Annotated in this window: 54 protein-coding genes (1 of these 54 running past the window's edge); 23 read left to right on the forward strand and 31 right to left on the reverse strand. The window is 63.0% G+C overall.

Going from position 1 to position 54995, the window contains the following annotated elements; translation table 11 throughout:
- Positions 1-59: 59 nt before the first annotated feature.
- On the reverse strand, positions 60-1034 hold the full coding sequence (locus NJU76_RS10260; RefSeq protein ID WP_254528161.1) for a nucleotidyltransferase family protein: 975 nt from the start codon (positions 1032-1034) through the stop codon (positions 60-62).
- A gap of 214 nt (positions 1035-1248) precedes the next feature.
- Between NJU76_RS10260 and NJU76_RS10265 the strand changes: the two genes are divergently transcribed.
- The 3 genes from NJU76_RS10265 (at position 1249) to NJU76_RS10280 (ending at position 2505) form a co-directional block, all read left to right on the forward strand.
- Positions 1249-1539 carry a transcriptional regulator gene (locus NJU76_RS10265; protein ID WP_254528163.1) on the forward strand — a complete coding sequence of 97 codons (291 nt, stop codon included), beginning with the start codon at positions 1249-1251 and terminating at the stop codon, positions 1537-1539.
- 190 nt (positions 1540-1729) lie between these two features.
- A complete protein-coding gene (locus NJU76_RS10270) occupies positions 1730-2089 on the forward strand; it encodes a DUF7344 domain-containing protein (RefSeq protein WP_254528165.1) in 360 nt (119 codons plus the stop codon).
- A gap of 200 nt (positions 2090-2289) precedes the next feature.
- Positions 2290-2505, forward strand: a complete 216-nt coding sequence (locus NJU76_RS10280; protein WP_340681240.1) for a hypothetical protein — start codon at positions 2290-2292, stop codon at positions 2503-2505.
- 187 nt (positions 2506-2692) lie between these two features.
- Here NJU76_RS10280 and NJU76_RS10285 read toward each other — a convergent pair whose 3' ends face one another.
- From NJU76_RS10285 to NJU76_RS10320, 8 genes are all read right to left on the reverse strand, one after another.
- Entirely contained in the window at positions 2693-3718 is a 1026-nt protein-coding gene (locus tag NJU76_RS10285) for a hypothetical protein (protein WP_254528167.1), read from the reverse strand.
- Between the two features lie 596 nt (positions 3719-4314).
- A complete protein-coding gene (locus tag NJU76_RS10290) occupies positions 4315-5187 on the reverse strand; it encodes an aminotransferase class IV (RefSeq protein WP_254528169.1) in 873 nt (290 codons plus the stop codon).
- Positions 5180-5893 carry an anthranilate synthase component II gene (locus tag NJU76_RS10295; protein WP_254532452.1) on the reverse strand — a complete coding sequence of 238 codons (714 nt, stop codon included), beginning with the start codon at positions 5891-5893 and terminating at the stop codon, positions 5180-5182. Before NJU76_RS10295 ends, NJU76_RS10290 begins: the two co-directional genes overlap by 8 nt.
- A gap of 10 nt (positions 5894-5903) precedes the next feature.
- Positions 5904-7511, reverse strand: a complete 1608-nt coding sequence (gene pabB, locus NJU76_RS10300) for an aminodeoxychorismate synthase, component I (protein WP_254528172.1) — start codon at positions 7509-7511, stop codon at positions 5904-5906.
- Positions 7512-7673: 162 nt separating this feature from the next.
- Positions 7674-8447, reverse strand: coding sequence for a helix-hairpin-helix domain-containing protein (locus tag NJU76_RS10305; protein WP_254528174.1), 774 nt, complete (start codon positions 8445-8447; stop codon positions 7674-7676).
- Between the two features lie 72 nt (positions 8448-8519).
- Positions 8520-9323 (reverse strand): shikimate dehydrogenase, encoded by an 804-nt coding sequence (locus NJU76_RS10310; protein ID WP_254532453.1) that lies wholly within the window; start codon positions 9321-9323, stop codon positions 8520-8522.
- 195 nt (positions 9324-9518) lie between these two features.
- On the reverse strand, positions 9519-10523 hold the full coding sequence (locus tag NJU76_RS10315; protein WP_254528176.1) for a DUF7344 domain-containing protein: 1005 nt from the start codon (positions 10521-10523) through the stop codon (positions 9519-9521).
- A 67-nt stretch (positions 10524-10590) separates the two neighbouring features.
- Entirely contained in the window at positions 10591-13038 is a 2448-nt protein-coding gene (locus tag NJU76_RS10320; RefSeq protein WP_254528178.1) for a PAS domain S-box protein, read from the reverse strand.
- Positions 13039-13169: 131 nt separating this feature from the next.
- Between NJU76_RS10320 and NJU76_RS10325 the strand changes: the two genes are divergently transcribed.
- The 3 genes from NJU76_RS10325 (at position 13170) to NJU76_RS10335 (ending at position 16824) form a co-directional block, all read left to right on the forward strand.
- Positions 13170-14540: a D-aminoacyl-tRNA deacylase gene (locus NJU76_RS10325; RefSeq protein ID WP_254528180.1), complete on the forward strand. Its 1371-nt coding sequence runs from the start codon at positions 13170-13172 to the stop codon at positions 14538-14540.
- Positions 14541-14699: 159 nt separating this feature from the next.
- The gene (gene ftsZ / locus NJU76_RS10330) at positions 14700-15872 is read left to right on the forward strand and encodes a cell division protein FtsZ (protein ID WP_254528184.1); all 1173 of its coding nucleotides are present in this window, start codon (positions 14700-14702) and stop codon (positions 15870-15872) included.
- A gap of 244 nt (positions 15873-16116) precedes the next feature.
- A complete protein-coding gene (locus NJU76_RS10335; protein ID WP_254528185.1) occupies positions 16117-16824 on the forward strand; it encodes a hypothetical protein in 708 nt (235 codons plus the stop codon).
- Between the two features lie 42 nt (positions 16825-16866).
- Here NJU76_RS10335 and NJU76_RS10340 read toward each other — a convergent pair whose 3' ends face one another.
- From NJU76_RS10340 to NJU76_RS10350, 3 genes are all read right to left on the reverse strand, one after another.
- Positions 16867-18144, reverse strand: coding sequence for an RNA-guided endonuclease InsQ/TnpB family protein (locus tag NJU76_RS10340; protein ID WP_254528186.1), 1278 nt, complete (start codon positions 18142-18144; stop codon positions 16867-16869).
- A 146-nt stretch (positions 18145-18290) separates the two neighbouring features.
- Positions 18291-19076, reverse strand: coding sequence for a helix-turn-helix transcriptional regulator (locus NJU76_RS10345; protein WP_254528188.1), 786 nt, complete (start codon positions 19074-19076; stop codon positions 18291-18293).
- 222 nt (positions 19077-19298) lie between these two features.
- A complete protein-coding gene (locus tag NJU76_RS10350) occupies positions 19299-19934 on the reverse strand; it encodes a ferritin family protein (RefSeq protein WP_254528190.1) in 636 nt (211 codons plus the stop codon).
- 105 nt (positions 19935-20039) lie between these two features.
- On the opposite strand from NJU76_RS10350, the gene NJU76_RS10355 reads away from it, so the two are divergent.
- On the forward strand, positions 20040-21215 hold the full coding sequence (locus NJU76_RS10355; protein ID WP_254528200.1) for an MBL fold metallo-hydrolase: 1176 nt from the start codon (positions 20040-20042) through the stop codon (positions 21213-21215).
- Positions 21216-21390: 175 nt separating this feature from the next.
- On the opposite strand, the gene NJU76_RS10360 is transcribed toward NJU76_RS10355, so the two are convergent.
- Positions 21391-21732 carry a 2Fe-2S iron-sulfur cluster-binding protein gene (locus NJU76_RS10360; RefSeq protein WP_254528202.1) on the reverse strand — a complete coding sequence of 114 codons (342 nt, stop codon included), beginning with the start codon at positions 21730-21732 and terminating at the stop codon, positions 21391-21393.
- 194 nt (positions 21733-21926) lie between these two features.
- On the opposite strand from NJU76_RS10360, the gene NJU76_RS10365 reads away from it, so the two are divergent.
- The 3 genes from NJU76_RS10365 (at position 21927) to NJU76_RS10375 (ending at position 24779) form a co-directional block, all read left to right on the forward strand.
- Positions 21927-22079: a hypothetical protein gene (locus tag NJU76_RS10365; RefSeq protein WP_254528203.1), complete on the forward strand. Its 153-nt coding sequence runs from the start codon at positions 21927-21929 to the stop codon at positions 22077-22079.
- A 206-nt stretch (positions 22080-22285) separates the two neighbouring features.
- A complete protein-coding gene (locus NJU76_RS10370; protein ID WP_254528204.1) occupies positions 22286-23692 on the forward strand; it encodes a geranylgeranyl reductase family protein in 1407 nt (468 codons plus the stop codon).
- 283 nt (positions 23693-23975) lie between these two features.
- Positions 23976-24779 carry a DUF4397 domain-containing protein gene (locus NJU76_RS10375; RefSeq protein WP_254528206.1) on the forward strand — a complete coding sequence of 268 codons (804 nt, stop codon included), beginning with the start codon at positions 23976-23978 and terminating at the stop codon, positions 24777-24779.
- Between the two features lie 164 nt (positions 24780-24943).
- On the opposite strand, the gene NJU76_RS10380 is transcribed toward NJU76_RS10375, so the two are convergent.
- Both NJU76_RS10380 and NJU76_RS10385 read right to left on the reverse strand, forming a co-directional pair.
- The gene (locus tag NJU76_RS10380; protein ID WP_254528208.1) at positions 24944-26224 is read right to left on the reverse strand and encodes an amidohydrolase; all 1281 of its coding nucleotides are present in this window, start codon (positions 26222-26224) and stop codon (positions 24944-24946) included.
- 69 nt (positions 26225-26293) lie between these two features.
- A complete protein-coding gene (locus NJU76_RS10385; RefSeq protein ID WP_254528210.1) occupies positions 26294-26629 on the reverse strand; it encodes an uS10/mL48 family ribosomal protein in 336 nt (111 codons plus the stop codon).
- Positions 26630-26812: 183 nt separating this feature from the next.
- Here NJU76_RS10385 and NJU76_RS10390 point away from each other — a divergent pair, with 183 nt between their 5' ends.
- Positions 26813-27247: a bis(5'-nucleosyl)-tetraphosphatase gene (locus NJU76_RS10390; protein WP_254528213.1), complete on the forward strand. Its 435-nt coding sequence runs from the start codon at positions 26813-26815 to the stop codon at positions 27245-27247.
- Between the two features lie 165 nt (positions 27248-27412).
- Here NJU76_RS10390 and NJU76_RS10395 read toward each other — a convergent pair whose 3' ends face one another.
- A complete protein-coding gene (locus tag NJU76_RS10395; protein WP_254528216.1) occupies positions 27413-28507 on the reverse strand; it encodes a DUF7972 family membrane protein in 1095 nt (364 codons plus the stop codon).
- A gap of 231 nt (positions 28508-28738) precedes the next feature.
- Between NJU76_RS10395 and NJU76_RS10400 the strand changes: the two genes are divergently transcribed.
- The gene (locus tag NJU76_RS10400; RefSeq protein WP_254528218.1) at positions 28739-29248 is read left to right on the forward strand and encodes an FxLYD domain-containing protein; all 510 of its coding nucleotides are present in this window, start codon (positions 28739-28741) and stop codon (positions 29246-29248) included.
- Between the two features lie 48 nt (positions 29249-29296).
- Here the strand turns inward: NJU76_RS10400 and NJU76_RS10405 are convergent, their stop codons facing one another.
- The gene (locus NJU76_RS10405) at positions 29297-29644 is read right to left on the reverse strand and encodes a hypothetical protein (RefSeq protein WP_254528220.1); all 348 of its coding nucleotides are present in this window, start codon (positions 29642-29644) and stop codon (positions 29297-29299) included.
- A 208-nt stretch (positions 29645-29852) separates the two neighbouring features.
- On the reverse strand, positions 29853-30689 hold the full coding sequence (locus NJU76_RS10410; protein WP_254528221.1) for a PspA/IM30 family protein: 837 nt from the start codon (positions 30687-30689) through the stop codon (positions 29853-29855).
- 114 nt (positions 30690-30803) lie between these two features.
- Between NJU76_RS10410 and NJU76_RS10415 the strand changes: the two genes are divergently transcribed.
- Positions 30804-31439 (forward strand): alpha/beta hydrolase, encoded by a 636-nt coding sequence (locus NJU76_RS10415; protein WP_254528224.1) that lies wholly within the window; start codon positions 30804-30806, stop codon positions 31437-31439.
- 36 nt (positions 31440-31475) lie between these two features.
- Here the strand turns inward: NJU76_RS10415 and NJU76_RS10420 are convergent, their stop codons facing one another.
- The 3 genes from NJU76_RS10420 to NJU76_RS10430 form a co-directional block, all read right to left on the reverse strand.
- On the reverse strand, positions 31476-33347 hold the full coding sequence (locus NJU76_RS10420; RefSeq protein WP_254528226.1) for an ATP-binding protein: 1872 nt from the start codon (positions 33345-33347) through the stop codon (positions 31476-31478).
- Between the two features lie 57 nt (positions 33348-33404).
- A complete protein-coding gene (locus NJU76_RS10425) occupies positions 33405-34214 on the reverse strand; it encodes a cohesin domain-containing protein (protein WP_254528228.1) in 810 nt (269 codons plus the stop codon).
- Between the two features lie 166 nt (positions 34215-34380).
- Positions 34381-35007, reverse strand: a complete 627-nt coding sequence (locus NJU76_RS10430) for a DUF7344 domain-containing protein (protein WP_254528230.1) — start codon at positions 35005-35007, stop codon at positions 34381-34383.
- Positions 35008-35417: 410 nt separating this feature from the next.
- Between NJU76_RS10430 and NJU76_RS10435 the strand changes: the two genes are divergently transcribed.
- A complete protein-coding gene (locus tag NJU76_RS10435; protein ID WP_254528231.1) occupies positions 35418-35759 on the forward strand; it encodes a DUF7113 family protein in 342 nt (113 codons plus the stop codon).
- A gap of 257 nt (positions 35760-36016) precedes the next feature.
- On the opposite strand, the gene NJU76_RS10440 is transcribed toward NJU76_RS10435, so the two are convergent.
- Positions 36017-37294 (reverse strand): DNA double-strand break repair nuclease NurA, encoded by a 1278-nt coding sequence (locus tag NJU76_RS10440; protein ID WP_254528233.1) that lies wholly within the window; start codon positions 37292-37294, stop codon positions 36017-36019.
- A 125-nt stretch (positions 37295-37419) separates the two neighbouring features.
- Here NJU76_RS10440 and NJU76_RS10445 point away from each other — a divergent pair, with 125 nt between their 5' ends.
- On the forward strand, positions 37420-37683 hold the full coding sequence (locus NJU76_RS10445; RefSeq protein WP_254528234.1) for a hypothetical protein: 264 nt from the start codon (positions 37420-37422) through the stop codon (positions 37681-37683).
- A 190-nt stretch (positions 37684-37873) separates the two neighbouring features.
- Positions 37874-39442 carry a 2,3-bisphosphoglycerate-independent phosphoglycerate mutase gene (gene gpmI, locus NJU76_RS10450; RefSeq protein WP_254528237.1) on the forward strand — a complete coding sequence of 523 codons (1569 nt, stop codon included), beginning with the start codon at positions 37874-37876 and terminating at the stop codon, positions 39440-39442.
- A 257-nt stretch (positions 39443-39699) separates the two neighbouring features.
- On the opposite strand, the gene NJU76_RS10455 is transcribed toward gpmI, so the two are convergent.
- Positions 39700-41874: an alkaline phosphatase PhoX gene (locus tag NJU76_RS10455; RefSeq protein WP_254528239.1), complete on the reverse strand. Its 2175-nt coding sequence runs from the start codon at positions 41872-41874 to the stop codon at positions 39700-39702.
- 374 nt (positions 41875-42248) lie between these two features.
- Positions 42249-42677 (reverse strand): hypothetical protein, encoded by a 429-nt coding sequence (locus NJU76_RS10460; RefSeq protein ID WP_254528242.1) that lies wholly within the window; start codon positions 42675-42677, stop codon positions 42249-42251.
- A 398-nt stretch (positions 42678-43075) separates the two neighbouring features.
- Here NJU76_RS10460 and NJU76_RS10465 point away from each other — a divergent pair, with 398 nt between their 5' ends.
- The 3 genes from NJU76_RS10465 (at position 43076) to NJU76_RS10475 (ending at position 46038) form a co-directional block, all read left to right on the forward strand.
- Complete coding sequence (locus tag NJU76_RS10465) at positions 43076-44089, forward strand: sodium:calcium antiporter (RefSeq protein ID WP_254528245.1); 1014 nt, start codon at positions 43076-43078, stop codon at positions 44087-44089.
- Between the two features lie 104 nt (positions 44090-44193).
- A complete protein-coding gene (locus NJU76_RS10470) occupies positions 44194-45486 on the forward strand; it encodes an O-acetylhomoserine aminocarboxypropyltransferase/cysteine synthase family protein (RefSeq protein ID WP_254528247.1) in 1293 nt (430 codons plus the stop codon).
- A 162-nt stretch (positions 45487-45648) separates the two neighbouring features.
- Positions 45649-46038 carry a DUF7522 family protein gene (locus NJU76_RS10475; protein ID WP_254528250.1) on the forward strand — a complete coding sequence of 130 codons (390 nt, stop codon included), beginning with the start codon at positions 45649-45651 and terminating at the stop codon, positions 46036-46038.
- Between the two features lie 24 nt (positions 46039-46062).
- Here the strand turns inward: NJU76_RS10475 and NJU76_RS10480 are convergent, their stop codons facing one another.
- A complete protein-coding gene (locus NJU76_RS10480) occupies positions 46063-46245 on the reverse strand; it encodes a hypothetical protein (RefSeq protein WP_254528252.1) in 183 nt (60 codons plus the stop codon).
- Between the two features lie 265 nt (positions 46246-46510).
- On the opposite strand from NJU76_RS10480, the gene NJU76_RS10485 reads away from it, so the two are divergent.
- On the forward strand, positions 46511-47032 hold the full coding sequence (locus NJU76_RS10485) for a DUF5813 family protein (protein ID WP_254528254.1): 522 nt from the start codon (positions 46511-46513) through the stop codon (positions 47030-47032).
- Between the two features lie 50 nt (positions 47033-47082).
- Here the strand turns inward: NJU76_RS10485 and NJU76_RS10490 are convergent, their stop codons facing one another.
- From NJU76_RS10490 to NJU76_RS10500, 3 genes are all read right to left on the reverse strand, one after another.
- Positions 47083-47946, reverse strand: a complete 864-nt coding sequence (locus NJU76_RS10490) for a hypothetical protein (protein WP_254528256.1) — start codon at positions 47944-47946, stop codon at positions 47083-47085.
- A gap of 110 nt (positions 47947-48056) precedes the next feature.
- Entirely contained in the window at positions 48057-49109 is a 1053-nt protein-coding gene (locus NJU76_RS10495) for a dipeptide epimerase (protein WP_254528257.1), read from the reverse strand.
- Positions 49106-50125, reverse strand: coding sequence for an N-acetyltransferase DgcN family protein (locus NJU76_RS10500; RefSeq protein WP_254528259.1), 1020 nt, complete (start codon positions 50123-50125; stop codon positions 49106-49108). The genes NJU76_RS10495 and NJU76_RS10500 overlap by 4 nt, the downstream gene beginning before the upstream one ends.
- A 501-nt stretch (positions 50126-50626) precedes the next feature.
- Between NJU76_RS10500 and NJU76_RS10505 the strand changes: the two genes are divergently transcribed.
- A complete protein-coding gene (locus tag NJU76_RS10505) occupies positions 50627-50821 on the forward strand; it encodes a hypothetical protein (protein WP_254528260.1) in 195 nt (64 codons plus the stop codon).
- An 18-nt stretch (positions 50822-50839) separates the two neighbouring features.
- Here NJU76_RS10505 and NJU76_RS10510 read toward each other — a convergent pair whose 3' ends face one another.
- Together NJU76_RS10510 and NJU76_RS10515 are read right to left on the reverse strand one after the other, a co-directional pair.
- On the reverse strand, positions 50840-51772 hold the full coding sequence (locus NJU76_RS10510) for a Vms1/Ankzf1 family peptidyl-tRNA hydrolase (RefSeq protein WP_254528263.1): 933 nt from the start codon (positions 51770-51772) through the stop codon (positions 50840-50842).
- Positions 51773-51801: 29 nt separating this feature from the next.
- Entirely contained in the window at positions 51802-52194 is a 393-nt protein-coding gene (locus NJU76_RS10515; RefSeq protein ID WP_254528266.1) for a DUF5802 family protein, read from the reverse strand.
- A gap of 374 nt (positions 52195-52568) precedes the next feature.
- On the opposite strand from NJU76_RS10515, the gene NJU76_RS10520 reads away from it, so the two are divergent.
- Together NJU76_RS10520 and NJU76_RS10525 are read left to right on the forward strand one after the other, a co-directional pair.
- A complete protein-coding gene (locus tag NJU76_RS10520) occupies positions 52569-53267 on the forward strand; it encodes a hypothetical protein (protein WP_254528268.1) in 699 nt (232 codons plus the stop codon).
- Between the two features lie 86 nt (positions 53268-53353).
- Positions 53354-54013 (forward strand): ArsR/SmtB family transcription factor, encoded by a 660-nt coding sequence (locus tag NJU76_RS10525; RefSeq protein WP_254528270.1) that lies wholly within the window; start codon positions 53354-53356, stop codon positions 54011-54013.
- Positions 54014-54497: 484 nt separating this feature from the next.
- On the opposite strand, the gene NJU76_RS10530 is transcribed toward NJU76_RS10525, so the two are convergent.
- On the reverse strand, positions 54498-54995 hold the 3' portion of the coding sequence (locus NJU76_RS10530; protein WP_254528273.1) for an MFS transporter. The gene runs 129 nt beyond the window's last position; the window shows 498 of its 627 coding nt (coding positions 130-627); its start codon lies beyond the right edge, outside the window — the gene reads right to left on this strand; it ends in the stop codon at positions 54498-54500.

The raw sequence follows: 54995 nt of genomic DNA on the forward strand, positions 1-54995 counted from the left end.
GGACTCATATCTGTATCGACTGGTTCGAGTGAACCGATGACGACTGGACTCGACCGGGGTCACTCGTCCGTACCGTTCGTAATCGTCGTGTGCGCCCCGATGAGCGCCCCGGCGAGGTCGAGGTCTTCGATGTGGGTCCCCTGGTCGATGATCGAGCGGCGGATGTCGCCGTTCTCGACCACCGCGTCCGGAAATATGACTGTGTGTTCGAGGGTCGTCTCTTCGAGCGTGACGTCGTCCATGACGTGGACGTTCTCACCGATAGTCGCGTCTTCGAGGGAGGCCGACTCGGCGACCAGCGACTCACCGTTCAAGTGCCAGGCAACGGCGTCGAGATAACTCTCTGGGGTACCAATGTCGAACCACGCACCTTCGAACGTGTAGGCGTAGGTCGCCTCGCGGTTCTGGAGCCACTGGACGAACCAGCCGGGTTCGTCGGGATTGTGGCCGTCCTCGAGATAGGTCGGAAGCAAGTCGAGCGAATCCTGTGGGAACGCATAGCAGGCAATCGAAACGAGCGTGCTCTTCGGATCGTCGGGTTTTTCTTGGAAATCGATGACGCGGTCGCCCTCGATATCGACCAGGCCGTAGGATTTGGCCTTTTCGCGGGAGCCGACATCGTAGGCGGCGAGTGTGGGCGCGTCGTGGTCCTCGAAGTAGTCGAGGAACTCCGAGACGGCGAAACTGATCAGGTTGTCGCCGGCGATGACCAGCAGATCATCGTCGACGTTCTCGCGGTCGATCAACTGGGCGAGCGCCCCGACGACACCGAATTTATCCTCTTCTTCCGTCGTGTCCTCGACCGAAAGCTTCGGTTTGTCGAAGTCGCTGTTGGCCAGGTGTGCCTCGAAGTCGGGGGCGAACCGCTCGTTCGTACTCACGTAGACAGCGTCAATCCGGTCGTCCGCTTCCAGGTCCGCGAAGATCCGATCGATGACGGTCGATTCACCGATTGGGAGAAACATCTTGGGCCGGTGCTTGGTAATCGGCCACATTCGCGTCGCGTACCCGCCTGCAAGAACGACGGCCTTCATGCCCCGGTGTTCTCCAGCAGGGGCTAAGTTACTTGTCCTTCTTCGAGATCCGCGACCGTTGCCCGCCCAACTCGAGACGCGGTCGCCCGGTGTGTCGCGACGATGGTCGAGATTCCGACTGCGGTACCGGTTCGCGGGAATCGCCGGACGAGTGCGGCGATTCCGCTCGGACGATGGCCAATAGTATATACCCGAGAGGGCCGTGAGCCAACGTATGCGAGAGGCCGACGAAACGACGCGACAGCGCCTCGCCGACGCCCTCCGCGACGAACCGGCGACGCCGAGCGAACTGGCTGTACTGCTCGATCTGACCCCCCACGCCGCAGTCCGCCACGTCGAACACGTCTCCCGCTCGGTCGACGGAACCGACGAGCAACTCCTCGTCGCACCTCCCACGTGTCGGGACTGCGGTTTCGACGACTACGACGATCTGTTGAACCTCCCCTCGCGGTGTCCCAAGTGCAAGAGCGAGTCGATCGACGAGCCGATCTTCACGATCGAGTGATCTCGATCGACAGTCATCGACTATCGACTGTACGCAGCGAATATAGATTCTGAACCGGATTCGACACTAATATTTAGGCTGCAGGCGAGACCCCGATACGAACCCTCGAACGAGCGCCGTTCCGTCCCATCGGTAGCACGTCGGGCCCGTTCTCCATTACGGCCGTTCGCGCGAGGACCACTGAGTATACATGACTTACACCCCCCACTCGGACCTCGACGTCGTCGAGTTCGTACAGCAGATGCTCGACTGGCTCGACGAGGACGACGTGTCGGCCGAGGCGATGACCGACGCGTTCTCACTGCTGGCAGACCGGCGCCGACGCCTTCTACTCGAGGTCATGCGCACCTACGAGGAGGAGCTAACGCTCCCGGATGCGGCAGAGGAAGTCGCTGTCCGCGAAACGGGCGACATCGTGACCGATATCCCGGCCGAACAAGTTACGGAAGTGTATCTCTCGCTGTACCACGATCACCTCCCGCGGCTGGTCGACGCGGGTCTGCTCGAGTACGATCAGGAACGAGATCTGGTCGCTCCGGCCGCCGTCTAGAACTCGACGTTCGACGTCGACGTCCGGTCGAGCGTCCTGCCTTCTCTCTCACCGAGGCCGACGAACTTGTAGTCCTCGTCGGTCAGATAGACGTCGCTATCAGCGATCTCTATCTCGAGTTCGGTGAGATACGCACCCTCATACGGTCTGCTGTAACGATGTACCGGTGCAACCGCAGGGCGGTCGCGGTTGCACCGGCAATGACTTACCCCTATGCGCTGACCGCCAAATCGGCCGTAGCTGCCGCCGAACGCGTCCTCAAACGCGGAGATCGGATTCCGGTGGGGTTCCAGACTCCCTCGTCGGCGTTTGGGATTGAGTTTGCACTCGAACGGCCCGGAATCGAGCGCGAACCGACCGCGACACCGACCGATTCGGACGAGCGAAGCAGGACAACGGTCGAAGTAGACGATTGACGGATCCTGGTCGCCGCGGTAGCCGTGCGAGCCCTGGAATCGGCATATTTCACTCGCGTGAAAACACGCCACTCGAGCCAGCGCCACGCGTGTAACTCACCCATCGTTCCGCGACAACCAGGAAAACGTACCGACGTAGTGGATCGCAGACCGCGATTTCGATTCCGTACGGTTTCAGCGGCTTTCGTCACTCCGCGCCGAGCGTTCGACGACGGACCCATTCGAGAGAGAGCGCGCCTCCGGCGAGGGCTGTCCCAGTGGTGAAGCCAGGTGTTCCCTCAGAGGTGCCAGGGTCGGTTTCGCTCGACGTATCGGAATCGCCACCGGTGTCGTCCGAGCTCCCGTCTCTGTTACTGGAGTCGGTTTCGGAACCGTCGTCGCCGCCGGCCGTTTCGTCGTCCGCAGCGGTTTCGTTGCCGGAGCCGTCGTCCCCGCTGGCGGTTTCGTTGCCGGAATCGTCGCTGCCAGACGCCGAACCCCCGCCGTCCGATTCGGTGCCGTTTTCGTCAGAATCGGCTTTCGCATCCGACTCGAGATTTTCTCGCGGCGTCTCGTTGGTCACCTCAGCCGATGCGAGTAGCGGTACAGGATGGCCAGGGTTCATCGCATCCTCAACGTCCTCGAACATGTCGAGCTGGAGCGCAGACGTGGTCCGATAGATGTCGCCCACTCGGGACTCGTTGTTTTCTACGATCACAGTCGTGCTTCCGCCGGGCGAGATTGTGACGGTGTTGTTTTCGGCCGCTAACGGAATATGACTGAGGCGGCCATCGACGGGTCTCTCGTTCCCATTTGCCAGTTCATACTCGACCAGCCCATTTTCTTCGTCGTACCTGAGTGCCTCGATTGTGATCTTCCCAGGATGTGGGTTTTCTTGGCCGAGATCCGTTGGGAAACCTGCAAAGTCGTGGGCGTACGTAGTTCCGTCTTTCGTCAGGGTAATTTCTCCAGCGGCGCTCGAAGTCACGCTAACCGTCACGTTCTTCGCTGAATTCGCATCGACCGTAACAGTCGTCTCGGTCCCCGATTCATTGGTGTACGTTAACGTGACTGGCTGGTCGCCATCGTTCGTCACTTCGAAGATAGCGATGTCGTCGTAGTAATCGACACCGTGACTCGTAGCGGAGACGTCTTCCGGCGACACGGTGGAACTATCGCCCGCTGCCATCGCTGCCCCACCTGCGATGACTGACAAAATGACAATTGTTACCATTGCACCACCCCCAACTCGTTTTGGACCGATCATGGACAGTGTGGCTTCGGAGACGCCCACTACTTGTTATAATCCTCTGTCTAAGCCGTTTGAAATTCCTCACAGGTTCCGGGAACCTCATTCCGGTTCGTTTCATTACGCAAATCCGTAATTTGATGTTCCCGATACGGGATCGCACAACCCGGTGGTTGGAGAACGCTATGACCGAAAACAACGCATTTCCTTCTCCGGATGAGACGGTTCGTTGGCCCCGTCGCAACAATTGCGTAGGGAGAAATCGACGTGGATCCCCCCATTTTGCGTTACATTCGAGTGGAGTGTCCGACCACGTTCGTAGCCACTACCGTCGTACTTCGGAACGCCAATGTACAGGTGAAAATTTCCTCGACCGAAATCCGTCGGACCGGTAGCTGAGAATCTGACCGATGGCTCACCGGGTTCAGGCCGCCTCGAGGATCGCGAGTGCCCAGTCACGGTCGGAACGCTCGAGGCAGCCTCTGTAACGACCGATATTGTTTCTATCCCGATTGCTGCAGAGCCGGCGAATACGGGCAGTACACTCTTTCGTATCCGGAGAAAGGTGGTGGGCCACCGACCTACTGATAACAGGATTCCTCGACTTGCTCGCTGTACAGCCGTGCGAGTCGTTCTGTGACGAGGCCGCCACCGATCGGCTCATCATCGAGTGTCTCGATCGGCCGTACTTCCCAGGTACGGTTCGTGAGAAATGCTTCGTCGGCTTCCATGAGGTCGTTCGGTTCGTACCGACCCTCGTGGACCGGAATGCCAGCCTCGCGGGCGAGTTCGAGTACTATAGCTCGTGTGATACCCGGCAGGACCGGACCGTCGGTCGTCGGCGTGTGGATGGTCCCGTCACGGACGAACCACAGGTTGCTCGTCGCGCCCTCCGCGAGTCGGCCGTCGAAATCGCACATGAGCGCCTCGTCCGCATGTGGATCTAGTTCCGCGCGCGCGAGGATCCCATTCAGATAGTTGTGGGTCTTCGCCGCGGCCGGAATCGATTCGTCGGGAATTCGGCGGGTCTCGACCACTTCGACCGCCGCTGGGCCGTCCCAGACGGGTTCTCCCTCGAGGCCGCCGCGGGGAAGTGGGGTCACGTATACGACGACGGTCGGGTCGACTGTGGGCTGGGGCGTGAGTTTTCCCGGCTGGACCCCGCGGGAGATCGAGAGACGAACGTATGCGTCCGCCAGATCGTTCGCGGCGAGCGTCTCGTCGATCCGCGTTCGTAGCTCGTCGGCCGACACTCCGTGGTCGAGCGACAGTATCGTACAGGTCTGCTCGAGGCGCTCGAGGTGTGCTTGCCATCCAAAGACCGTCCCGCCGTACGCGCGAAGGGTCTCGAACGCGGCGTCACCGTAGCGAAATCCCCGATCATCGACGCTGACGGTCGCTTCGTCGGCAGGTACGAGGTCGCCGTCGACGTGATAGGACATCTCGTCACTCATCGGTGACCACCTCGTTTGGCTCGACCGACGCGGCGAACCGACAGAAGTTCGCTATCATTCGCTTGCCGAGCGCCAGCGAAATCTGCTCTCCGTTGTGGTTCCCGTCCGTCTCGCCCGGATCGTCAGCACCCACACCCGGCACAATCCGGTCGTCGTGGGCTCCGGCCGTCGCTTTCGGTTGCGCTCGTGTGAGAATGCTCTCGGGGTGGAATTGCACCCCGACATGGGGCTTTTCTCGGTGGCGAACTGCCATTAAGACGCTGCGACCATCGGTCGTGCAGGCGGTTTCCTCGAGCGTGGCCGGCAGATCCGCCCGCTCGACCGAGAGCGAGTGATAGCGACCGACCCGAACCGTCGTCGGAAGCCCGTTAAAGATCCCGTCGCCGTCGTGGCTGATCGTCGACGGTTTCCCGTGGACTACTTCGGGCGCGTGGACGACCGGGGCGCCGTGCGCCGCACACAGCGCCTGGTGACCGAGACAGACACCCAGAATGGGGTAGTCAGTCACGTCGAACAACGGGATCGAGATGCCGGCGTCCCGTGGCGTTCCCGGTCCCGGCGAGACGACAATCCCGGTCGGCTGGAAGTCGCGAACTCCTTCGAGGTCGATCTCGTCGTTGCGGCGAACGACGACCTCGTCTGCGATCTCTCCGACGTACTGGACGAGATTGTACGCGAACGAATCGTAGTTGTCGACGATGAGCATTCGCGTCGTTTCAGTCACCTGCCTTACCTCCATTGGCCCGTTCTGTGGGGGTCTCGCCGTCCGAGTCAAGCGCGAGTTCGGCTCGTTCACCGAGTGCCTCGTCGACCGCCGTGATGAGCGCGCGGGCCTTGTCGAGGGTCTCGTCGTACTCGCAGACCGGCTCCGAGTCGTGGACGATGCCAGCTCCGACTCGGAGGTGGTACTCGTCGCTGTGGCGAACCAGCGTCCGAATGACGATGTTCAACGTGGCTCGGCCGTCGAAGCCGAAGATTCCGACGCTACCCGTGTAGGGGCCGCGGCGGGTCGTCTCGAGCCGATCGATGATCTCCATGGTTCGCGGTTTCGGAGCCCCGGTGATCGTCCCGCCCGGAAAGACCGCCGCGACGGCAGCGGCAAGGGATTCGTCGGGGCGGAGTCGGCCCGTCACGTTCGAGACGAGATGCATCACCTCGGCGTAGCGGTCGATCCGGCGGTATTCCGAAACGTCGACGGACCCGTACTCGCAGACCTTCCCAAGGTCGTTTCGCTCCAAATCGACCAGCATCGCGTGTTCCGCGCGCTCTTTCTCGTCGGTCAGCAGGTCCACTTCGAGAGCTGCGTCTTCCGCGGGCGTCTCACCGCGCGGTCGCGTTCCAGCGATGGGTTCCGTGCGGACGAAGTCGCCGTCCCGTTCGAGTAGGAGTTCTGGACTCGCACTTACCAGATCGGCTGCTCGAAATTCGAGGAGGCAAGAGTAGGGAGCCGGGTTAACCCGCCGTAAGGCGTCGTACGCCGCGACGGGGTGGACCGCGGCCGGTGCGACCAGCCGCTGGGAGATGTTCGTCTGAAAGGTGTCGCCGTCGCGAACGTACTCTTTGACTTGTCGCACGCGGTCAGCGAACTGTTCGCGGCCGCAGTCGCTTTCGAACGTCGCTTCTGGGGTCGACACGGCCGGATTGCCGATTCCAGAATCGCCGTCGTTGACCGCCCCGGCGAGGTCGAGCGCACGGGACCGCCCGCGCTCGTAGGCGGCTTCGATCGCGGTATCCGAAGGTCCATCGCCGGCACGGGCGCTGCAATCGATCCTCGGACAGGCTGTTATTCGAAGCGTCACGTCACCGTCCGTCGGCCCCTCCCAGGTGGCGAGGCGATCGTAGACTGCCGCTTCGAGGTGTGGGAGGGATCGGTCGTCGACGGACGAGTCGGGTAACTCCTCAAGCTCACGGGCGACGTCGTAGGAGAGCCAGCCGACGGCACCGCAGGGGTACGGCACGTCGCAATCCCCGCGGATCAGTCGACCGGTGGCCAGGAGCCCCTCGAGTGCGTCGAGCGTCGGCGATCGAGTACCGTCTTTCGACCGCGACGTTGCACCGTCGCTGACGGTGAGTCGATCGACTGGATCGACGCCGAAGTAGCCCCACCCGGGCTGGCCGCCGGTCGTTTCGAGGAAGGCGGACCCGTCGCCGTCGCGCGCTCGACGGTACGCGAGAAATGGGTCGTCGACGGTCACGCGCGCCTCGACGGGGATGCGAACGCCGGTGTGTGTCGTCGATTCGTCGCGGTCCGCGGCCGGCACGCGGCTGTCACGAGCGGCGGCGCGAAACGAGTTGAGCGTCGTGACGACGCGCGGATCGCTCATATCTCCGGGAAGGTGACGGGCAGGTAATCATTTTGCGATTTCGGATTCGTAGAAACCGGTGTGTAGATGGGCGATTGCGAGCGGTGATCCGATCGTGACGAGACGAAGAGGTGTTGCAATCGCCGACTCGGGACGGGGTTCGACCGGGTCGAGACCAGCTCCTTACCTGACTTCGGCGCGATCGATCCAGCCCTGAATACGCGTTTCCGAGATGTCCGTCTGATCGGCCAGTTCTGCTGCATCAGCGTCGGCGAGTTCGCCGACGGTCTCGACGCCTGCGCCGGTGAGGCGGTCGGCGTAGGCCGGGCCGATACCCTTGATCGAGTCGACCGGCTCCTGGTTTGTCGATTCGGCTTCGGCCGGTTCCTCGGTTTCGGCTTCGGTCGGTTCCTCAGCTTCGGCTTCGGTCGGTTCCTCGGTTTCGGCTTCGGTCGGTTCCTCAGCTTCGGCTTCGGTCGGTTCCTCAGTTTCTGAATCAGTCGCGTCACCGCCGGTCGGCTCTGCTGGAGCGTCAGACTCGCTTTCGTCGTCCTCGAATGGAGTTTCGGCTTCCGTCGCTGCATTCGTGTCGGGTTCAGTCTCCTGAACGGGCGACTCTCCCTCAGAGAGATCCGGCGTTTTCTCGGTCGTCGGAGCGCCGGCTTCCGACTCCGGACCCGCCGCTTCCGACGGTTCAGCGCCCTCCTCCGGGGCGTCCGTCGGCTCAGTCAGCGACTCCGTCGAGCCCGCTGCGCTGGTTCCGGCTGCTGCCGACTGCGGCGACTCCGCGGTCCTCGTGTCTCTCGTTTCGTCCCGATCAGCGCCGACGTTCGCTCCACTTCCGTCGTCCGTCGACCCTTCTCGCTCGACCGTTACCCCAACCTCTCGAGCGCCCCCGCGCTCCGAGTCCGACCCGTCGAACCCAAATAGGGACTTCAGTTTTTGGAGGATTGCCATTATCCCGATGTAGTCGTCTCCGACACTTAAATTCGCCTGATACTGTCAAAGAAGACATGTTCGGTGGCCGCCTCACAGCCGCGACCGAAGCGCGTCGTTCATGACCGCGACCGGTGCCTCCCGCCCGGTCCAGATTTCGAACGCCTCGACCCCCTGATAGAGCAGCATCCACGCCCCGTCGACGGTCGTCGCTCCTGCGTCCGCGGCGTCGCGCAGCAACCGCGTCTCGAGCGGTCGGTAGACGGCGTCCAGAACGGCAAGGTCGCCGTGGAGGGCGTCCGCAGGGACGGGCGAGATGTCGGTTTCCATCCCGACACTCGTCGCGTTGACGACCACGTCGGCGTTCGCCACCAGTTGGCCGAGTTCCGCGAGGCCGTCGCCCGTCGCTCCAGGCACTTCCTCGGCCAGGCTGTGCGCTTTCGGCTCGGTCCGGTTAGCGATCGCGACGGTCGCCCCGGCGTCGGCGAGACCGAAGGCGATCGCACGACCGGCACCGCCGGCACCGACGACGACCGCCCGCACCCCCTCAAGGGTAACCTCGTGATCGCGCAGCGCGCGTAGTGCGCCGACGGCGTCGGTATTGTATCCCGTCGGCGGTCCGGATCCCGAGAAATCGATCGTATTGACCGCGCCGATCCGAGTCGCCAGGTCGTCGGGCGTGACGACCTCGAGGGTGGCCTGCTTGAACGGAATTGTCACGTTGAGCCCCGCGATTCCGAGCGCGTCGGCACCACGAATCGCGTCTCCGAGCCCCGTCCGATCGGGCTCGAAGGTCACGTAGCGGGCTTCCATTCCGAGTTCGTCGTAGGCGGCCTCGTGCATCGGCGGCGACAGCGAGTGGCCCACGGGGTTGCCGAGCAGACCGTATACGTCCATAGCCATCGTTTGCTCACACTCCGGGCGGCGAGACTATAATCGGTCTGGCTCGAGTGGCAACGTCACGAATACAACGCACTCTCGCCCGCCGGGATGCCTCGATCCGGAACCTCGTACGGTCAACGACACGAGTATCAGACGGCCCGCGACACCGAATTCGTCACCGTCGTTCGACTAGCGATTCGGGGTTGTGATTCACGTCGACGGGGGTCCGTCGTGTGGATCGCTCACAGCCGACGATGTCTCTGAAGGAGTCGTAATTTCTCGTGACGATCGCCCGCCGGTACTCGAGCGTTCCGCGGGCGGCTGTGCCAGTGTCCACAACATCTTGTCGCGATCAGCGGCTGTCGCCGCCTCGTCCGCTGCCGGAACGTCGGTCGCCGCTGCCCCGTCGTCCGTCGGTGCGTCAGTCGTCGGTTCGTCCGCAATCGGCCGTCTCTGGGTCGTACCGTCTGTCTGTTCAGCGTGTCGAACGTCGACAGCGTCGGAAAGTAGCCCTTTGAGCAACCAATTCGTCTCCTGTTGGGGGGAGTCGGTGGCGAGCGAAACGCGCTTCGCCGCCGCGTCGTACGACACGAGGCCGACATCCGACAGTGCGGGAAGATGCGAGTGGACGAGCGAACTGGTGACGGGTGCGGTTTCCGCGTCGGTCACCTCGGCGAGGTCCATTTCGCCGTCGTCTTCCAGCGTGACGATTACCGCGGCGAGATCCGAGATAGAAACGCGTTCACGCCGCGTTGCGAGAACGGCATAGACCGTCCGTCTCCGTGGCGCACGAAGTGCTTTGAGCGTTCGGTTCAGTACCTCCTCATCCATGTCCAACGTTTCGCCGGTCGGATCAGCGAGGAGCGCCTGGACCCATTCGATCTCGAGCATCGGGTGGTCGAGAAGCGCAACCGTCGTCGCGTCTCCGCGCGTCCGTCTGGACAGGACTCCGATATCGACCAACCGCGGGACGTGAGCGTGTCTCAGATCGATATCGATTTGCGTGCACTGATCGTCGGGCACGATCTGACGACCGTATTCCATGGTCGCGACCTCGGTCGCCAGCGCGTCGACCGACAGTCGCGGCGAGGCCGTGGATCGGTCCGTCGGCACCGCGTCCGATCGCTCGAGGAACGCCGCGAGCACGTATCGCCGCCGCGGTTCCGCGAGGACGTCGACCGCAGTCGTCGCCTCGGAAGACGGGGGTAAACTCATTACACGATAGTGACAACGAACGGGGGAAAGCTGTGTACCAGCATGCTCTGGTATCGCCGAGTGGTACTCAGTCGCCCGTCCCGAAGTACGCCGAAAGCAGTTTCTCGAGTGCGACCCGGAGATGCTGGTGGAAGGTCTGACGGGCGATTCCGAGTCGATCCGCGACTTCTGTTGCGTCACTGTTTCGCGTCGGCCACTCGAAGTACCCGCCGTGGTAGGCCGCCTCGAGGGCGAAGCGCTGTTTCTCCGTGAGCAGCGATTCGACGGTGTGCCGGAAGTCGCCTCGCGTTTCGATGGGTCGGTCGACGGTTCGTTTCGAAACGAGTTCCGTGTCGGGGTACGCCGACGTAATTCCGTCGACGAGTTCCCGCAAGTTGGCATCGCGACTCGCCTGGACCGTCAGTTTCCCGATGCCGTCGCGAACCACTTTCGATTGCAGCCGCGCTCCGTACTCCGTGAGTAGTTCGGCGATCGCGGAGCCACGGACGACGATTTCCCAGTAGCTTTCGTCGTCGGTCGCGTCGACGAGTCGGTGTTCAGATATCGCGTCGTCGTCCCGGACGCCCTCGCGAATTCGCTCGGGATCGGCCCCGGTGATGGTGAGGTAATAGACGAACACCCCGTCCGTGAGCGGTAAGATGTGGTCGAGCGACAGTTCGCAGCCGAGGTCCTCGGAGAGCCTGATACAGGTATCACCACGGTCGGTCGACTCAAACACGAGTTCGTCGATAGTGTCCATATAGAGGAGTTGCCGAACGACCATCGCGTTGATAGCGTGGCCGATCGTTCCGCCGAACTCCTGTAGCACCTCTCGCTCCCGATCGGCGACGGCGTCGGCTTCGTCGGCACCGACGACGAGCGCACCGAACGCTCGATCGGTTGCGACGATCGGCACGACTGCGATCGAGTCGCACCCGCATTCGCGGGCGGTTTCTCGCCACTCGTTGACCGGACTCTCGCTTACGTTCCGATACCGCTGGACAGTCCGCGTTTCGACCGGCGACGTCGCGTGTGCTTCGGCGGGCGGGTCGACGAACGTCGTGAAGAGGCCCTCGACCGTCGATTCGTCGACCCCGGCCCAGGCCGCTGGATCCACCGACTGTCGGTCGCTCGGCGAGGCGGGATCGGTTCGCCCGATGACGGCAAACCGGTACGGATCGGCGGCTGCGAACTCCTCGACGATCGCCGACTCGATTTCGTCGCGGGTATCTGCCGTGACCATCGTCTCGTCGATCGTTCGAATGGTCGCGTTCAGTCGCTCGAGGCGCTCGAGTTCTCGCTCGCGGGCTTTCCGGTCGCTGATATCGCGGGCGACGCCGGTAAATCCGAGGACGGTGCCATCGTCGTCGGTAATCCTGGCGCTGTTGAACTCGTAGTGGATGCGATCCTCGTCGCTGGTGAGAACCCGTCCCTCGGCGGTTACCCGTTCGCCCTCCTCGAGGATGCGATCGATCGCGTCCCCGATTTGCTCTCGATCCTCCGGTGCGATGAACGTGAGCGGATTCACGTCGGCGAGTTCCGACGGTGTGTAGCCGGTCTCACGTTCGAACTGGTCGTTCCACTGAATGAGGTTCCCCTCGGTGTCGTAGGCGTAGAGAATGTCGGGCTGTGCCTCGAGGATGCTTTCCGTGAAGGCCTTCTCCTCGCGAAGCGCCTGCTCACGAGCCTTTCGCTCGCGCACGTTTCGACCGACGCCGGTAAACCCGAGGACGGTGCCGTCGTCGCTGGTGATGCGGGCGCTGTTGAACTCGTACGGGATTCGACGCCCGTCTTTCGTGAGTAGGTTCGCTTCAGCGGTAACGTACTCGTCTTCTTCGAGAACCCGCTGGATCACGTTCCGGATCCGCTCTCGGTCCTCCGGTGCGATGAACTCGATCGGATTCATCTCGGCCAGTTCCGTTTCGGTGTAGCCCGTCACCACCGGCACCCGATCGTTCCACTCGAGATAGTTTTCGTCAGCGTCGAACGCGTAGACGACGTCCGGCTGCGCCTCGAAGACGCTCTCGACGAAGGCCTTCTCTTCGCTCAGTTTCTGTTCGCGCTCGTGTCTCTCGGTATGGTCCTGAACGAACCACACGTACCCGCCCATATCGTCGGTTTCGAGACCGCCTTCGTCGCCGATCGTGCCGTCCTCGCGGACCGGCACGATCACTTCTCGGACGAAGAACCGGCGTCCGTCGGCACGGACTCGCCAGGCGTTGTTCTCGATGCTTCCGGTCGTTCGCGCCCGCTCGAGCACCCGCTCGGGCCGGCCGGATTCGCGCGCGTCTGGTGGAAAGAAGCGTCGGTAGTGCGAGTCGCCGACCGCCTCGTCGTCGTATCCAGTGAGCCGTCGTGCCCCGTCGTTCCACGCAGAAACGGTCCCGTCGGTGTCGAACGTTGCAACGGCGCAGTCGCCGACGAGCATGCTGAAATCGTGGATGTCGAATTGACAGTCGACCACCTCGTCGGTGCACGTTTCGTGACGATCGGGCTCGTTCGACGACCCCGTTCTCTTTGACGGATTCTCGCTCATGGCAGCCACCAAACTACGGTGGTCTTTTTTCCATTTCCACATCCGAATAACTAACGGGCTGCGCTTGCCACGGGACTATCCTCCTCGACGAAAGCGCAGACTATTCCTCTCCCCGGTACCGACGCCATCTCGTGATCGCGATCGTCGAAAGCCGCGCCGACCGCGCCTCGGAACACATCTGCGAGAGACTCCGTGAACGCGCCGACTGGGACCGCACTGAGGACGAGACTCGAGCGGACGCCGAAGGCGGTGGGACATACTACCGGACCGACGGGGCCGAACTCCGCGCGTTCGACGGATTGCACATCGAACTCGAGCGCCCGGCGTCGGCCTTCGACTGCGACCCGGATCTGCTCGTCTTCGCGTCGCGCCACTCCGGCGACACCGGGCCGTTGCTGACGGGACACTTCACCGGCAATTTCGGCCCGGCCGAGTTCGGCGGCGAACCGGACGCGCTGGCCGACGCCGCGCCGAACGCCCTGGCCCATCTCCTCGAGGCCTTCGACGAGTACGCACCCGAATCGTACGACGTCGGTATGGAGTGTACCCACCACGGTCCGACTGACGTGGGCTGTCCGTCGCTGTTCGCGGAACTCGGGAGCGGCGACGAACAGTGGGACGACCCGGCCGGTGCCGATGCAGTCGCCCGCGCCATTCTCGAGCTTCGAAGCGTCGCCCCCCATCGCGACCGTCAGATCGTCGGCTTCGGCGGTAACCACTACGCACCGCGGTTCGAACGGATCGTCCGCGAGACGCCGTGGGCCGTGGGCCACGTCGCGGCCGATTGGGCGCTCGAGGCGATGGGCCACCCGACGACCCACCGCGACGTCATCCGACGGGCCTTCGAGGCCAGCGACGCCGAAACTGCCCTCATCGACGGCGAGTGGCGGGTTCTCGAGGAAACCCTGGACGGTATGGACTGCCGCGTCGTCAGCGAGACCTGGCTGCGCGAGGTCGGCGACCGGCCGCTCGACCACGTCGACGCGATCGAGTCCAATCTGGGTCCGATCGACGACGGGATCCGCTTCGGCGATCGGCTCTCAGAGACGGTTTCGGTCGTCGACCTGCCGCCGGACCTCGTCACGACGGCGGAGGGGATCGACCACGACCGCGTCCGAACGATCGTCGAGGAAAACACAGTCGCGTTCGCGACGGACAATGGCGGTAGCCGCGTCGGCTCGCGTGCGGCGGTCCCCAGGGCCGAGAACCGGGACGAAACACGCGGCGATACCGAAACTCGGATCGACTCGAGCGATCCACGTGCGTCGATTATCACAGCCCTGGCTGACGTCCTCGAGGTGAAATACGACTCGGTCCGACTCGAGGACGACGCGGTCGTCGCCGAAGAGACGGCGTTCGATCCCGAACTGGCTCTCGAAGCCGGCGTTCCGGAGGGACCGAAGTTCGGCGAGCTCGCCGAGGGGACCCCGGTCACGGTCGACGGGGAAACAGTCAGTCCCGAGAGCGTTCGAACGGAACGAACGCACAGATTCCCGATATGATCGGACTGGCCGTCGATAGTAATACTGGTATACTCCCCGGCGTCTCGCGAACTCGCCTCAACGGCGAGTGTGTTCGTAACATCTTATTAACGTGTCAGACGTCCGTCTGACATCTAGGGGGAAAGGTAATTACGCTTCATCTTTTAGTCAGGGCCAAGAATGGACTCCATCATCGACGACGCAATCGACAAGGCTGAGGACGGAGACCCCGCCGGGGCTCCCCACGGCGCTCCTGGTGAGGGACAATCATCTGATAGTGACACATCAGATAGCCGACAAACGGGGACGATGACCGACGACCAACTGGAGGACGTCCTGCAGGACCTCCAGACAGACATCACGGTCGTCGGCTGCGGCGGTGCCGGCGGCAACACAATCAATCGGATGCACGAGGAGGGAATCCACGGCGCAAAACTCGTCGCCGCCAACACAGACGTCCAACACCTCGTCGAGATCGACGCCGACACCAAGATTCTCATGGGCGAGGAAAAGACCGGCGGCCGCGGAGCTGGCTCGCTTCCCCAGGTCGGGGAGGAAGCCGCCCTCGAGAGCCAGCAGGACATCTACGATGCCATCGACGGCTCGGACATGGTCTTCGTCACAGCCGGACTCGGCGGCGGTACCGGAACTGGTTCTGCGCCGGTCGTCGCGAAAGCCGCCCGAGAAGCCGGCGCATTGACGATTTCGATCGTCACCACGCCCTTTACCGCCGAAGGCGAAGTTCGACGGACCAACGCCGAGGCAGGTCTCGAGCGCCTCCGCGACGTTTCGGACACCGTTATCGTCGTCCCCAACGACAGGCTGCTCGACTCCGTCGGCAAGCTTCCAGTCAGACAGGCGTTCAAGGTCTCCGACGAGGTCCTGATGCGCTCGGTCAAGGGGATCACGGAACTCATCACGAAACCAGGCCTCGTCAACCTGGACTTCGCCGACGTCCGTACCGTCATGGAACGGGGCGGCGTGGCCATGATCGGACTCGGCGAAGCCGATTCCGAAGCCAAAGCGAAGGACTCCGTCAAGACCGCGCTGCGGTCACCGTTGCTCGACGTCGATATCTCGGGGGCGAGTTCCGCGCTCGTCAACGTGACCGGTGGGAACGACATGGCGATCGAAGAAGCTGAAGGCGTCGTCGAGGAGATTTACGATCGGATCGACCCCGACGCTCGCATCATCTGGGGGACGTCGATCGACGAGAGTCTCGAGGGCAGCATGCGGACGATGATAGTCGTTACTGGCGTTCAGTCGCCCCAGATTTACGGGCGCCCCAACGGCGAGGCCGCCGTTCAGCCTGAGGCGCCCGCGCAGGGCGACGACATCGACTTCGTCGATTGACTCACCGCGCCAACTGCCCGGTCGCACCACCGCGTTTCAGCCCTCCCGACCGACCTCGACACCGTTTCGGATCGAAAATCACGTGACCCGATGGGTCGGTCGTCGTATCCGATGCCAACTGTTCATTCGCTATTCGTTTACGAGCCACACGAGACCAGTCCGTTCGTTCGGTCACATCTACTGTTCAGCCGGTGAATTTTTGTCACGGAGTGAGTACAAGATATCCCCGAACCCACTACCAGTAATGGATTCACGTTCGAACCCTCGGTCCTCGAGACGAGGATTGCTCTCCACGCTCGGTGCCGTGTCGGCGGGATTGCTGGCCGGCTGTTCGAGTGACAGCGACGCGCCCTCCGACTCGTCGGGGACAGATGGCGGAGACGGTGGGACGGATGGCGGAGACGGTGGGACGGATGGCGGAACCGGTGGCGCCGATGCGACTTGGAAACCGTTCGAATTCGCCCGACCGGTCACGTACACATACGAGGTGTACTCGCCCGACGATGGAGAGGGGACGCTGGTGTGGGACGTCACGGATGTGACAGACGCCGGCGCGACGGTCTCCGTACGCTATGACACCACGGAGACGCAATTCGAAACGACCGTCACCGGAACAAAAGAGGATCTCCAGAGTCAGTTGATTATGACACCGGCCGGTCCGTTCGTCATCGCGACGGTCTTTTCACCGACGATGGCTCAGTACGAGGGGCGTACCCTCAGGGTCGGCAACGAGTGGTCGTACTCCTCGTCGGACGGATCGATGCGGTTCGAAGTCACGGAACAGCGATCCTACGCGGGTGTCGACTGTTACGTGTCCGTGACCGAAATAGACGGGAATACGGTCCACGAGGGGTGTTTCTCTCCGGAACTCGAGATGGCCCCGTATACCGCGTACTACGACGAAAACGGACGACGAACATACGAGATGTCGTTAGTCTCTGTCGAGGAGTGACTCATCACCGATACGGGTCGGCTCGCGACTGACCCCGGTGAACTACCCCACCCTACTCGCCGCCTTCGGCGGCTCCTTGAGGGAGGGGCTTCCCGTTTCAACGACACGACTTGCAGACACGGAAGCCGAGTCCACAGCGGTCGCAGTCTCCACGGGCGTAGATTCGGAGTGAACCACTCCTAGTGTGTTGAGACCACGCGACAGCACGTTCAACGACGCGTTCCAATCCCTGTCCAGTTCGAACCCGCACGCCGGACACGAATGCTCGCGTCTCCAGATGGGCTTCCACGTCGAAACGCCGCACGAGGCGCACTCCTTTGTCGTCCCGCGCGGCTCGACTTCTTTGACGTGACAGCCGTTCTTCTCGCCGTGGTGTTCGAGGATGGTAATGAACTCGCGCCACCCGACCTCGGCCTTGTTCCGTGCATTCTCCGGTGATTCGAGCATCTCCTTTACGGTGAGGTCTTCGACGAAGACGGCGTCGTACTCGGTGGTGTAGAAATGCGCGAGCTTGTGCTTGAAGTCCTGCTTCTTGTTCGACATCCGAGCGTGGACTTCTGCGACACGGCGGCGTTGCTTCTCCCAGTTGTTTGATTCGTACTCTTTCCGAGAGAGCGAGCGTTGCTCGCGTTCGAGCCGCTCGCGGTCAGCGGACAGGTCGAGCCGCCCGATCGAGCGCCCATCCGAATCGTGAATGAAGTGTAGCACACCAAGGTCAAGACCCACGGTGTCATCGGGATGGATGTCTTCGACGGCGGGCGTCTCGGGTTCATCTGTCTTAATGCAGAACGAGACGTACCACGCGCCGGTCGGCTCTTTCTTGAGAGTCACCTCTTTGATCTGCTCGTGGTCTGGGAGGTCTCGATGGAGGCGAATCGGAATTTCGCGGGTTTTGCTCTTGAGTTTCGTGAGGATGAGGAGTCCGCGTCCGTTCGGGCCACTCTTCGTGTCGAGTTCGAAGCCTGATTGGCGGTACGTGAAACTCCTGTACTCTCGGGGCTTTTTCCAGTTCAACGATCCTACGTTGTAGCCCTTGGCTTTGAGCTTCCCGAGGTTCTCGATATTGTCTCGGATGCGCTCGACGGCCTTCTGCAGGACGGTGGAGTAGACCTGTTTCAGGTCGGGCCACCAGTCTTTCATCGTGGGGAGCCTGTCGCGGATGCTCCAGACGCGCTGGCGGAGCGTGCCCGCATCGTTGGGAATTTTGTTGAACTCGCAGATTGCGTGGTTGTAGGTTTGTCGCACGATGTTCCGGGTCCAGTCCATCGCTTCGCGTTGCTCCGTGGTTGGGAGCAATCGAAAACGAGGGCTGTATATCATCCGATGTGTCTTTATGTACGACAGCTTCTACGGTAAAGATTCTGGTTGTCTCGTGTTTGAGACTCGTGGGGGTGCCGTATCCCCGGCCTACTTGCTCCCTCCGGTCGCTCATTGAAGGTGGGGGCTTGGCACCCTCACCGCCACCGCTAAACGATCCGATCCGCTGCTGCCCGATACTCTTCGAAGAGCTGTTCTCCCCACGCGTACGCCTCGGGATCGTCCGTGTCGGCGAAAACAGAGAGAATTCCGGACTCTGCGTCGTAGCCACCGATTCCGACCCGGTCGTCGAATAACGCCAGCCCGAACGGGAGTTCGTCGCGAGCCCACAGCCTGAGGTTCTCCCGTTCGAAAGCGTCGTCCGTGAGGTCGGTGTACTCCGATGCGAGTCGGTCGATCACCGGCGTCTCGAAAACGATATCGACCGGCATCCCGTCGAGAATGCGCTCGTGGATATCGTCGACGTACGTCGGCGCGACCGACGTGGTATCGCAGCCGCGGAGCGAGGAGGTTTCCTCGAGCAGGTCGATGAACCGGTTCAACGGTCGATACGGATCGCGCTGTTCGACGACCGTGACGGTGGCGTCGGCGAACCAGTCGATATCGACGGCGACGGGGAGCGTCGTAGCCGTAAGAGTCTCGTACAGCGGTGCCAGCCGATGCGTCTCCACGACGGCAGACCGGTAGGTTTCGACCGTTCGCCCCATCTGCGCGCCGAGTGGCGTCAACGCGTACCCGCTGTCCGTCCGTGTGATCCACTCCTTGTCGCGAAACGAGGCGAGGATCCGGTGTGTCGTCGCCGGTGATACCTCGAGGGTCGCGGCGAGCTCGGGTTTCTCGAGCGTCTCCTGGGTCAGAATTTCGAAGACCTCGTGCCGGCGGACCAGTTCCAGCATGTCGTCCTGGAGGTCGTCCCCGGACGGCTCCCCCTTCATTGATCCTCCATGGAAAGTGCTAGTCAAAAACCTTTTCATACGGTGAACTGTGGTCGACGGGTGAATATAGATACGTCCGAACCGCCGACTGACGTAATCTCGAGGCGAACCCGCGCCGACATCCGATTCCGATTCCGATTCTGAGTTTCGATTTCGAACGGGCGGCTGCGACGACGTCCGTCGGTTCACAGTCACATCGTCGAGTCGGCGCGAGGAACCGATTCAACAGATCGGCTTTGGATCGAGGCCCAGTTCGCCGAGCGAGTCAGCGTAGGATTCGTACGCGACGTCGATCACGTCCTCGGCGGCCGCTCGCGCACGGTCCCAGTCCTCGGAACCGTCGCACACGTCCTCGAGCACCGCACGCGCTCGGTCACCCTGTGCCGCCGTCTCGACTCGCAACTCCCGAAACGAGTCGGCCCGTCGCTCGTTTCCTTCGTTGACGAAGAAGTTCACGACCTGCAGGTGAGCCCGATTTCCGACCAGTGTTCGGCCGACCACGCCGCCCAGGCGGTCGACAGTCGTCTCGAGGGATCGGAGACGGTCGTGCATCGGTCCGCCCTCGACGTCGGTGACCTCGTCCTCGCTGTCGAGCATGGCCACCACCCGATCGCAGTGATCTCGTTCCTGATCTCGAAACTCGGCGAACGCTTCTCGTGCGCCCTCGTCTTCCTCGTCGTCGGCCCACGTCTCGAAGGTATCCGCGGCGGCGCACTCGCTGTCCGCTGCGGTCCTGAGAACTTGCTCTTCCGTCAGGTCCGCGTCCGTGAGTGCGATCAGCAGTTTGGACGATCCGAGTCGCTCGAGTTCGACGGACATCGATTCTTCGAGTGTAGACCGAAATTCGTCGGCGGTCATACGGAACCGACACCACCGATCGTGTTGAAGCTTGGTGGCGATCCAGTGAGCCCTGCCGGCGGTTCGGAGCGCGACTTTACCTGCCTCGATCGCGTACGTTCGGATATGACAGACAGGATCGACCACGCCGACCGACCGGATGACGAGCAGCCCTCGATCGCTCCCGACGCGCTCGCCGACCGACTGCAATCCGGCGACGAGACGACGGTCCTCGACGTCCGCGACCGCGACGAGTTCGAGCGCTGGCACCTCGAGGGCGACGCCATCGAGGCCGTCCAGATACCCCACGTTCGCTTCATCCAGGCCCAGGCGACGGGCGACGTCGACGACCTCGTGGCCGACTTGTCGGAGCCGATCGTCGCCGTCTGCGGTCGCGGGGAAGCGAGCGCCCACGCCGTCGGGCTCCTGCGGGAGGCGGGCATCGAAGCACAGAACCTCGCCGGCGGGATGGACGCCTGGGCCGACCTGTACGTGGCTCGCGAACTCGAGGTCGACGCGCCCGCGAGAGTCTTCCAATACGACCGGCCCTCGAGCGGTTGTCTGTCGTATTCGATCGTCAGCGGCGACGAAGTGGCGGTGATCGACCCGCTGCGGGCGTTTTCGGACCGATACGTGGAGGACGCCGCCGGCTTCGGTGCCGAACTCGCGTATGCGATCGATACGCACGTCCACGCAGATCACGTCAGCGGCGTCCGCGACCTCGCATCGCGGACTGAAGCTGAATCCGTCCTTCCGGGCGGCGCTCGCGCTCGCGGTCTCGTGTTCGACGCCGTGACACTCGAGGACGGCGACGAACTCGATATCGGTGAGTCGGCGCTGACGGCGATGGCGACCCCCGGCCACACGACCGAATCGCTCTCTTTCCGGCTGGGGTCCGTCCTGTTCACCGGTGATACGCTGTTCCTCGAGGGCGTCGGCCGACCAGACCTCGAAGGTGGCAGCGAGGAGGCACCGGCCGCCGCCCGGCGGCTGTTCGAGAGCCTGCGGGATCGAGTCCTCGAACAACCGTCCGAGACGGTGATCGCGCCGGGTCACTACAGTACGGCCGCCGATCCTCGAGCCGACGGGACGTACGCTGACCGACTCGAGGCACTGCGTGATCGACTCGCGGCGCTCTCGATGACCGAAGACGAGTTCGTCACCCACGCGACGAGCGACCTTCCGCCGCGGCCGGCAAACCACGGGCGGATCGTCGCAACGAATCTCGGTCTCGAGGACGTCGACCCCGAAACGGCGTTCGAACTCGAGCTGGGGCCGAACAACTGCGCGGTCGCCGACTGACGGTCGAGTCGACGGACGAAGAATGGAGTCACGAGACGGGACCGACACCGCCTGCCGCCGACGGGTGGCAACGAACGATCGGAACCGCGGCGCTCATACGGACTACTGTACGTCATTACCGGTGCAACCGCGACCGTCCTGTGGGTGCGCCGGTACACCGTTACAGCAGACCGTATCAGTCGTCGGCGACAGCGCCGTCGCGGGCGCTATCGCTCTCGAGGCCGGCCCCGGCTTCGATGCTTGGGGGATACTTGCCGCGGTCGAGTTTCAGGTCCGACTGCGGCCGGGCCATGCAAGTCAGCGCGTAGTTTTCGGCTTCCGTCTCGGTCAGTCCGCGGGCGGCCGGTTGGGTCACCTCGCCTTCGAGAATTTCGGCGGAACAGGCCAGACACATTCCGACTCGGCAGGAGTATTCTTGGGCGATGCCTTCCTCGAGACACCGGCTGAGGATCGTCTCCTTGTCGGTGCAGGTGATCGTCTCACCCGTTCCGACGAACTCGATGGTGTACGCTGTCATACGGGTGGATACGGACGACCTCACTAAAACTCTTTATTCCCATTTATCAGGACTGTCTCGACGGTGATTAGACGTGCTAAGCCGCAACAGCGGCGTGGTCACTACAGCCGAAGACCCTTCTCGCACCAGTTTACCGATGCCGGTATCTCTGATGAATGGTATTACTACCAATGTTCGTTTTCAATCGAGATCAGATGGTACTCACATCGGTGCTGTCGACACGAAAACAAGTGAGGCTTCTCGGGGCCTCACGGCTGCAGACGATCGTCGCCTTGCAGTTCCTCGCCGTGCTGCTGGTCATCGCGGCGGTATCGACGTACTTCTTCCACGGTGCCAGCCGGATCTGAACCGGTGCGTTCGTCAACGCACTCCTGATCACGTGGTTGATCGTCGCCTCGCAGGCGGTCCCTCTCGGTTCTAGTCGATCTCGATCTCCCGATTTCCGGTGTGTGGACGACCGTCAGTACAAGCGAGGGATTCACACCCGTAGTCTGTACGGAGAATCGCCTCACTTGATAAAACGTTTTCTTACCGCGGCGTCCACAGTGTGAGTATGAGTATGCAGGAGCAGTCGGCCGCCGCCGCGACGACCCGGACACAGTCGCCGGACGTCGTCGTCGTCGGGGCCGGAACTGCAGGGTGCTACGCCGCCGCGACCGTCGCGCGCGAGGGGTACGACGTCGTCGTCCTCGATCGAAAATCCGAAACCGAGGCGGGCCACATCGCCTGCGGGGACGCGTTGAAGGGCGCCGACGCCTTCCCCGAGGCGATCCCGAAGTCGAAACTTGAGCCGGCCTTTACGAATACGGGCGTTGACCACGGCCGCTTCGAGATTCCCCAGGAGGACACCGTCCTCGAGATACCGGTTCCGGGTGAACTCGCCGTCATCGACCGGTGGGAGTACGGTCGACGGATCATCGAAGGCGCGGGAGATGTCGGCGTCGACTTCCACTACGACACCGTCGTCACGAACGTCGTCCAGGCCGACGACGGTCGCGTCACGGGTGTCGAGGCGATCCGCGCGGGTGATCCAATCACCTACGAGGCGGACATCGTCATCGACGCCGCGGGTTCGCTCTCCGTCCTGCAGGATAACGTCGACTTCTCGGGGTCGACGTTCGATACCAACGTCAACTACACGCACTTCTGTTCGGCATACCGGGAAATCGTTCACGTGGAGGAACCCGTCGAGTGGGACGACGCGCTCGTCTTCAAGCCGACCGAGCGGGCTGCGGGCTACCTCTGGTACTTCCCGCGCACCGAGACGGAGATCAACGCCGGACTCGGCTTCCAGATGACCGAGGAGCCCATGGAACTGGTCGACGACCTCAAACGCGACCTCGAGAACCGCCCCGAGTTCGCCGGTGCGACGGTCGAGGACAAACTCGGCGCTGCCTTGCCCACTCGCCGGCCGTACGACTCGGCGGTCCACCCGGGGTACATGGCCGTCGGTGACGCCGCGGGACACGTCAACCCCACGACCGGCGGTGGCATCGCCGGCGCCGCGTACGCCGGCAAGTACGCCGCCGAACAGGCCGTCGAGGCCCTCGAGACGAACGACTACGGCGAAGACACCTTCTGGCGGTACAACGAGCGCGTGATGGACCACTACGGCGCCCGCTACGCTGCACTCGACGTCTACAACATTCTCTCGACCGCCGTCGACGTAGACGACCTCATGGGGCTGCTCGCCGCGATGCCGGGCGACAAACTCGCCGAGGCCCTCTACTCCGGGAGCACGAATATCGGCCTCAAACTCAAACTCGAGGCGTTGCTCAAGAGCCGCGGTCACTGGGGCACGATCTGGAACCTCTATCAGACGAAGCGCCGCGCCGACGAACTGCTCTCTCACTACGAGGACTACCCCTCGAGCCCGGCGGGGCTCGCGGACTGGCAGGGCCGACGCGACGAACTGATGGGGAAGGTGTACGAGACGACTGGCGCGGATCCGAAGTACTGAGCGGCCAGTCGCGCCGCGGACGCGACAGCGCCCTCGACGCCCCCTCGAGAGACCGCCGCGCGTTCTTTTCGCGCTCGCGGCGGGTAGCGGTGCGCACCGCGTCTCCCCCCGCCGAACCGGGAGTCGACGCTCCCGGTACTCGGAGAATACGTGTCGAGCGTTACGCCGCGCGGCCGGGAACCCTCTTCTCCGTCGAAGCGCGCACCCGACAGTCTCTGTCGTCGACAGTGATTTTGCGTTGTTAGGGACAGTCCATAATCCCGATGGTACCCAACTCGTTTCCATGTCCCAAGGACATACCCGGCGACGCACGCTGACGCTGATCGGAACCGCAGGAGCCGGCCTGGTGGCCGGTAGTTTCGGCGCCGCGAGCGACGACCACGCAGGTGACAGCGGACAGGAATCGGACAGTAATCACGACGAGGAAGCCACGACGACTGCTCGCGTTCGCGCGGCCCACCTCTCGCCCGACGCGCCGAACGTCGACGTCGCAGTCGACGGCGAGACCGTCCTCTCGGACGTTCCGTTTCGCGCGGTGAGCGACTACCTCGAGCTCCCCGTCGGGACCGCGAACGTCGCCATCTCGGCGACCGACGACCCCGAGACCGTCGTGTTCGATCAGGAACTCGAAATCGCCGAAGGGGCGTTTACGATCGCCGCGCTCGGCGAACTCTCCGAGGAGAATCAGCCGTTCGCACCGACCGTGCTGGAGGACGACCTCAGCGACCCCGGCGAGAACGCCCGCGTGCGACTCGTCCACGCCTCGCCGGACGCTCCGGCGGTCGACGTCACCGTCGGTGGCGGCGAGACGGTCCTGTTCGAGAACGTCGCCTTCGGCGAGGCCGGCGCGCTCGAGGTGCCAGCCGGCGAGTACACCCTCGAGGTACGGCCCGCGACCAACTGTAACGATGGGGAGGTCGTCGCCGAGTTCGACGTCGCTCTGGCGGCCGGGAGCGTCTCCACGGCCTTCGCGGTCGGCTACCTCGAACCCGACGCTGCTCCCGCGGACGAGGCGTTCGACCTCGAGGTCGTCGCAGACGTTCCGGGGGAGGAGACCCACGACGAGGAGTCGATGGCCGAGTGCTGATCGTCTGATACGGACTACTGTACGTCATTTCCGGTGCACCCGCGACCGACCTGCGGTTGCACCAGTGCACCGGTACAGCAGACCGTCCGACGCGTCGATCGATTCTCGACCGCGAACTCGATCCGCCGCGGAGGTACTCGACTCGAATCGCTGAGCGATCGAGATCAGGGTCGCTCGAGCGTGACCCGCTCGACCGCTCCAGCCAGCACGTCGATCCCGTGCTGGATGCTCGCCTCGTCGACGTCGAACGTCGCGGTGTGGTGTCCGCCGGGGTGGTCGGTGCCCACGCCGACGTAGCAGGCGGTCCCGCCGTTTCGCTGGACCGCCTGCATGAGGAAGGTTGCGTCCTCGCTGCCCCCGAGTTCGTCGCGCTCGACGATCCGCTCGACGCCCGCTGTCTCCCTCGCGACATCCGCGACGACCGAGACGAGTTCTTGGTCGCTGGTCGCACTCGGGGCCTCCGCGCCAGTTTCGATATCGACCTCACAGTCGTGCATTTCGGCGGCGCTCCGGAGAACCCGCCCAGTCCGGTGTTTCATGTACTCCAGTAGCTCGGTCGTCTCGCCGCGGATCTCGGCGACGATACGGACCTCGTCGGGGATGACGTTGGCGGCGCTGCCGCCCTCGACGACGCCGGCGTTGACGCGCGTCTTCCCGTCGTTGTGCCGTGGAATCCCGTAGAGGTTCTGTACCGCCGTCGCCATCGCCTGGACGGCGTTGCGTCCCTGCTCCGGGTGGCCGCCGGCGTGGGCTGACTCGCCCGTAAACGTCGCCTCGAGGTGTGACACTGCGAGGAACCCGTCGATCCCCGCGACGATTTCGCCGGTCGGATGGTCCAGACCGATGTGGACGGCGAGCAACGCGTCGACGTCGCGGATGTGGTCGCTCTCGGCCATCGCCTTGCCGCCGCCGACGACCTCCTCCGCGGGCTGGAAGAATACCTTCAGGGTACCAGAGAAGTCACTGTCGGCGATTTGTTCGAGGACGCCGACCCCGATCGTCGCGTGGGCGTCGTGGCCGCAGGCGTGCATCGCGTCCTCGTGTTCGGAGCGAAAGCCCTCGGCCGCCGGCAGGTGTGCCGGATCGGTCGACTCCGCTTGCGGAAGCCCGTCAATGTCGACGCGAAGGCCGACGGTCGGCCCCTCGCCGCGCTCGAGGACGGCGACGACGCCGGTATATCCTCCCTCGAGTCGCTCGAGAACCGCTTCGTCGACGCCGTCGGTTCGAGCCTGGTCGTACCAGTGAGCGAGGTCCGTCTCCTCGGGAACGGCCATCCGCTGGCCGCCTGCGATAGCGTCCGGGCCGACGTGGAGTTCGTCGAGTTCGTCGCCGAGCCGTGATTCGAGTTCGTCGACGATTCGGGCAGTCGTGTAGAATTCGCGCCAGGCGGGTTCCGGTTTCCGGTGCAGGTCGCGTCGGAGTGAAACGAGATCGTCCGCGGTCATATCCCGATATCGAGGGGGGGCGACAAAAAGCCCTGTCATCGGTTGTTCCCCGAGACGACGTGTCGGCGGTCAGTTTCCGCGGCCTGCGCCATGTATCTGTTCGACTTCGGCTTCGATGTGGATCGAGTCGGGGAAGTTCTGCGCGGCGATATTGCGCGCGAGTTCGTCGTGGCCGTGTATCTCGAGTTCGCGGGTAAAGACGGTGTAGTCCCAGGAGGAAAATCGACGGTCGTCGTCGGCGTGGAGCCGACAGCACTGCGGAACTGAGAGCCTCTCCGGTGGATGGGTGTGTGGGCCTTTCAGTGCCGCCCCTTTTCGTTCGGCGGTCGATTTGATGTCTTCGACGATCCCGTCGAGCGCCGCTCGATCACCGCTTTGGAGGGTGAGACGCGTAACGAAGGTCATGGGTGTTGTGGAATTATCCACGGTCGGCGCGTAAAAACTTGCTGAGAGACGGTCGTGGGGATCCCCCACCGTGTACGACTGTGGTCGTCTCGCGTCCGACAGCGTGATACTCGATTTCGCAATCAGTGTTCGTTGGATCAACAGTTCGATATTCTCTTAACGTCGCACCTACTAGGCCACTTAATGGCAGTTGAAGCTACGAGCGCAGGCGCGATCCTCTTCCGCGATACGCGGGGCCGGCGCGAGTATCTTCTACTCAAGAGCCGCCCAGGCGACTGGGAGTTTCCCAAGGGCGGTGTCGAAGGAGATGAAGAACTACAGCAGACGGCGATCCGCGAAGTAACGGAAGAGGCAGGTATCGAAGAGTTCCGACTACTCGACGGCTTTCGCAGGGACTACGATTACGTCTTCGAGGCGAACGGCAAAACGATCCACAAGACCGTTCACCTCTTCATCGCGAAGTCGTTCGAGGCCAGTGCTGAACTCTCGAACGAACATCGCGACCTGCAGTGGCGCGATTACGAACAGGCGATAAACACCGTCACACAGGACGGTCCGCGGGAAATCCTGGAAGAAGCCCACAGTTTCCTGGACGAGACCGAGGACGAGGCGAACTGATACGGTCTGCTGTACCGATGTACCGGTGCACCGCAGGACGGTCGCGGTTGCACCGGCAATGACGTACAGTAGTCCGTATGAGGAGGCCCCGTCGTCGCGGGAAGGACGATCGGAAGAGGGAGACGACCAGCATCAGCACTCCTCCCAGCACCGAGGATCTGGTCCTCACCGATGATCCCGTCCCTCTCGAGTAGCTCCCGCTTTGCTGTCGGGTATCCCCCCGTCGTCGGTCACGTCGAACGGCCCTTCTTCGGGACCCTTCTGGGGGAGCATCGGGCCAGTCGATGCCGTTCGGCGCGTAACCGTCGTCGTTCGAAGGATGAACGATACGAGGAGTGCGAGCGGCGAGAGAACGATACTGATCAGCCCGATCGAGACGTACGGAAGGAGGGCGATGTTGATGCTCGGACCGGTGATATCGGCGTAGAGGAGACCGATGAGTATCGCCGACAGGATCGACGGGACACCACAGTAGACCGTCAGCTGCGAGAACCGGGTCAACTCCCGCTGCAGGTACGTCGTCTTGAATTGTTCGCCGGCCACGTGGAACAGTTTCAGCGATTCGAGCAGGTCCTCGAACCGTTCGATTGTGGCCGGCGAGAGCGAGTCGTCGTACGTGCGCCGGAGACGAGTGCCCACGTACAACTGCCAGTCTTCGTCGTAGTTGGTCGCCGCCAACACGGCCCTGAACGTGCCGAAAGACGTGTGTTCGAGCGTCTCGTCGATTCGTTCGGTTTCGGACAGAACGGTGCTCGTGTATCGAGTGACCGCACGTCGCACCTCCTCGTCGTGATCGGCGACTGCGTCGGTGACCGCAGCGGCGTCCCGTGAAATCGATTCGACGAGCAACTCGAGCAGCTTCGTCGGCGAAACTGGACTCGCGGCGACCGATGCTTCGTCCGCGACGTCCGCACGGAAGTCGATGACCGACTCGAGTCGTTCCTGGGCCGATCCAGCCGTCGCGAATTCCTGTGAGAGGATCAGCTGGTTGATCGAGACTACGAGCGTTACGAGGGAGAACGTCCCCGCGATCATGCCGCTCGCCACCCGCGTCACGGAGTTCGGGTTGACGAACGAAATGAAGCCGACTTCGTGAAGACCGAGCAAGACGACGAAGACGACGACTGAGAGGAGGCCTGTGAGGACCACCCGGTCGCCCTCGACTAACAGCCATTCCCGAGCCCGTGGGAACGGCCGGGATCGAGCGCCGATATCGGCCCCGTATGACTCGAGCCGCTCGTCGTTCTCGGATGACACCATAGCGAGATGTTCCACCGACCCAGCAATAAGAGGCTGCGTTGCACACATCGGCAGGGGAACGACTGCGTCGTGACTGTCGCTGAGATAACCGGTGCGTCGCGACCGTCACCGACGGTAGCTGGCGATTCAAGGCCTACACTGAAAGGCGCCCGTGACCTCCATGTGAGATATGCTCGAAGACGGAACCGTGCCTGATACCGACGACCGCTTGCGGACATCGAGCCGGCGATAATGTCCCGTTCGGACCCACCAAGCAGACGCGGACTGCTCGCGTCGATCGGTGCAGGTATTGCGACCGCAGTCGCCGGCTGTACAGGCAGCGACGCCATCGGCGGGAAGCCGGCCTACGAAGATGGCACCGTCGGCAATCTCAACACCAGCAATCGTTCCAATCGGACGGCGAGCCAGATGTCTACGGCGGCGGCGCTCGCGCAAGGAGAACCGAGTACGACGGCGACGCCCCTCGACTCCCTCTCGTTGACGTCCCATCAATTCGTCGTCGAGGACGGCTATCTCGGCTCGACCATTCAGGGGACCGTCGAGAACGGAGGATCGAATCGGGTTCAGATCGTCGAAGTGCGGACGCGGGTATACGACGACGCGGGCAACCAGCTCGGCAGATATTTCGCCAGTACCGGCGACTTAAACGCCGGCTCGACCTGGGAGTTTCAGGTCATCGTCCTCGAGTCACCCTCGGACGTCGCCGAGTACGATATCGCCGTGCTAGGAACTCCGTCCTGATCCACGCGACTCCCGACCACGCACTTGCTGCGTTTGCCTCCGTCTCGGTCACTCCGACGATCCGTCCACGAGGTCGTCGTCGACCTCCTCGTAAACCACGTCCGGACTGACGGTGAGCGTGTACGCCGGTCGCCCTTTCCCCGTCGGCGACGTCGCCGTCGGCTCGTTCTCGTCGACGAGGCCCACCTCCTCGAGTTGGTAGAGCGATCGAGTGACATCCGCTTCCGTAATCGTGCCGACGACTTCCGTTTCGACGGTCGAAAGGTGCTGCTGGCAGTGCTTTCGAAGGTCGTGCGTCTGGACCGGCGTCTCGTCCTCGCGAGCGAGCGCGGCTACTCCGAGCAGAACTACCGTGTCGGTTCGCGAGATTGAATCGAACGCAGATGTTTCACTCATGTGAGACCGTTGTCTACGAACGATGGTAACCGTTTCTCCTATTTACAGTCAGGTGAACCGATGATTTTGCTCGAACGGTACGGGAAACACGTCCGATTCCAGTGTGGGCAACGTCACTTGATTTGACATACGAAATGCCACGCGATACTCGCGCGATATCGGCCGTCCGCTCTCCGTTCGACCGGACTCGGCGTTACAGGTCGTTCAATCAGGCGTTTTCCTCGTCCTGAAGCTCCGCGAGTTCGGCCTCGACGTCTTCCTGATCGCCGGACTCGAGGTCAGTCAGGTCCTCCTCGTCGACGTCGGCCTCGGACTCGACGTCGGATTCGGGTTCCGGCTCGGGTTCACCCTCGCCCATTTCGGACTTGAGGGTCTCGAGTTCGGCTTCGACGCCGCTGTCGGTCGAGAGTTGCTCGAGTTCCCGGTCGATATTGTCCTTGTCGGACATCACGTCCTCGAACGCGCCCGTTTCGTGGAGTTCGTCGAGCGCGGCCGAGCGGGCTTCCATGTCCTCAGTCTGCTCTTCGGCGCGTTCGATGGCGCGGCCGACGTCCTCGAACTCTTCGCCCGTGGCCGTCATCGCTTCCGAAACCGTGGAACTCGCCTCGGCGGCCTCGTAGCGTGCCTTCATCGTCTCCTTCTTGGTCCGGAACTCTTCGATTCGGGTCTGGAGTTCGTTCTTCTGGTCGATCAGACTGTCCTGCTGGCTCTGCAGGTCCGAAATCTGGCGCTCCAGATCATCGATCTGGTTCATCTTCGTCTTCTTCTTTTCGAGAGCACGTCGCGCCAGATCTTCTCGGTCCTGTTGGACCGCCGTCCGCGCCTGATCGTTGTGTTTTTCGACGTTCTCCTCGAGGCGGCGTTTCTGCATCTCGAGGCGCTTTTTCTGCGTCGTCAGATCGGCGATGCCGCGTTTGACCTGCTGGAGCTGATCTCGCATCTGCTCGTAGGAATAGTCCAGCGTTTCGGTCGGATCCTCGGCCCGGTTGAGCACCGAGTTGATCTTCGACCGGATGACGTAGGAAGTGCGCGAGAGGATGCCCATACTCGCAACGTATGGTTCTCCGGCCTTAAAAACATCACTTCGGTAACAGTCGGTCTCCTGTGAGGTCGTCCGTAGCTCGTCGATTTGATTAGCCGGCAGTGTGTGAAGGTACCCATGACCGATGTTCTGCTCTCCGGCGCTCGCGACGTCCGGGGGACGCTCGACGAACCTGACGGCCGGACGACCGCAATCGTCGTCGCCTGTCCGCCGCATCCCAGACACGGCGGCTCGCGTAGCGACCAGCGACTCGTCGCCGTCAGTGATGTACTCTGTGGGATCGGTATCGCGTGTCTGCGCTTCGACTACGGCCCGTGGGACGACGGATACGGCGAACGGGAGGACGTTCGAAACGCCGTCCGATGGGCGAGCGACTGGAGCGACGGCGATCGCGAATCCGACAGCCGTCTCCCCGTCGGCGTCTTTGGCTACAGTTTCGGCGCGACGCAGGCGCTCCTCGCGTCCGCCGACGTCGATCCCGACCCCGACGCCGTCGCCGCCCTCGCTCCGACGGCCCGGCTCGGCAACGATCTCGACGCGATCGAAGCGCTGTCGTCGATCGAAGTCCCCGTTCACGTCCTGTACGGCGAGCGCGATACGACCGTCGACTGGGAACCAATCGTCGAGCGCGCCCGGGACCGTGGTGACGAGGTCACGGCGCACTCGGGCGACCACTTCTTCTTCGGGGACCGCGACGAAATCGCGAGCACGGTGGGGGCGTTTTTCGAGCGGACGTTACTCGCGTCGGCGTAGTCACGGTGGGGACTTTCGGGACTCCGGACTTCGATTTCAGTCTCGTCCGTGTCTGACCAGACACGTCGGGAGGCCGATCAGTTCGACGGGTTCGGAGTTGTCCGGCGAGTAGACGACCATCTGGCCCGTCTCCATGTAGGGCACTTTCGACTCGAGTTTGCTGGGGATGTTGACGCTCTTGATGGCGTCCTCGTCGCCGAGGTTGAGGACGACAGTGGTGTTGATTTGCTTGAAAACGGCGTCGTGAATGTCCTGGGGATCCTGGGTTATCAGAAAGAGGCCGAGGCGCTCCTTGCGGCCCTGTTTGGCGGCTTCCGTGAACTTTTTGATGACTTTCCCCGCCTGGACGGAGTCGGCGTCGGTCAGGAAGTTGTGGGCTTCGTCCATCCCGAGGACGAGCGGCGTCTCCTTGATCCGGTCGTACGTCGGATCGTTCGAGAGTTTCTGATCGATGATGAGCGACGAAACTGCGAGGACGATCGCCTCGGTCGCGCGACTATCGTTGATGTGGTAGGTTGGGACGACGGTGAGTCCGCCTGGCCGGACGAATTCGTGGACCAAGTCCGTGATCGGGCGCGCGTGCTGATCGAAAACGTGACCGAATCCGAGGACGCGCCGTCGGACCGCGTCGAAGGTCGCCTCGTGGACGCGTCCGGACTCGTCTAACTCTTCGCGAAGCGCGGGGTCGTCGAGGAACGTCGTGAACTCCTCGTAGGTCCCCCCGTTTCCATACTGTTTGCGGAACCGTGGCAGGAGGACGCTGACGAGTGCACCGTACTGGTTATCGTTCAGTCCGCTGCCCGCGACCAGCCACGGGTTGTCGTGGACCATCGAGAACGGGATCGTGAACTCGACTTGCTCGGCGCGGTGATGACCCGCTGCGTACGACGCCGAGCCGACCGTCGGAATGAATGCCGTCGTATCGTCGTGCCCACCGTAGGCGATACCCTCGCGCTCGAGTCGCCGGGCGAACTCGTCGCCCATGTCGGGATTGTCGTCGTGCATCTGGGCGTACTCGTCTTGCGGATCGAACTGGACGACCGCCGGGGTAATCCGTCGACCGTCGTCCATCGGGTAGGTCCGGTCGGCGTCGAGGTATTGCCGCAGGATGTTCTTCGCGCCGTGAGTCTTGCCCGACCCTGTCCCGCCGGCGACGAGCGTGTGGCGAAAGACCAGCGGATCGCCCGCGTCGTAGTCGTCTTTCAGCCGGTAATCGATGGTTGGCGGCGACGCGGCGGTTCGAACCTTCTCGCCGCCGACCGAGAGATGGCCCATGAATACCCCGTCGTCGGGTATCTTTAACCCGGTCTTGATCTCTTTGGTGTCCTCGGCCTGTCGGATCACCGTCTGGGGTTTCGGCACCCGATCGGTCATCCGTCGCTTGAGTTCGCCGTCGTCGTCGTAGAGGATGGCGACCGGCTCGAGGCTCGCGACGAACTTGTAATCCGTCTCGTCGATCCCGTCGGTTCGCATCGCTCGTCTGGCGTGGATTTCCGTCGCGTCGTTCGCGTGATACTGCTGGGCGTACTCCAGGCTTGTGATCCGGCAGAACAGCGTCTCGCTGGCGGCCGACCCCGACCCGTCGGGATAGGGTGCCAGCAGGTAACTCCCGAGGCGGATGGACGACCGGTTGCCGCGGATAACGTAGGCTCGGAGCGTGGTCTCGTCGCCGTCCTCGGCGACGCGCAGGCCCTGGGAGACACAGATTGCGCCGATGCCGACGTCTTCACCCCGGGGCTCGACCGTCGTCGATTCGAACATGTCGGTCGTGTCGTCGGTCGTCGACGTCGCGCTCGTCGTTTCTTCGGACCCCGAAGACGTCGTCGACGAGTCTGCTCCGCTGGCCGCCGCGCCGTCATCGGAGTTGGCGTCGGCGCTGAAATCGCCGAAGTCTCCCAGATCGGTCATATCAATCCAATCTGGTCTCATCCGTAAAACGCGTTTCCCTCCAGCTGGACTGACTGTTCACGTGCGGTGATCGTATCGACCGGCCCACAGTCCGACCACCGCGAGCGCGATCGCTGCGAGCGCGAAGCCGGGCGTAAAGCCAGGAATCGGCTCCTCACCGCCGTTTTCGGCCGTTTTTCCATCTAATTCGTTCGAGCCAGCAGCCGAATTCGACTCGGCGAGTTCAGGATCGAGAGCCAGGTCGTTGGGGTCGGCGTGGTCGAACGACTCGAGGGGCTCGTCGCCACCGTCGATCGCGACGGTCACGGACTCGTCCTGAACGTACGGGGGGTAGTCGCCAGTGAAGTCGATGTCGCTGTGGTCGAACGAAATCGTCGTCGTCCCTGTCGGCGCGTCGGCTGCGACCCGGACGGTCAGCGTCGCGATCGTTCCGTTTCCGGTCGCCCCCCCGGCAGCTGGCACGCGGCGCTGCTCGAGAACGGCGGTTCCCTGCTCGTGGGCAACAGCCGCACCGGCGTGAATTTCGGTGTTGTTTCCTTCGAGCCACGGACCCCGTTCGACGTCGGTAATCTCTAGATATTCGGGGTTGTACTGGGCGACCAGCGTGACGTTCGACACGCCCTCGCCGCCGTGACCACCTCGGCTCTGTAACGTGACGTCGATTTCGATCGTGTCGCCGGGCGCGACCTCGGGTTGCGATCGGTCCGGCGACAGGATCGCGACCTGGTCGATCGCGGTCACTGTTCCGACGATACCCACCATCGAGAGTGTGAGTAGAACGGTCGTCCCCGCGACGAGGATGGCGGTCCGTCTCTCTCTCGCTCGACGCTCGAAACGGCGGCCGGGGTCGTCACGTTCGGAACGCATCGCTCGGATGGTTCTCGATAGGGGACGAAACAGTTTACCGGTTTTGACCCGGTCACGTGTGCGGTGGTGCGCCCGTCGAGCGGCCGAGAGCCGGCGTCGGGCGAAAAAACGAGCGAACGCTCCGTACGATGTCTCTGCCGTGGCGACGCGTGGACGGTTTCGGCACCTACTGGCTAATCGACGCGACGTGGTCGTATCGCGTTACGAGTTGGGATTCGCGGTCGTAGTTGATCACACCGACGTCCGCCATCGCCGGCAGATGAGAGTGGTGAAGTGCGATCTTCGCACTGGTCTGATCGGCGAACGGCTCGCGGTCGCTGGCGCTGAGTTGGCCTGCAAGTTGCTCGAGCGTCAGCGGTCGATCAGTCAGTTCGAGCAGGTAAAGCAGGCGCATTCGAACGGGATCGACGAGCGTCTCGAGCAGCCTTTCGGCGTTCTCGCTGTCGCAGAGTTCGAGGACCGTAGAGAGATCGGCGGGGTGAACCGGCGGTTCGTCGACGAGCGTGACGCCATCATCGTCCCAGTCGACGATGTCGTACGACTCAAGTCGCGGCAGATGGTTGTGAACGAGGCTCGTCCGAACCTCGTGTCGTCCCTTACCGTTCGAGGGGGCAGTCGTTCGCTCGAGCAATTCCGTCGTCAGTTCCGACAGCGATAGTCGAACCGTCCGGGACCCGAGGATTTCGAGAATACGAAGCCGTCGGGGATGACGAAGGACATCGTAACACTCTGTTGGCACATCTGACAGTGGCTCGGGTATATTATCACCGCCGCGATGAGCGTTCGAACCCATTACTCAGTTCCAGTTCTGCAACCGGCATAAGCCCATTTCCAAAACGATTTGGTTCCCTATGTTCTCTGTTGCAGGAGTAACAACTGCATAACTCGCTGAAACTGCCGAAAACGGCAATTATAGGGTATTTCTTATGGAAATTGGTATGAGGTATGCTCGGAAAAGTCATTTCAACCGGACTTCCATGCGGTGGTGATTCGGCCCTCGTCGGTATCGACCGATCCTGTAAATATGATGATATATATACGGACTGTCTGAATGGGCTCGACGAACGTCACCGTCGGACACTCAAGCAGCGCTTCGGCGGGCGGCCGGAGGCGGGAACATTGGCTCTGCGTGTCGGGGAGCAGAGTCGCGAAATCTGGGTCGGTTCCACGGTACTTTTGCGTTCACGACCCGTACTAGAAGGTATGCTCATGGTACGCGGTCGCGCTGGCGGAACGGAACTCACCGGGACGCTGTACGAACGGGGTGAACGAGCCCCGTCGTTCAGGGGTGCCCCGGACGAAGACGCCGCGTACGTCTGGGTCTGTGACGAGTTCTACGAAGTCGACAGCGGCGGAACGACCCAGCTCGTCGACGGCCGCGAGGTCAACCTCGCATTCGAATCGCCCATGCCTCGGGGTTTCGACACTCGCGACCAGGCGCTCGACGGAGCCAGAGAACACATTCGAACCCAGTTCGCCAGAATCGGCGTCGACCCCGACGATGTGGTTCTCGAGGTCGAGAAAACCGACGCCGAATCGTATTGAGCGTCCCACCTATGCGCTGACGATGGGGGGTCACGGCGGTCGAATTGTTCTCGGAGGCGCTGTCAGCCGTCTCGTCGCGCTCCATTTATCGCGCCTCGTCCGGTTCATCGCGTGACTGCGCTCGCGACCCGGACCGGTTCGTCGGCTGGCCCAACACGCAAACGATCGGTGCGTCGGACGAGGCGAGTTGCCGATCGGCAGCTCGTCGACGGAAACAAATCCCTCTCGATCACTCGAGTCCACACTTCTAACACCGGTCAGTACGGCTGTTCGTCCCAGCGGTGGTCGTCGTAGGTTCGATCCTGTGTCGCGTCGAATCGCTCCTCGAGCGTCTCGCGGAGCGACGCTTTTTCGGGGCTCGCGATCCGGGCGAGTTCGTCCGCTTTCCCGATAATCGTCGGCGGTCCGTGTGCGACGGCGACGTCCTGTAACAGTTGCATCGTCATCCGTTCTCGCGTGTCCGGATCCCGCGTGAACGCGTAGGGTGCCTCGACACGATAGAGTAAGTCGTCGCGCGGGTCGTAGATGACGAAAAACGTCACCTCGTAGGCCGCGTGCTCGAGGTGCCGTTCGACGCCGTATGCGTCACCGTCGATCGACAGCGGTCGGTCGACACCGCCTCGCGAACGGAACCAGTTCGTGTACGAAAGTGTCGACGTCTCTCGGTCCCAGCGCTCGCCGTCGACGTCGTCGACGTAGTCGCCGCGTTCGAGGAGGCGGGTGAAAAGCCCCGAGTCGTTGCTCCACGGGACGCTGAGATTGGCGTCCCGTTTCGACTTGAGCGTTCGTGTCAGGACTCGCGTCGTGGGGTTTTTGACGAATCCGACGAGCGGAACGCCCCGCTCGGCGAAGTCCTCGACGAGCCGGACGTAGTTCTCGAGGACCGTCGTCGGTCGCGGATCGTCGAGCAGGAAATCGGTGAGGTCTGGATGCTGGTCGGCCCACCGAAGCAGGCCGCGCGGATAAAGCGGTCCGTCGAGGACGAGCAGGTCCGTCACCGCCGTTGCGTGGTCGCGGGCGTGGGTACTTTCAGCGAGGTACAGCGCCAGCGCGTGGACGACGCCTTCGGCGAACCGCGGCAGCGGTGGTATCTTAACCGCTCGGCTCCGGCTGTATCCATCGTCGAATTTCCCCCACGTCTCGTCGACGGTCATCGTCTCGTCGTTCGAGTGGACCGTCATCACCGTCGTTCGAGACCGGTGGAGGTCGAGATCACTCGGCGTCGCGCTCATCGCCGCCTGTGCGATATCGATGACCAGTCCGTTTTTGAAGGCTGTCGGATTGATAGTCCCCGCGTCGAGACCGTGTTCGGTCGGAAATTCTCGCTGACGCAACGCGACCGCCTCGCGGTCGACGACCCGCCGCGCCCGCTCGTCGATCGGCTCGAGGATCGTTCGGCCGTCCTGAACGAGCGGGTCCAGAAACGACTCCCAGACGGTCTCGGCGAAGGCGCGGCGGTCACGCTCGTCGGTCCCGTGGTCGATCCGTTTCGCGAGTCGCGCGATTCCGTCGAAGTGGACCGGATCGAGCGTCATGCAGAATGGCTCCCGCCGAACCCGCAAAAAGCCAGTGGTCGTGCCACCACGAGATGGTAACTCGAGGGCGGGTAAATAACTATCAGAAAACATATGTGTGAGCGGTCCGAGAATCAACCATCTCGATGTCCGAGCGAGACCTGCGGTCCGTCGATCGCGACGAACGTCCCGTCAACTGGCGACAGAATAGTTCCGGGATCACCCTCTTCGAAGCAGGTAACCCCGACGCCTGGATTCACGCCGAATTCGAAGCGGGCGTCGCTCCCGAAAACCGGCTTTACATGATCTGTGACGAGTGCGGTGCGGTTTTCGCCCAGCGGTGTAAACCCGGAAACGGGTCTATCTGTGGCGACTGTGGCATGACATTCGACCACCGCCGCGAGGACTGACGTCGCGCGGTCGAGTCCGTCGGGTCCGGCCGCCGCTCTCTCCTGTACCCCTCTCGTTTCCGGGCCTGCGTGTTCCTCCGGAGCAAAAATCAGAAATTCGACAGTACGTGGTGAACTCCGTCGAACGGATCCGCGTTCGCCGAGGACGAACAACGACAGGTAATTACGACACGCGGATTTCCGAATTCGTATGGAAGCTGCGCTGATCGTCCTCGACGGCTGGGGTCTCGGTGACGGCGGCAGGGACGCGGTTGCGGCGGCCGACACGTCCGTCTTCGACCGCCTGGAGGAGTCGGGTGCGTACGGACGGCTCGAGGTCGCGGGCCGGCGCGTCGGCCTCCCGGACGGACAGATGGGCAACAGCGAGGTCGGCCACCTCAACATCGGGGCCGGTCGGGTCGTCTATCAGGAGTACACCCGTATTTCGGACTCCATCGCAGACGGTTCGTTCCGGGAGAACGACGCGATCAACGCGGCGTTCGACCGAGCGCGCGAGAACGAGGGCCGTGTTCACTTTCTCGGACTCGTCAGCGACGGCGGGGTCCATTCCGATCAGGAACACCTCCACGCACTGATCGAGTTGGCGGCCGACCACGACGTCGAGGCCGTCACCCACGCGATAACCGACGGTCGGGACACGTCGCCGACCGGCGGCCGCGAGTATCTGCGCACGCTCGAGGAGGTGATCGCCGATCACGGTACCGGCGACGTGGCGACGGTGACCGGCCGGTACTACGCGATGGATCGCGACCAGAACTGGGAGCGGACGAAGCGGGCCTACGACGCCATCGTGAACCGCGAGGCTGAGTGGACCGTCGAGTCGGCTGTCGACGCGGTCGAGGAATCGTACGACCGCGGCAAAACGGACGAGTTCGTCGAACCGACGCTCGTTACGGGCGAGGCGCACAGTGCCTCGGAAAGCGAGCGGCGAAGCCGTGAGCATGGTCGGCGTGCCCTCGAGGACGGCGATTCTGTCGTCTGGTTCAACTTCCGCTCGGATCGCGCCCGCCAACTCACTCGAATGCTGGCCGATATTCGGCCCGAGGACTGGGCAGATGCCTTCGAAACCAGCCCGCCGAACGCCGAGGTCGTGATGATGACTCAGTACGACAAAACGTTCGACCTCCCCGTCGCCTACCCACCGAATCAGCCCAAGCAGGTGCTCGGGGAGGTACTCGCCGACGCGGGGAAGACCCAACTCCGGATCGCCGAATCCGAAAAGTACGCCCACGTCACGTACTTCTTAAACGGCGGTCGCGAGGTCGAGTTCGACGGCGAAACCCGCAAGATTGTCGAGAGCCCCGACGTGCCGACCTACGACCAGCAACCCGAGATGAGCGCTCCGGCGGTGACCGACACCGCAATCGACGTGATCGAATCCGACGACCCGGACGTCCTCGTTCTCAACTACGCCAATCCGGACATGGTCGGCCACACCGGCGACTACGAGGCCGCGATCGAGGCCGTCGAAGCCGTCGACGAGCAGTTGGGTCGGCTCGTGGACACGCTCGAGGCCGCCGGTGCGCACGTCCTCGTCACCGCAGACCACGGCAATGCGGACGACATGGGGACCGAAGACGATCCGCACACGGCGCATACGTACAACGACGTTCCGCTGGTGTACCTCGCTCCGGACGGGACGGACGGGGATCGAACGGTCCGCGAGGGCGGCACCCTCGCCGACATCGCACCCACGCTGCTCGACCTCATCGACCTCGCCCAACCGCCCGAGATGACCGGCGAACCGCTGCTCGAGTAGTCGATTCGGAACGACCGGTCGTCCAGCAACTTCTCGTGGCCCGCCCCTCGTCGTCGTAAAACGAGACCGCGAAGCCGGACGTGAACGTGCGGTCGAAAACGCCCTGGGCCGCACTCGACGGCGACATCGAGTTCGACGTGGGGGCGGGCGGCACCAGCGTTACGTACGGTTTGCTGTTCGCCCAGCGTCAAACCGGCGTCGCCGGCGTCGTCCTGACCCTTCGCCGTCCGTCAGCAGTCACCATTGTCTCAGCGGTCTCAGTCGTCCCCCTCGTCTCTCCCACCGTCGTTCCCGAAGCCGCCGTTGTCTTCGCCTCTGTGGTCACCGTCCAACCGCGGACTACGACCCGGATGATCGTCGTCCCACCGTCGACCGCGGTCCGTACCGTGGATGTCGTTTTCAGTGGGCTCGTACACGTAGAGACAGTCGTTGCTGTAGGACCGGCCGAACTGATCCGCGTCCTCACAACAGAGGACGCGGCCGTCGTCCATGACGTAGACGTTGTCGACGTTGATGAGTGCGTCGTCCGCGACGTCCGCCGGATCGCTCGCGTTCGGCCCCACGATGACCGGTTCGAGCCTCGACACGTTGAAATCCCGCTCGAGTTCGGCACGGTAGACGACGCCCCCGTCGACCCGGTCGATCTGGACCTCGCCTACGTCCTCGTAGCCCGCCTCGTTGGACATGTCGTCGTTGAGTTCGGAGATGGCGAAGTAGACGGCGTCGCCCGGACCGGCACCCTCGACGCTGTCGACGCCTTCGGCCTTGTTGAACTCGATGGTCGCACCGATCTCCTTGGCTGCCGCGCGCATCTCGAGGAACGGAACCCGACGAAGGTCCGGCGAAACGCCCTCGGGGCCCTCGTCCTCCCACTGCTCCGCCCAGAGGACGACCTCTTCGTCGCTGATGTAGTCTCGATTCCCGTTGTCGACGACTTCCCTGTCGGCCTCCTCGAGCGCCGTTTCGAGGTCGTCTTCCCAGTTGGTCTCGGCGTGACTCTCGAGGTAGTCCTCCTGGGTGACGTAGTCGTACTCGGCGATCCATTCTTCGACCTCCCGGTTCGTCGCGTGGCCCAGCGCCAGCCACTCGATCTCGAGGTCGACTTTTGCCGGCGGAAGCTCCCGGGCAGCCTCCTCGTTCGTCACCATCGGGGCGTAGAGAGTGCCGGCAAGATCCATGGGATCGTCGTAGCCGTCGATAGGTTCGTCGGCGACGAACTTGTAGATCCCTTTGTTGTCACCGTCGGAACAGCCGTAGACTGTCTTCCTGTCGGACTGGATGTCCGGGGCCTCCCAGGCGGCCCGTCCCATCACGTAGTACTTCACGGGCTGCGGGGGATCGGCCGTCGGCTCGCGGAAGTCGATGTGGTAGCCGTAACGGTAGGGGTTCGGGTAGACGTCGGTGATCGGTCGCGTCGTGTTGCCGTCGGAACCCTGGCTCACGGGATCCGCACTGAGGTAGTACGCGAGAAACTCGACGCCGGTCATCGCCCAGAACCCCTGGACGCCCCAGGATTCGTCGCCGTAGTAGTCGTCGACGGCGCTCTGGATCTCGGACGGGTTCGGTCGGTTCCAGAACTCGTGAGCACCGCGGAGTCCCTTGCCGGTTCCCGACTCCAGAACGTCGCTCACCGTTGCGGCCAGCGAGATCCGCGGGTGAGCGTAGTTCTCCTCGGAGGAGAGCATCGTGTTCCACGGGCTCAGATCGCCGTAACAGTTGATGCGCGTCCCACCGAGTTCGCGCATCGGTTCAGTGTTGGCGAGGTTGATGGCGTTCTCGAGGTCAGCTTCCCACTCGCCCTCGTCGGTACGGTTGATCGGAACCCGCGAGACGTTTCCGGGACTGTTCTCCCAGTTCGTAAAGAGAAATCCCTCGGTTCTCGCGTCATCCGTGGCGACGAACTGGTTGCAGTCGGGGTTGTACGCCGCGTCACCGTATTGCGTGCCGGCGAATTCGGTCGTCGTTATGTTGTCCCCATCGGGTGTCTGCACGACACCGAGTTCTTCGGTTCCGCCGTTGATCGCTTCGTGTGCCCGCGCGAGGAACGTGAAATCGCTGTTTGCACCGCGGACCGTCTCCCGTTCCGCGTTCGTCTGCGGCGTCGATAGTTCGTCGAAGTCGTCGTTACTGCCGTCGAATTCGAACTGGAAACCGCTGAAGTATCCGATCCCTGCTTCGTTGTACGGGTCGGGGTTGTCACGACTCGGGTGCTGGAGACTGTACAACAACGTCCCGTTCTCGAACACGAAGGGACCAGTCACCTCCGCGCCGCGCGCAGTCGACGAGAATCGTTTCAACTCTCCGTTCACGTGCGGTGCCAGGGGCGTATCGGGGTCGTCCGATTCATCTCCGGTCGCTACTCCGGTGACGCTCGCGCCCAGCGCTGCGGCCATCGATGCTTCCATCAGGTTCCGTCGAGTGAACTCGACCATCGATTCGATCACCGTGTATCGGACTATAGTAGGTTTATATTTGTGATATATACGTATCATTCACCGGTCAGGGACTACTGGATTCTATGTACCCCTCTGTCTGTTCCCGTCCCGATACCGGGTCGACTATCGACGACCCGCTTTCGATTTGCGAGCCGTTCGTCCCGCTCGACGAGGGGGAGCCACTCGGCTGAATACGGTTTTCGGCGCTCTCCGGACGGAACCCGGACCGTTTCTCGTCCTGCCTCGAGTCGACTGTTTCGTTGTCATCCACCGCCGATCATCCGGATAACCTGCGGTACTGTGCGGGAGAACGCAGTCTCTCACTGAGTACCGATGACTGGGGATCGAGCGGCTCGAGCCACTACTGTCGGCTACGCGACACCCTCCTCGACCACGTTCGATCGGATTTCCCGGGCGCGCTGCCGAACGGAGGCGACGTACCGTTCGATTTTCGGCGGTTTCTTGCCGTAGAACGATGCGACCCAGTTCAGGTCCGTACCAGTCATGGTCAGGAAGTACGCAGCGAGCGTGTCACGCCCCGCCTGGATGACTTCCGGTGGGACTCCCCGCTCACCGGTTCCGTCTTCCTGGAAGCCGTTCGTGTCGAAGTAGACGTCGGCGTACAGCGTGGCCATCTCTGGATCCTCGAACGTCACCGACGTGTGCTGTGGTGCTTCGAACCGATACTGCGGTTCCTCGCTTTCGGGCGGGCGACACTCGAGGATCCGGACGTCCAGAACGTAGTCTTTGTAGACCGATTCCTCGTCGTCGGTCGGTGTGTGTGGCGTTGGTGCGGGCATTGTGTATCGTCGATCGGCGTGGACCGGCGGAGCCCCGCCGCGTATTCGCTCGTACGACGAGTTCACGTCCGCGGCGGGTATGTGCGTTGCTAGTAGCAGTACCCTCGATCGGGGATCACTCGGGAGTGGTATTGGGATCGCTCGCGCTTTCGCGTTCGAGGGGGCGATTACCACGGCCGAGAGACGGGACAGCAAACGGTCCCACTGGTCCGATAGCCGACTCCCGCTGGGAGAATCCTCGCGGTTCGGTGCAGGCTAGCTATCAAACGGATGGACGTGGACGAGTGAGGCGTGAGAACCGACGGACTCGTCACTCGAAGGGCCACCGCTCGACGAGGCGACTGCGAACGATGGTCCCTGTCGGCGGTGCTGACTGGAGGGTTTCCAACGAAACGACCATGAACAGGATCGCCACGCTGCTCGGCCTTGCCGCCGCCGGAACCGTGATCCTCTGGTACGGCAGCGTCCGACTCGAGGACGCGGCGAACGACATCGCGGCCGGATACGGGTTGCCCACGGTCGTTCAGGGCGCCGTGATCGCCGCCGTGGGCTCGAGTATGCCGGAACTGGTCAGCGTCCTGATCGCGACGCTGGTCTACGGCGAGTTCGAACTCGGCGTGGGATCGATCGTCGGTTCCGCGGTGTTCAACTTGCTCGCGATTCCGGGTCTGGCCGTGGTCATCGGCGGCGGTATCGACACTACCCGGGAACTGGTCTACAAGGAGGCGCTGTTTTACATGCTCGCGGTCGCGTCGCTGCTGTTGACGTTCTCGCTCGCGGTCATCTACAACCCGGTCACCGCGACCGACGGGCTCATCCGGGGCGACGTTTCCCGGCAGCTCGCGCTGTTTCCCGTCGCCTTGTACGGGCTCTACATCTTCACCCAGTATCTCGACGTCGCCGACGAAGGGCGACGGGTAGATACGTCGGTGGACATGGCGCGAGCCTGGCTCTGGTTCGGCATCGGGCTCGTCGCAATCGTTCTCGGGGTCGAAGGCCTCGTCCGGTCGGCGGTCGGTCTCGGGGAGGCGTTCGGGACGCCAGCGTTCCTCTGGGGAATGACCGTCGTCGCCGCCGGTTCGAGCCTGCCCGACGCGTTCGTCAGCATCGCGGCCGCCCGGGCCGACCGGCCGACGGTCACGCTGGCGAACGTGCTCGGGAGCAACACCTTCGACTTGCTCATCTGCGTGCCCGTCGGCGTCCTCGTCGCCGGCACGCTAACGGTGAACTTCGCCCACATCGTGCCGATGATGGGCTTTTTGGTCTTCGCGACCATCGTGTTCTTCGGCATTTCACGGACTGAAATGCGCCTCTCCCTGCACGAGGCGTGGACGTTACTGGTGCTGTACGTCGCGTTCGTCTGCTGGTTGATCCTCGAGAGCCTCCGCGTGGTCAGCGTTCTCGAGTTCTGACGGCGGGGCTCACACACCACGTCCGTCGCGGCGGCAGCCGAACGGGTTTCCGCCCGACGGGAGTGTCTAGTGGTTTTACTTGGTCTGGATGTGACGACGCTGGTATGAGTGACGATTCACACGCCGACGGCCACCGATTCGCCACGAACAGCGTCCACGCCGGCCAGGAACCGGACCCGACTACCGGGGCCCGAGCACCGCCGATCTACCAGACCACGTCCTACGAGTTCGACGATACGGACCACGCCGCGTCGCTGTTCGGACTCGAAGAATTCGGCAACATCTACTCGCGGATCATGAACCCGACGAACGCGATGTTAGAAGACCGCATCGCGACGCTCGAAGGCGGCGTCGGTGCGCTGGCCACGTCCTCCGGGATGGCCGCGTTCGACCTCGCGACCTTCATCCTCGCGGAGGTCGGCGACAACATCGTTTCGTCGTCGTCGCTGTACGGCGGGACCTACACCTACCTCACTCACACGGTCGAGAAGCGAGGTATCGAGACGAAATTCGTCGATACGCTCGACTACGACGCCTACGCGGAGGCGATCGACGACGACACCGCGTTCGTCCACCTCGAGACGATCGGCAATCCTGCGCTCGTCACCCCCGACATCGAACGGATCGCCGACATCGCCCACGACCACGATGTCCCGCTGTTCGTCGACAACACCTTCGCGACGCCGTATCTCTGCCGTCCGCTCGAACACGGCGCAGACCTCGTCTGGAACTCGACGACAAAGTGGATCCACGGCGCGGGCTCGACGGTCGGCGGGATCCTCGTCGATGGCGGCTCGTTTCCCTGGGAGGAGGGCAACTATCCCGAAATCACTGAACCGAACCCGGCCTACCACGGCGTCAACTTCCGCGAGACGTTCGGCGACATGGCCTTCGCGCTCGTCGCCCGCACGCGCGGTCTGCGCGACCTGGGGAACCAGCAAGCTCCCTTCGACGCCTGGACTACCCTGCAGAAACTCGAGTCGCTGCCCCTGCGGATGGAGAAACACTGCGAAAACGCGATGGCCGTCGCGGAGTACCTCGAAGATCACTCTGCCGTCGAGTGGGTCAACTATCCCGGCCTCGAGAGCCACGAGACCCACGAGAACGCACGCAAGTACCTCGAGGGCGGCTACGGCGGCATGATAACCTTCGGGCTCGAGGGCGGTTACGACGCCGCAGAAACGGTCTGTAACGAGGTCGAACTCACCAGTATGCTGGCGAACGTCGGCGACGCGAAGACGCTGATCATCCACCCCGCGAGCACGACCCACCAGCAGCTCACCGAGGAGGAAAAGCTCGCAAGCGGCGTCACCAACGACCTCGTGCGTCTCTCGGTCGGGATCGAGAACGTAGACGACGTGATCGCCGACCTCGAGCGGGCGATCGAACAGGCGTAACTCGGCGACCGACCTCGAGCAGCACAATCACCTTCGGGCGTTCGAGATCCGTCGACGACCGCGGGAACAGGCGCGGTCCCACGGACAGTCGTCGACGGCGAGGATTTCAGCGTACTGTGATCACCCCTCGTCGTTAAGGTCACTGAGTCCGACTGGTCCAGTATGCCGACCGGGTTACTCACATCGAAAGCGGCGGAACAGATCGTTGCAACCTGTCGGACCGCCATCGGTGACAGCCTCCGTTCGATCACGTACTTCACGCGCGACGACTACGAGCAGATGTACCTCCGTGAGGACTTAGAGCGTGACGCTGACCTCTCGACGTTCATCGGCCACGAGTGGCGCGGGTTCAAGACCACCCAGACCGCCTACGAAGGGTCGGAACTCGGCGCGTACGATTATACGATTCGGGTGTTCGAGAACGGCTTTCTGGTCCGCGTCACGAACGACCGCGAGGGCGTCTTCGTCACGACGGACGGCCTCACGGTCAAGGACTTCGAAGAAGTGGCGACGGCGCTCGACTCGTTTCTCAGCGAACGCGAGATTTCCTGACGGTCTCGCCGTTCCGTCCCGGTCTCAGTCCCCCGTCCGGCCGACCGGGTCGCCATCGTCGTCGCCGTCGTCCAGGTCCGTCTTCGCTCCGGCCTCCGTTTCATCAGCCTCCTGGCATCCGACCGGCAGGCCAGTGCCGTACTCGTCGTCAGTCCCGAGGAGGCAAGCGAACCGACGACGCTCCGCGGCGTGTCTGTCTAAACTCATGCCCCGAATGGAGGTCGGATTCCCTCCTTGTAATGCGGGTCTTGCGCAGTCGTAACTCGGTACTTCCCCGTGAAACGATCCCGACAGCGTCCGGCGACTCGCCACGTAGAACGAGTTTCCGTCGAGTCCGGCCGTGCCTCACGCCGAAATCGCCCCTGTCCGACTCGGCCGAAATAGACAGTGTTCCACCTGGAAGAAGGTGACACCGTCCCATCCACCCGACACAACGTAACATCCTTTTCCGCCACGCTCGTCTTGTCTCCCGATGACAGACCTTCCGGAACCCGTCGAACGTGAACTCGAGTCCCACGACGCGTTCGACCGGCGCGACGACGGATTCGCCCTCACGACGACCGTTTTCGAGACGACCGTTACGGCCGAGCACGCCGAGGGGAACCGCGACGGTCGGTTCCGTGTCACCGTCTTCCTCCCGACCCTTGACGCCGCCGTGGCCGACGAGGTCGTCGCGGCCGTCGTCGAAGACGGCTGGTTCGAAACGCTCGAGCGACGCCTGCAGGACATCTTCGGCGTCGCCCACACGAGTACGCACGACGCCCCCGTCGTCGAACGCGACGGCGACGAGGTTCGCGTCCGGCTCGAGTACACCGCTTGGGACGCCGCCGAAGGCGTCGAGGACGCCAAAGCCCTGATCGAGTTCGTCGAAGGGACCTTCGCACAGGGGATCATCCCCGGCTACGAGTACCGGGGCCCGGCGGCGTCCCTCCTCGAGAACGCCCAGAACCGAGGTCAACGGGCCGCGGACGACGACGGCGGGATGCCGCTGTAGTGCATACCTGGGCCGCGCGTACGGCCGGTCGCTGGGCTGCCGTCAGCGATCTATGCCCATACCGAGGGGCGGGTCGGTGAGTCGTCGGGTATCCGCTCGGGGACGAGATCGTCTGGAAGGACGTCCCAGTCGAGTTCATCTTCGCCCGGAACGGCGTCAGTTCGGAAGCCGGGGTCGTCTGCAGGCGAGCGATCGCGGTATTCGGCCGGTGGCGCGTCGTGGGCGTAGACGCTTTTCGGATGGTCGACGGCCCAGACGTGAAGCATGCAGGGTGTCCGACAGGAGAACTCGAGATTTCCCGCCGCGAAATCCCGCTCGTAGGCCTGTCTGTAGTACCACCATCCGAACCGCGACGGCAATCCGACGTGCGCGTGCCACGGCGAACATCGTCCGGCGGACCCGCCCTCGTCGTACACCGCCGGCGGGTCGACGGACTCCCCGCCGGCCGTCGCGATGAACATGACGCCGATCGATCGCCAGGAGTCGTTGTCGATCAGGACCGATTCCGGCTGTTCGGGCTCGAGCATCCCGTCTCCACCGATGAAATCGGGACGAAGCCAGTGCGACCAGCCGTCATCGCCGCCCTCGAACGTGTCGAAATAGGGCACGTATCCCGCGTCGATCAGCGATCCAACGTCGGGATACCGCCGGTCGAGCGTCTCCTCCACCGCCAACCGGAGTTCGATCGTCGCCGGATGGTCGTCCGCACATCCCTCCGACGTCGTCCCCTCACAGTCCGTCATCCCGGGCTCGAGGGACGCCTCTGGACACCCCCGATCGAACGCTCGAGCGGCGCGTCCCGCTGAATCGCCGGCTGCGGCCCGTACGGTGCCGCCGGACGCCAGTGCGGCCGTTCCGGCCGACGCTCGCAGCAGCGCTCGCCGGGACACGGTCGGCTCGTCGGTGTCGTCCATCTCTGCAGTCCCACATCGCGGGCCAGTATGAAACCCCGTTGGCACTGGCGATGAGAGTCGCTGACGCTGATCGTTCGGACGGCGCGTCACCGTCGAAACTCGGCCCGTCGTCAGTCCAACGTCGACTCGAGGACGGCTCCCGTCCCGGGGCGGTCGGCACCGGCGAGGTCGATCCGGCCGCCGGGCATCGGGACGCCCTCGACGGGATCGTCGGCCAGAAGCAGAGAGCCATCGAGATCGGCGTACTCGAGCAGCGGCGCGAGGTGACAGGCCGCGGCGATCGAGGCGTTCGATTCGGTCATACAGCCACACATCACCTCGAGGCCGTGTGCGTGGGCGGTGTGAATCAACCGCCTGGCTTCGAGCAGGCCGCCGCACTTCATCAGTTTCAGGTTCGCGATGTCACAGCGGTCCGCGATTCGGGGCACGTCCGCGAGCGTCACGCAGGACTCGTCGGCCGCGATCGGCAGCGAGGAGCGGTCGAAAACGTATTTCAGTCCACTCGGATCGTCGGCGGGAACCGGTTGCTCGACGAACGCGACGTCGAATTCGGCGAGCCGATCGATCTTTCGGAGCGCCTCGCGGGGCGACCAGGCCTCGTTCGCGTCGACGAACAGCCGGACGTCCGGCGCGGCCGACCGGATCGTACTGACGATTTCGAGGTCGCGGTCGGTCCCGAGTTTGACCTTCAGTGTCCCGTAGCCGCGCTCGAGTGCCGTCTCGGTCTTCTCGCGCATCGTCTCCTCGTCGTCGAGGCCGATGGTGTACGAGGTCTCGAGCGTCTCAGTGGGGTCGAGTCCCCAGTACCGGTAGAGCGGGACATCGAATCGCTTCGTGACGAGATCGTGAAGGGCGATGCTCACCGCGGTGTGGGCGCTCGGATTCCGTTGGACCGTCTCGCGCAGCCCACGTTCGATGCGCTTGAGCTGGTGGGGATCGCCGACGTCCTCGACCACCGTCAGCAGGTCGGGTAGCACGGCCTCGACCGTCGCAGCGGTTTCTCCGTAGTGGGAGGACGGCGATGCGGCTCCGAGACCGGTCGTTCCGTCGTCGTCCGCGATGCGTACCAGTACGGCCTCGGTTTCGGTCGTCGTTCCGCGGGCGATTCCGAACGGATACTCGAGCGAGAGCGAGCGCCGTTCGAAGGCGGTCTCGAGCGTCATCGGACCAGCACCTCGAGCAGGTCGTCGGTGCCAAAGCGGAGGACGTCGGTCGCAGGTGCACCGAGCGTGTCGGCGTAGTCATCGACCGCTTCGCGGGCGGCCGCGTCCTCGAGACCGGCGGTATTGAGCGCGCCGGCGACGACGCGGCTCGGCGCGACCGGTTCGGCGAGGCGCTCGTAGAGATCGACGTACGTCGGAATCGATGGCAGCGAGAACGATTCGTAGCCGTGAATCGATCCGCGGTCGGCTTCGTGACAGAGGACGAGTCGATCCGCCATGGAACCGTGGAGGATCCCGCAAGTGACCGCCGAGTACGCCGGATGGACGATGCTACCCTGTCCCTCGACGAACAGGTAGTCGTAGTCGCTCCCTTTCTCCATGATCATCGACTCGACAGCGCCGGCGGTGAAGTCGCTGATGACACGATCGACCGGGGTTCCCCAACCCTCGATCACGATACCGGTCTGGCCGGTCGGGATCACGGCGGCATCGTAGCCGGCCGCGCGGGCGTCGCGAACGAGTTCCATAGTCGTCGTCATCTTGCCGACCGAGCAGTCGGTGCCGACGGTGAGGACGATTTCGGCGTCGACGTCACCGGCGACACCGTCGCTGACCGTGAGGTCCGCCGGCGGATCGCGGACGTCCCTGAGCTCGCAGTCGTGTTCGGCTGCCAGCCGGGCGAATTCCTCGTCTTCGGCCAGAAAATAGTGTAGTCCCGAGATCACGTCGCAGCCGTACTCGAGTGCCGTCCGGACGTCGGTTCGCCAGGTTTCGTCGAAGCCACCGCCGATCGGAGCGATGCCAAGTAGCAAGGCATCGACGGCGTCGGGCTCGAGTTCGGCCATTCCGGCAACGATCGGCGCGTCCTGCACGTCGGGGACGAAGTCGGAAACGTGACGACCGTGGGTCGTCCGATCGAGGACGGCGACGACGTCGTGGTCGGCGTACCGGAGAACGCCGAGGGCGGTCTTGGCCCGCTCGGGAAATCGCTCGTGGGCGAGAATCGCGACGCGCATACCTGGCAATGGTCGACCGCCTACTTAACCATGAATCACTCGGAATGGCGAGACTGAACGGCGTCGAGATTCCTCGACTCGAGGCGACATCGTTCGACTCGATCGGGGATGCATGTTCGGTCCGACGAACGCCTGTACTGCCGACAGGACCGGTGGTGGCGTTCCGAAAGCAACCAGCTAGAATCGCTGACAGAAACGAGATGCTACGTGTAGCGAGAAGCGTTCGTCGTTGCATGGTGTCTCGTGTCCGATAAACGCACAAACTGGTTATTCACGCTCACAACCAGTGTGGATTACGCGTGCCAGCTCAGTTCCAACCAAATCGTTGCCGTCTGCTCACTGCTTCAATGATGTACCCCTTTGTTTCGATACGTGTAACGTACCCCGATTGTCGGTCGGAACTGTTCGTTCAGCACCAACGGTAGAACGGATCGAACCCGTCCACTACTCGCCGATGAACGGACGATGCTATTATATATTCTGGCCGTGTTAACGAGCCGCATGGATGGTGTCCTGAACGAGACGACAAACAAGATCCACAAATACGAAGCCGGTCAGTCCGACTTCCAGACGGTCTGTGGTGCGACGTCTCACGTCGCCCACGAACACCTTCGGATGATCCCCGTCGAGCGAGCGGTCACCGACACCGATGCGAACCGTTGTGGCCGCTGTTTTTCCGACGGAGACGGCTACTAATCGTCGGCTTGGTTCGAGCTACAGTATCTGCACTTCGGTCGTCCAGAAAGAGCGAACGGCGTCCTCGAGCGCAGGCTTCGGCGCACCGGTCGCGTCGACGGCGGCCGTCGCGGCCGGTTCGAGTTGCGATTCCGCCACGAGCGCATCGACGACACCGCGTTGACCGACGAGGTACAGCGGAACCGCAGTCAGTTCACCACCGCGTTCGTACGCGGCGAGCGTCGCCCGGCAGCGCTCGAGGTGATCGTCGACCTGCTCGTCGCGGATCCGTTCGAATCTGGCCTGGGAAAAGCCTCCTTTCGAGTGATTCCCCTTGACGTCGCTCTCGAATCCCTGGTAGTCGACGCGTTCGTCGCCCTCGAAGACGCCGAGGGCGAACAGATCGGTTCGCACCAACGCGAGGGCGTGTCGTCCGGTCGGCAGGAACCACTCGCGCTCGAGGACAAATCGGTCGTCCCAGGTCGCCGCCAGTTCGGTATCGACCGGGGGCTCCAAGGTCAGAGCGATCAGCCCGGCGTCGTCGATACAACACAGACACGGCGTCGCGTCGTCGACGAGCGCGACCCGGTCGCCGAGAACGTCGGCCAATTGCGTACGGACGGGTTCGGAAAGCCCGTCATCGCGGACGCTGACGGTTAACGCACCTTCTGGACTCGTCTGGAACGACGCAAGTCGATCCAGGATCGTCTCGAGGCGGTCCCCGCGCAGTCGATCACGGCGGCGAACGTCGAGACCAGCGTCACGCTCGTTCACTCGATCGAGTTCGCCCTCGAGCTGTGCGATTCTGTCTTCGAGTCGGTTGATCCGCTCTTCGGCGTCCTGCCTGGCGGTAGCGGCCTCAGCCCGGCGGTCGGATTCTGCCTCGTAGCGCTTTCGCAACCGTTCGTTTTCGTCCTCGAGGTCGTCGATTCGCTCTTTGAGCGATGCACGGCCGAATAACTCGTCGAGCATCCGGCCGAACACGGGAAGCGAACGTACTTTTAGGTTCCGGCGCCCGGCAGGTCGTCGTCCGGCGATCCGACGCGGTCGGCCTGCCACCCCCCCGAAAACTCGAGGAGCTGCCGAGCACGTTCTCGACGTGCGAGAAACACTTCGCGAAGCGAGGGCGGATTCCTGATTTCGGTTCCCTCGAGCATGGATTCCGGAAGTGCGAGCGTGTTCGTCGGAACGTCCGCCGCTCCGTGTACCGGGAAGTGACGCGACTCAAGTTTCATCACCAGTGGCGTGTCGAGCGGCTCGAGACCGTCGCCGGTCGCGTACACTTCTTCGTTGATGTGCTCGTGTTGTTGGCTGTGCATGAGTGCGTGGTCCCCCTCGGTAGGTGTCACGTAGAGACGTCCGAGATAGTAGCCTCTCGAAAAGACCTCGAACATGCTAGTTAATAGCACGGTGTGATCGAACATAACTGTTTCCGGATACGTTTAAATCGGCGCGCTATCAGACCGATTTCAGAGCCGTCGTGTCGTCGGCCGGCGGGTCGAACGTTGGCTGGGCTGTAACATGCGTTTCGACTCGTCAGTTAGACCCGTCGGTATCGTCGCATGTGGTCGAGGAGTCTTCGTGTGAACAAAACGGTTCGAACAGTGCCAGCAGGCCGAGAGGCCGTTCTCGGCATCGCTCCTCGGTTCGATGACGGGCATTGCAACAGTCTTGAACGCTCAAAACGAACCTCAACGACTAGCCGAACCGAGTAAACGGTTCGAACGAAGGTCAGTCTTTTTAGTACGTTTCAAAAAACACCTGTCCGATGACTCCGACCCGGTCTATCGCTCTTCTCGCGGTTTTCGCTCTCGTCGGCCTCACGATCGCGCCACTTGCGAGCGGTGCCGGCGTGAATCCGTTTGTCCAGGACGAGAGCGACGATTCCGAGACGGCGACACGGAACGCATCCGCGACACGGAACGCATCCGTCGGGACGCTCATGCAGGCGAGCGCGGCTGACGCCGAAAGCACAATCGAGTCGGGCATGTTCGAAGCCGCGTACGAGCGCGCGGACAACGAAAGTCGGTCCGTGGTCGTCCACGATCGAACGGCCGAACTCGAGTCACAACTCACCGAACTCGAGTCCGAACGCACCCGGCTTCAGGATCAACGTGCCAACCTCTCGCAGGGAGCGTACGAATCTCGAATGGCGAAACTCACGGTCGAAATCGCGAGCCTCGAGCGATCGATCAACCGCACCGAGCGCCACGCTGCTGACGTCGGTGTCGCCGAGGACGCGCTCGAGGCCCTTCGAGAGAAGGTGACGTCGATTCGGGAAATCGTCTTGGAGCAAGGCGGTCCCGATATCGCGGCGCTCGTTCGAGGGTTGTCCGGCAACGGTGGGTTGCCGGAATTTGAACCGGAACTGCCGGACAAACGCGACCAGTTCGACGGTACCGGGGAAACTCGAGACGGCGATGGAACCGAAGTCGACAGCGAATCGGGAACCGATGCCGACAACTAGCCAGTCGAACACGCCACCCGACGGGATGCCACCTCACGGCTGACGAGCAGACACGCTTTTCAGCGCCGATCACTAACCCTCACTCGATGGACTCCGCCGCGTTGTTGGACTTGCTCGGGAACGAAAACAGGCGGCGAATTCTTCGATTGCTCGCTCGCAAGCCCTGTTACGTCACCGAAATCTCGGACTACCTCGGCGTGAGCCCCAAAGCGGTCATCGAACACCTGCGCAAATTAGAGGAGGCGGGATTGATCGAAAGCCGCGTCGACGACCAGCGACGGAAGTACTTTCACATCGCGCGGAACGTCCGACTCGAGGTGAACGTCTCGCCGTACGGATTCGCGAGCAAGAGCGCGTACCCGGCGAACAACAGTTTCGACATCACGACCTGTCGCCATCTCTCGCTCGACGTGTCCTGGGACGATTCGGACGAACTCGACGAGCTACTCGCCGCCCTGGACAACTTAGAGCAACTCGAGAACGAACTCTCGCTGGCCCAGCGATGGGTTCAGGGCCGGCTCTGTGACGTCCTCGACCAGATATCCGAGACCGTCGGTGCCGACCCGGATAGTCGAATCTACGCCGATCTCCTCGCGAGCGTCCGCTCGGAGCCGAAATCGGTGGGGGAACTCAGCGACGACGTCGACGCTCCTCGTGAGGTCGTCGCCGAATTACTCGAAGTGATGGCCGACAACGGGGTCGTACGCCGAACCGAGCACGGATGGGAACTGACGACGGCCGGGTGAACTACTCCGCCCTACCGCGTTCGGGCCTCCCCGGCCCTCGCTTGTTGCGGACGGAGCTTCCTGTTTCTGTGTCGGAACGTACAGGAACAGATCCCACAGCGTCCACAAGACGCAGAGCGTCTCGTGCGGCCCGGCAGAACGCCGTTGGCGTTCTGCGGACGGTTCCAGCCTCCGCAGGCGACTTCCCGTTACAGGTGGTTCGGAGTGTCCCACTCCTACCGAATCGACACTCGGCCACAACCGACGATGCACGCTTGTTGTCGCGTTTGAACACTGCCGGAAGCGTGGTGAGCATCTTATTATCACCTTCGATCGGATAATAATAAAGATTCCGATTCACACGAAAACAAGACGTGCGGGCGCTGTATCCCCTCCCTGCTCGCGCCTTCGGCGCTCGCTGCGGATAGCGCGGGACCGTCGGTCCCGCTGACCATGCGAACGGCGTCGCCGTGAGCAGAAGGGGGCTTAGCGCCCTCAATTACAGCTAAAGATCGCGCCGAAGCCCGGTTCGCAGGTCGCGACCGAAGTAGTAGCCCGCGAGCGATGCGACGAGCCCGACGGTTGCCCCGACCGCGACGACGGCCTGCCCGGAGCCGGCGATGGCGATGACCGCGTGGTTGAGTACCGCGGCGACTCCGCCGACCGAAATGCCGGCAGCGCTCGTCTCGAGGTACCGACGGTTCGACCCGATCAGTCCGGCAGCGAACGCGCTGGCGAACATGCCGATTACGCGTCCGGCGAACGGGAGCACGGTTGCGCCTGCGAGCATGCCGATACCGATGGCGAGAACGAGCGCGAGAAATACCTTCGGCGAGAAGTACCGCTCCAGTGAGAGCCGTGACGTGAGCCGGGACGGCCACGACCGCGACGATTTGCTCTCGGAGTCGGACTCGGATCCGCGTTGGGCGCCCCGTCGCGGGCGGAGGCTGCCGGGCGATCCCGGCGTCTCGCCGTCGCTCATCTCCGACGATCGCCCCGATGG

Source organism: Natrinema gelatinilyticum, assembly GCF_024266705.1.
GTDB classification, from domain to species: domain Archaea; phylum Halobacteriota; class Halobacteria; order Halobacteriales; family Natrialbaceae; genus Natrinema; species Natrinema gelatinilyticum.

Excerpts from the sequence above, each read along its gene's own strand:
- NJU76_RS10260 (WP_254528161.1), bottom strand. The coding sequence starts at position 1,034 with ATGAAGGCCGTCGTTCTTGCAGGCGGGTACGCGACGCGAATGTGGCCG.
- NJU76_RS10265 (WP_254528163.1), top strand. The coding sequence starts at position 1,249 with ATGCGAGAGGCCGACGAAACGACGCGACAGCGCCTCGCCGACGCCCTC.
- NJU76_RS10270 (WP_254528165.1), top strand. The coding sequence starts at position 1,730 with ATGACTTACACCCCCCACTCGGACCTCGACGTCGTCGAGTTCGTACAG.
- NJU76_RS10280 (WP_340681240.1), top strand. The coding sequence starts at position 2,290 with ATGACTTACCCCTATGCGCTGACCGCCAAATCGGCCGTAGCTGCCGCC.
- NJU76_RS10285 (WP_254528167.1), bottom strand. The coding sequence starts at position 3,718 with ATGGTAACAATTGTCATTTTGTCAGTCATCGCAGGTGGGGCAGCGATG.
- NJU76_RS10290 (WP_254528169.1), bottom strand. The coding sequence starts at position 5,187 with ATGAGTGACGAGATGTCCTATCACGTCGACGGCGACCTCGTACCTGCC.
- NJU76_RS10295 (WP_254532452.1), bottom strand. The coding sequence starts at position 5,893 with ATGCTCATCGTCGACAACTACGATTCGTTCGCGTACAATCTCGTCCAG.
- pabB (WP_254528172.1), bottom strand. The coding sequence starts at position 7,511 with ATGAGCGATCCGCGCGTCGTCACGACGCTCAACTCGTTTCGCGCCGCC.
- NJU76_RS10305 (WP_254528174.1), bottom strand. The coding sequence starts at position 8,447 with ATGGCAATCCTCCAAAAACTGAAGTCCCTATTTGGGTTCGACGGGTCG.
- NJU76_RS10310 (WP_254532453.1), bottom strand. The coding sequence starts at position 9,323 with ATGGACGTATACGGTCTGCTCGGCAACCCCGTGGGCCACTCGCTGTCG.
- NJU76_RS10315 (WP_254528176.1), bottom strand. The coding sequence starts at position 10,523 with ATGAGTTTACCCCCGTCTTCCGAGGCGACGACTGCGGTCGACGTCCTC.
- NJU76_RS10320 (WP_254528178.1), bottom strand. The coding sequence starts at position 13,038 with ATGAGCGAGAATCCGTCAAAGAGAACGGGGTCGTCGAACGAGCCCGAT.
- ftsZ (WP_254528184.1), top strand. The coding sequence starts at position 14,700 with ATGGACTCCATCATCGACGACGCAATCGACAAGGCTGAGGACGGAGAC.
- NJU76_RS10335 (WP_254528185.1), top strand. The coding sequence starts at position 16,117 with ATGGATTCACGTTCGAACCCTCGGTCCTCGAGACGAGGATTGCTCTCC.
- NJU76_RS10340 (WP_254528186.1), bottom strand. The coding sequence starts at position 18,144 with ATGATATACAGCCCTCGTTTTCGATTGCTCCCAACCACGGAGCAACGC.
- NJU76_RS10345 (WP_254528188.1), bottom strand. The coding sequence starts at position 19,076 with ATGAAGGGGGAGCCGTCCGGGGACGACCTCCAGGACGACATGCTGGAA.
- NJU76_RS10350 (WP_254528190.1), bottom strand. The coding sequence starts at position 19,934 with ATGACCGCCGACGAATTTCGGTCTACACTCGAAGAATCGATGTCCGTC.
- NJU76_RS10355 (WP_254528200.1), top strand. The coding sequence starts at position 20,040 with ATGACAGACAGGATCGACCACGCCGACCGACCGGATGACGAGCAGCCC.
- NJU76_RS10360 (WP_254528202.1), bottom strand. The coding sequence starts at position 21,732 with ATGACAGCGTACACCATCGAGTTCGTCGGAACGGGTGAGACGATCACC.
- NJU76_RS10365 (WP_254528203.1), top strand. The coding sequence starts at position 21,927 with ATGGTACTCACATCGGTGCTGTCGACACGAAAACAAGTGAGGCTTCTC.
- NJU76_RS10370 (WP_254528204.1), top strand. The coding sequence starts at position 22,286 with ATGAGTATGCAGGAGCAGTCGGCCGCCGCCGCGACGACCCGGACACAG.
- NJU76_RS10375 (WP_254528206.1), top strand. The coding sequence starts at position 23,976 with ATGTCCCAAGGACATACCCGGCGACGCACGCTGACGCTGATCGGAACC.
- NJU76_RS10380 (WP_254528208.1), bottom strand. The coding sequence starts at position 26,224 with ATGACCGCGGACGATCTCGTTTCACTCCGACGCGACCTGCACCGGAAA.
- NJU76_RS10385 (WP_254528210.1), bottom strand. The coding sequence starts at position 26,629 with ATGACCTTCGTTACGCGTCTCACCCTCCAAAGCGGTGATCGAGCGGCG.
- NJU76_RS10390 (WP_254528213.1), top strand. The coding sequence starts at position 26,813 with ATGGCAGTTGAAGCTACGAGCGCAGGCGCGATCCTCTTCCGCGATACG.
- NJU76_RS10395 (WP_254528216.1), bottom strand. The coding sequence starts at position 28,507 with ATGGTGTCATCCGAGAACGACGAGCGGCTCGAGTCATACGGGGCCGAT.
- NJU76_RS10400 (WP_254528218.1), top strand. The coding sequence starts at position 28,739 with ATGTCCCGTTCGGACCCACCAAGCAGACGCGGACTGCTCGCGTCGATC.
- NJU76_RS10405 (WP_254528220.1), bottom strand. The coding sequence starts at position 29,644 with ATGAGTGAAACATCTGCGTTCGATTCAATCTCGCGAACCGACACGGTA.
- NJU76_RS10410 (WP_254528221.1), bottom strand. The coding sequence starts at position 30,689 with ATGGGCATCCTCTCGCGCACTTCCTACGTCATCCGGTCGAAGATCAAC.
- NJU76_RS10415 (WP_254528224.1), top strand. The coding sequence starts at position 30,804 with ATGACCGATGTTCTGCTCTCCGGCGCTCGCGACGTCCGGGGGACGCTC.
- NJU76_RS10420 (WP_254528226.1), bottom strand. The coding sequence starts at position 33,347 with ATGACCGATCTGGGAGACTTCGGCGATTTCAGCGCCGACGCCAACTCC.
- NJU76_RS10425 (WP_254528228.1), bottom strand. The coding sequence starts at position 34,214 with ATGCGTTCCGAACGTGACGACCCCGGCCGCCGTTTCGAGCGTCGAGCG.
- NJU76_RS10430 (WP_254528230.1), bottom strand. The coding sequence starts at position 35,007 with ATGGGTTCGAACGCTCATCGCGGCGGTGATAATATACCCGAGCCACTG.
- NJU76_RS10435 (WP_254528231.1), top strand. The coding sequence starts at position 35,418 with ATGCTCATGGTACGCGGTCGCGCTGGCGGAACGGAACTCACCGGGACG.
- NJU76_RS10440 (WP_254528233.1), bottom strand. The coding sequence starts at position 37,294 with ATGACGCTCGATCCGGTCCACTTCGACGGAATCGCGCGACTCGCGAAA.
- NJU76_RS10445 (WP_254528234.1), top strand. The coding sequence starts at position 37,420 with ATGTCCGAGCGAGACCTGCGGTCCGTCGATCGCGACGAACGTCCCGTC.
- gpmI (WP_254528237.1), top strand. The coding sequence starts at position 37,874 with ATGGAAGCTGCGCTGATCGTCCTCGACGGCTGGGGTCTCGGTGACGGC.
- NJU76_RS10455 (WP_254528239.1), bottom strand. The coding sequence starts at position 41,874 with ATGGTCGAGTTCACTCGACGGAACCTGATGGAAGCATCGATGGCCGCA.
- NJU76_RS10460 (WP_254528242.1), bottom strand. The coding sequence starts at position 42,677 with ATGCCCGCACCAACGCCACACACACCGACCGACGACGAGGAATCGGTC.
- NJU76_RS10465 (WP_254528245.1), top strand. The coding sequence starts at position 43,076 with ATGAACAGGATCGCCACGCTGCTCGGCCTTGCCGCCGCCGGAACCGTG.
- NJU76_RS10470 (WP_254528247.1), top strand. The coding sequence starts at position 44,194 with ATGAGTGACGATTCACACGCCGACGGCCACCGATTCGCCACGAACAGC.
- NJU76_RS10475 (WP_254528250.1), top strand. The coding sequence starts at position 45,649 with ATGCCGACCGGGTTACTCACATCGAAAGCGGCGGAACAGATCGTTGCA.
- NJU76_RS10480 (WP_254528252.1), bottom strand. The coding sequence starts at position 46,245 with ATGAGTTTAGACAGACACGCCGCGGAGCGTCGTCGGTTCGCTTGCCTC.
- NJU76_RS10485 (WP_254528254.1), top strand. The coding sequence starts at position 46,511 with ATGACAGACCTTCCGGAACCCGTCGAACGTGAACTCGAGTCCCACGAC.
- NJU76_RS10490 (WP_254528256.1), bottom strand. The coding sequence starts at position 47,946 with ATGGACGACACCGACGAGCCGACCGTGTCCCGGCGAGCGCTGCTGCGA.
- NJU76_RS10495 (WP_254528257.1), bottom strand. The coding sequence starts at position 49,109 with ATGACGCTCGAGACCGCCTTCGAACGGCGCTCGCTCTCGCTCGAGTAT.
- NJU76_RS10500 (WP_254528259.1), bottom strand. The coding sequence starts at position 50,125 with ATGCGCGTCGCGATTCTCGCCCACGAGCGATTTCCCGAGCGGGCCAAG.
- NJU76_RS10505 (WP_254528260.1), top strand. The coding sequence starts at position 50,627 with ATGGATGGTGTCCTGAACGAGACGACAAACAAGATCCACAAATACGAA.
- NJU76_RS10510 (WP_254528263.1), bottom strand. The coding sequence starts at position 51,772 with ATGCTCGACGAGTTATTCGGCCGTGCATCGCTCAAAGAGCGAATCGAC.
- NJU76_RS10515 (WP_254528266.1), bottom strand. The coding sequence starts at position 52,194 with ATGTTCGAGGTCTTTTCGAGAGGCTACTATCTCGGACGTCTCTACGTG.
- NJU76_RS10520 (WP_254528268.1), top strand. The coding sequence starts at position 52,569 with ATGACTCCGACCCGGTCTATCGCTCTTCTCGCGGTTTTCGCTCTCGTC.
- NJU76_RS10525 (WP_254528270.1), top strand. The coding sequence starts at position 53,354 with ATGGACTCCGCCGCGTTGTTGGACTTGCTCGGGAACGAAAACAGGCGG.